The 57,671-nt window shown below is 57.3% G+C and carries 46 protein-coding genes and 1 pseudogene (2 of these 47 cut by a window edge); 17 read left to right on the top strand and 30 right to left on the bottom strand.

The window, feature by feature from the left end:
* The 6 genes from murC to lpxC all read left to right on the top strand — a co-directional run.
* On the top strand, positions 1-709 hold the 3' portion of the coding sequence (gene murC / locus ACA055_RS24630; RefSeq protein ID WP_497680992.1) for a UDP-N-acetylmuramate--L-alanine ligase. The gene continues 752 nt to the left of window position 1, outside the view; 709 of the gene's 1,461 nt are visible here — the last part of the coding sequence; the start codon falls outside the window, past its left edge; the stop codon is at positions 707-709.
* Positions 706-1,662: a D-alanine--D-alanine ligase gene (locus ACA055_RS24625; protein WP_497680991.1), complete on the top strand. Its 957-nt coding sequence runs from the start codon at positions 706-708 to the stop codon at positions 1,660-1,662. Before murC ends, ACA055_RS24625 begins: the two co-directional genes overlap by 4 nt.
* Positions 1,663-1,666: 4 nt before the next feature.
* Positions 1,667-2,536, top strand: a complete 870-nt coding sequence (locus ACA055_RS24620; protein WP_497680990.1) for a cell division protein FtsQ/DivIB — start codon at positions 1,667-1,669, stop codon at positions 2,534-2,536.
* Positions 2,537-2,551: 15 nt separating this feature from the next.
* The gene (ftsA, locus tag ACA055_RS24615; protein WP_008147519.1) at positions 2,552-3,811 is read left to right on the top strand and encodes a cell division protein FtsA; all 1,260 of its coding nucleotides are present in this window, start codon (positions 2,552-2,554) and stop codon (positions 3,809-3,811) included.
* A 71-nt stretch (positions 3,812-3,882) separates the two neighbouring features.
* On the top strand, positions 3,883-5,076 hold the full coding sequence (gene ftsZ / locus ACA055_RS24610; protein WP_497680989.1) for a cell division protein FtsZ: 1,194 nt from the start codon (positions 3,883-3,885) through the stop codon (positions 5,074-5,076).
* A 112-nt stretch (positions 5,077-5,188) separates the two neighbouring features.
* Complete coding sequence (gene lpxC, locus ACA055_RS24605; RefSeq protein ID WP_045059296.1) at positions 5,189-6,100, top strand: UDP-3-O-acyl-N-acetylglucosamine deacetylase; 912 nt, start codon at positions 5,189-5,191, stop codon at positions 6,098-6,100.
* Between the two features lie 174 nt (positions 6,101-6,274).
* Here the strand turns inward: lpxC and ACA055_RS24600 are convergent, their stop codons facing one another.
* The 7 genes from ACA055_RS24600 to ACA055_RS24570 all read right to left on the bottom strand — a co-directional run bounded on the left by ACA055_RS24600 (position 6,275) and on the right by ACA055_RS24570 (position 16,567).
* Positions 6,275-7,774, bottom strand: coding sequence for a sensor domain-containing diguanylate cyclase (locus ACA055_RS24600; RefSeq protein WP_497680988.1), 1,500 nt, complete (start codon positions 7,772-7,774; stop codon positions 6,275-6,277).
* Between the two features lie 330 nt (positions 7,775-8,104).
* Positions 8,105-8,329, bottom strand: a complete 225-nt coding sequence (locus ACA055_RS24595; RefSeq protein WP_497680987.1) for a hypothetical protein — start codon at positions 8,327-8,329, stop codon at positions 8,105-8,107.
* A gap of 150 nt (positions 8,330-8,479) precedes the next feature.
* On the bottom strand, positions 8,480-9,844 hold the full coding sequence (locus ACA055_RS24590) for a heavy metal sensor histidine kinase (RefSeq protein ID WP_497680986.1): 1,365 nt from the start codon (positions 9,842-9,844) through the stop codon (positions 8,480-8,482).
* Positions 9,834-10,511, bottom strand: coding sequence for a heavy metal response regulator transcription factor (locus ACA055_RS24585; RefSeq protein WP_497680985.1), 678 nt, complete (start codon positions 10,509-10,511; stop codon positions 9,834-9,836). The genes ACA055_RS24590 and ACA055_RS24585 overlap by 11 nt, the downstream gene beginning before the upstream one ends.
* 9 nt (positions 10,512-10,520) lie before the next feature.
* Positions 10,521-13,634 carry a multidrug efflux RND transporter permease subunit gene (locus ACA055_RS24580; RefSeq protein ID WP_497680984.1) on the bottom strand — a complete coding sequence of 1,038 codons (3,114 nt, stop codon included), beginning with the start codon at positions 13,632-13,634 and terminating at the stop codon, positions 10,521-10,523.
* Positions 13,631-14,791: an efflux RND transporter periplasmic adaptor subunit gene (locus ACA055_RS24575; RefSeq protein WP_497680983.1), complete on the bottom strand. Its 1,161-nt coding sequence runs from the start codon at positions 14,789-14,791 to the stop codon at positions 13,631-13,633. Before ACA055_RS24575 ends, ACA055_RS24580 begins: the two co-directional genes overlap by 4 nt.
* Positions 14,792-15,598: 807 nt before the next feature.
* Positions 15,599-16,567 carry a LysR family transcriptional regulator gene (locus tag ACA055_RS24570; RefSeq protein ID WP_497680982.1) on the bottom strand — a complete coding sequence of 323 codons (969 nt, stop codon included), beginning with the start codon at positions 16,565-16,567 and terminating at the stop codon, positions 15,599-15,601.
* A gap of 274 nt (positions 16,568-16,841) precedes the next feature.
* Here ACA055_RS24570 and ACA055_RS24565 point away from each other — a divergent pair, with 274 nt between their 5' ends.
* The 4 genes from ACA055_RS24565 to ACA055_RS24550 all read left to right on the top strand — a co-directional run bounded on the left by ACA055_RS24565 (position 16,842) and on the right by ACA055_RS24550 (position 21,772).
* Positions 16,842-18,353 carry an efflux transporter outer membrane subunit gene (locus tag ACA055_RS24565; protein WP_497680981.1) on the top strand — a complete coding sequence of 504 codons (1,512 nt, stop codon included), beginning with the start codon at positions 16,842-16,844 and terminating at the stop codon, positions 18,351-18,353.
* 147 nt (positions 18,354-18,500) lie between these two features.
* On the top strand, positions 18,501-20,693 hold the full coding sequence (locus ACA055_RS24560; protein ID WP_497680980.1) for an FUSC family protein: 2,193 nt from the start codon (positions 18,501-18,503) through the stop codon (positions 20,691-20,693).
* Positions 20,683-20,883 (top strand): DUF1656 domain-containing protein, encoded by a 201-nt coding sequence (locus ACA055_RS24555; protein ID WP_007896379.1) that lies wholly within the window; start codon positions 20,683-20,685, stop codon positions 20,881-20,883. Before ACA055_RS24560 ends, ACA055_RS24555 begins: the two co-directional genes overlap by 11 nt.
* A gap of 25 nt (positions 20,884-20,908) precedes the next feature.
* Entirely contained in the window at positions 20,909-21,772 is an 864-nt protein-coding gene (locus ACA055_RS24550) for an efflux RND transporter periplasmic adaptor subunit (protein ID WP_497680979.1), read from the top strand.
* A gap of 50 nt (positions 21,773-21,822) precedes the next feature.
* On the opposite strand, the gene ACA055_RS24545 is transcribed toward ACA055_RS24550, so the two are convergent.
* The 17 genes from ACA055_RS24545 to yaaA all read right to left on the bottom strand — a co-directional run bounded on the left by ACA055_RS24545 (position 21,823) and on the right by yaaA (position 44,034).
* Positions 21,823-22,566 carry a hypothetical protein gene (locus tag ACA055_RS24545; RefSeq protein ID WP_497680978.1) on the bottom strand — a complete coding sequence of 248 codons (744 nt, stop codon included), beginning with the start codon at positions 22,564-22,566 and terminating at the stop codon, positions 21,823-21,825.
* 41 nt (positions 22,567-22,607) lie between these two features.
* On the bottom strand, positions 22,608-23,876 hold the full coding sequence (locus ACA055_RS24540) for a hypothetical protein (protein ID WP_497680977.1): 1,269 nt from the start codon (positions 23,874-23,876) through the stop codon (positions 22,608-22,610).
* A 297-nt stretch (positions 23,877-24,173) separates the two neighbouring features.
* Positions 24,174-24,998 (bottom strand): SDR family oxidoreductase, encoded by an 825-nt coding sequence (locus ACA055_RS24535; protein WP_497680976.1) that lies wholly within the window; start codon positions 24,996-24,998, stop codon positions 24,174-24,176.
* A gap of 33 nt (positions 24,999-25,031) precedes the next feature.
* The gene (locus ACA055_RS24530) at positions 25,032-25,496 is read right to left on the bottom strand and encodes a multidrug transporter (RefSeq protein ID WP_497680975.1); all 465 of its coding nucleotides are present in this window, start codon (positions 25,494-25,496) and stop codon (positions 25,032-25,034) included.
* A gap of 295 nt (positions 25,497-25,791) precedes the next feature.
* Complete coding sequence (locus tag ACA055_RS24525) at positions 25,792-27,243, bottom strand: mannose-1-phosphate guanylyltransferase/mannose-6-phosphate isomerase (RefSeq protein WP_497680974.1); 1,452 nt, start codon at positions 27,241-27,243, stop codon at positions 25,792-25,794.
* Between the two features lie 212 nt (positions 27,244-27,455).
* Entirely contained in the window at positions 27,456-28,109 is a 654-nt protein-coding gene (locus ACA055_RS24520) for an alginate O-acetyltransferase AlgF (RefSeq protein ID WP_497680973.1), read from the bottom strand.
* 17 nt (positions 28,110-28,126) lie between these two features.
* Complete coding sequence (locus ACA055_RS24515) at positions 28,127-29,302, bottom strand: alginate O-acetyltransferase (RefSeq protein ID WP_497680972.1); 1,176 nt, start codon at positions 29,300-29,302, stop codon at positions 28,127-28,129.
* Between the two features lie 11 nt (positions 29,303-29,313).
* Complete coding sequence (locus tag ACA055_RS24510) at positions 29,314-30,879, bottom strand: MBOAT family O-acyltransferase (protein ID WP_497680971.1); 1,566 nt, start codon at positions 30,877-30,879, stop codon at positions 29,314-29,316.
* Positions 30,880-31,093: 214 nt separating this feature from the next.
* On the bottom strand, positions 31,094-32,227 hold the full coding sequence (locus ACA055_RS24505; RefSeq protein WP_497680970.1) for a mannuronate-specific alginate lyase: 1,134 nt from the start codon (positions 32,225-32,227) through the stop codon (positions 31,094-31,096).
* Between the two features lie 11 nt (positions 32,228-32,238).
* Positions 32,239-33,687, bottom strand: a complete 1,449-nt coding sequence (locus ACA055_RS24500; protein ID WP_497680969.1) for an alginate O-acetyltransferase — start codon at positions 33,685-33,687, stop codon at positions 32,239-32,241.
* Positions 33,688-33,697: 10 nt separating this feature from the next.
* Positions 33,698-35,287 carry a mannuronan 5-epimerase AlgG gene (gene algG / locus ACA055_RS24495; RefSeq protein ID WP_497680968.1) on the bottom strand — a complete coding sequence of 530 codons (1,590 nt, stop codon included), beginning with the start codon at positions 35,285-35,287 and terminating at the stop codon, positions 33,698-33,700.
* 26 nt (positions 35,288-35,313) lie between these two features.
* On the bottom strand, positions 35,314-36,801 hold the full coding sequence (locus tag ACA055_RS24490; RefSeq protein WP_497680967.1) for an alginate export family protein: 1,488 nt from the start codon (positions 36,799-36,801) through the stop codon (positions 35,314-35,316).
* Complete coding sequence (gene algK, locus ACA055_RS24485) at positions 36,798-38,303, bottom strand: alginate biosynthesis TPR repeat lipoprotein AlgK (protein WP_497680966.1); 1,506 nt, start codon at positions 38,301-38,303, stop codon at positions 36,798-36,800. Before algK ends, ACA055_RS24490 begins: the two co-directional genes overlap by 4 nt.
* 15 nt (positions 38,304-38,318) lie before the next feature.
* Complete coding sequence (locus tag ACA055_RS24480) at positions 38,319-39,488, bottom strand: PilZ domain-containing protein (protein ID WP_497680965.1); 1,170 nt, start codon at positions 39,486-39,488, stop codon at positions 38,319-38,321.
* Positions 39,489-39,523: 35 nt separating this feature from the next.
* Positions 39,524-41,005, bottom strand: a complete 1,482-nt coding sequence (gene alg8, locus ACA055_RS24475) for a mannuronan synthase (protein ID WP_497680964.1) — start codon at positions 41,003-41,005, stop codon at positions 39,524-39,526.
* A 122-nt stretch (positions 41,006-41,127) separates the two neighbouring features.
* Positions 41,128-42,444 (bottom strand): nucleotide sugar dehydrogenase, encoded by a 1,317-nt coding sequence (locus ACA055_RS24470; protein WP_497680963.1) that lies wholly within the window; start codon positions 42,442-42,444, stop codon positions 41,128-41,130.
* Positions 42,445-43,254: 810 nt separating this feature from the next.
* On the bottom strand, positions 43,255-44,034 hold the full coding sequence (gene yaaA / locus ACA055_RS24465; RefSeq protein ID WP_497680962.1) for a peroxide stress protein YaaA: 780 nt from the start codon (positions 44,032-44,034) through the stop codon (positions 43,255-43,257).
* A gap of 266 nt (positions 44,035-44,300) precedes the next feature.
* On the opposite strand from yaaA, the gene ACA055_RS24460 reads away from it, so the two are divergent.
* Together ACA055_RS24460 and ACA055_RS24455 are read left to right on the top strand one after the other, a co-directional pair.
* Positions 44,301-45,425, top strand: a complete 1,125-nt coding sequence (locus ACA055_RS24460; protein ID WP_497680961.1) for a polysaccharide deacetylase family protein — start codon at positions 44,301-44,303, stop codon at positions 45,423-45,425.
* A 338-nt stretch (positions 45,426-45,763) separates the two neighbouring features.
* The gene (locus ACA055_RS24455; RefSeq protein ID WP_497680960.1) at positions 45,764-47,158 is read left to right on the top strand and encodes a PhoH family protein; all 1,395 of its coding nucleotides are present in this window, start codon (positions 45,764-45,766) and stop codon (positions 47,156-47,158) included.
* Between the two features lie 709 nt (positions 47,159-47,867).
* On the opposite strand, the gene ACA055_RS24450 is transcribed toward ACA055_RS24455, so the two are convergent.
* Genes ACA055_RS24450 through ACA055_RS24435 form a run of 4 tightly spaced genes read right to left on the bottom strand, consistent with a single transcriptional unit; the run spans position 47,868 to position 53,096 of the window.
* Entirely contained in the window at positions 47,868-48,566 is a 699-nt protein-coding gene (locus tag ACA055_RS24450) for an MFS transporter (protein WP_497680959.1), read from the bottom strand.
* Positions 48,563-50,125 carry a carbamoyltransferase C-terminal domain-containing protein gene (locus ACA055_RS24445; protein ID WP_497680958.1) on the bottom strand — a complete coding sequence of 521 codons (1,563 nt, stop codon included), beginning with the start codon at positions 50,123-50,125 and terminating at the stop codon, positions 48,563-48,565. Before ACA055_RS24445 ends, ACA055_RS24450 begins: the two co-directional genes overlap by 4 nt.
* 2 nt (positions 50,126-50,127) lie before the next feature.
* Positions 50,128-51,954 carry a methyltransferase domain-containing protein gene (locus tag ACA055_RS24440; RefSeq protein ID WP_497680957.1) on the bottom strand — a complete coding sequence of 609 codons (1,827 nt, stop codon included), beginning with the start codon at positions 51,952-51,954 and terminating at the stop codon, positions 50,128-50,130.
* 26 nt (positions 51,955-51,980) lie between these two features.
* The gene (locus ACA055_RS24435) at positions 51,981-53,096 is read right to left on the bottom strand and encodes a SagB/ThcOx family dehydrogenase (RefSeq protein WP_497680956.1); all 1,116 of its coding nucleotides are present in this window, start codon (positions 53,094-53,096) and stop codon (positions 51,981-51,983) included.
* 490 nt (positions 53,097-53,586) lie between these two features.
* On the opposite strand from ACA055_RS24435, the pseudogene ACA055_RS24430 reads away from it, so the two are divergent.
* From ACA055_RS24430 to ACA055_RS24410, 5 genes and pseudogenes are all read left to right on the top strand, one after another.
* Positions 53,587-53,823: pseudogene (locus tag ACA055_RS24430) on the top strand (PhoH family protein); the annotation flags it as partial.
* A 235-nt stretch (positions 53,824-54,058) separates the two neighbouring features.
* Positions 54,059-54,532, top strand: a complete 474-nt coding sequence (gene moaC, locus ACA055_RS24425; protein WP_059406245.1) for a cyclic pyranopterin monophosphate synthase MoaC — start codon at positions 54,059-54,061, stop codon at positions 54,530-54,532.
* Positions 54,529-54,771, top strand: a complete 243-nt coding sequence (moaD, locus tag ACA055_RS24420) for a molybdopterin converting factor subunit 1 (protein ID WP_497680955.1) — start codon at positions 54,529-54,531, stop codon at positions 54,769-54,771. Before moaC ends, moaD begins: the two co-directional genes overlap by 4 nt.
* A gap of 3 nt (positions 54,772-54,774) precedes the next feature.
* Entirely contained in the window at positions 54,775-55,227 is a 453-nt protein-coding gene (gene moaE, locus ACA055_RS24415; protein ID WP_497680954.1) for a molybdopterin synthase catalytic subunit MoaE, read from the top strand.
* A 302-nt stretch (positions 55,228-55,529) separates the two neighbouring features.
* Complete coding sequence (locus ACA055_RS24410; protein WP_497680953.1) at positions 55,530-56,306, top strand: ABC transporter substrate-binding protein; 777 nt, start codon at positions 55,530-55,532, stop codon at positions 56,304-56,306.
* 113 nt (positions 56,307-56,419) lie between these two features.
* Here ACA055_RS24410 and ACA055_RS24405 read toward each other — a convergent pair whose 3' ends face one another.
* The gene (locus tag ACA055_RS24405; protein WP_497680952.1) at positions 56,420-57,064 is read right to left on the bottom strand and encodes a helix-turn-helix transcriptional regulator; all 645 of its coding nucleotides are present in this window, start codon (positions 57,062-57,064) and stop codon (positions 56,420-56,422) included.
* Between the two features lie 92 nt (positions 57,065-57,156).
* Positions 57,157-57,671, bottom strand: partial view of an NAD(P)/FAD-dependent oxidoreductase gene (locus ACA055_RS24400; protein WP_497680951.1) — the 3' portion only. 613 nt of this gene lie beyond the right edge of the window; the window shows 515 of its 1,128 coding nt (coding positions 614-1,128); its start codon lies beyond the right edge, outside the window; its stop codon occupies positions 57,157-57,159.

Here is a 57,671-nt window from a genome sequence, read left to right as displayed (position 1 = left end):
TGACTGCGACGTGCGCGCTATCAATGTGCGTCAGCAAGGCATGCAGACTTTCTTCACCGTGCTGCGTCCTGATCGCGAGCCGCTGGATGTGTCGGTGAACATGCCGGGCAACCACAACGTCTTGAATTCACTGGCCACCATTTGCATCGCCACCGATGAGGGCGTCAGCGATGAAGCCATCGTCCAGGGCCTGTCGGGGTTCCAGGGTGTCGGTCGTCGCTTCCAGGTCTACGGCGAACTGCCGGTCGAAGGCGGCAACGTGATGCTGGTCGACGACTACGGTCACCACCCGACCGAAGTCGCCGCCGTGATCAAAGCCGTGCGCGGTGGCTGGCCGGAGCGCCGCCTGGTGATGGTTTACCAGCCGCACCGTTACAGCCGGACTCGCGACCTGTACGACGACTTCGTCCAGGTGCTGGCCGACGCCAACGTCTTGCTGCTGATGGAAGTCTATCCGGCCGGTGAAGAGCCGATTCCGGGTGCCGACAGCCGTCAGCTGTGCCACAGCATCCGCCAGCGTGGCCAGCTCGACCCGATCTACATCGAGCGCGGCGTCGACCTCGCGCCGTTGGTCAAGCCGCTGCTACGTGCCGGCGACATCCTGCTGTGCCAGGGCGCCGGTGATATCGGTGGTCTTGCTCCAAAACTGTTGAAGAGTCCGTTGTTTGCTGGCGCGGTTGCCGCGCCAACCGTGGGGAAGTTGAAATGACTGCTGCTTACGCCAACCTCGTCTCTACTATCGCGCCGAAAGACTTCGGCCGCGTCGCCGTGCTGTTCGGCGGCAAGAGTGCCGAGCGTGAGGTTTCTCTCAAGTCGGGCAATGCAGTTCTCGACGCGCTGCAAAGCGCCGGTGTGGATGCGTTCGGTCTCGACGTGGGCGATGACCTGCTGCAGCGGCTGCTGAACGAAAAGATCGATCGCGCCTTCATCATTCTTCACGGTCGTGGCGGTGAAGACGGCAGCATGCAGGGCCTGCTCGAATGCCTGGGCATTCCGTACACCGGCAGCGGCATCCTGGCCTCGGCGCTGGCGATGGACAAGCTGCGGACCAAACAGGTCTGGCACAGCCTCGGCATTCCGACGCCACGCCATGCGGTACTGAGTTCCGAGGCCGATTGTATTTCGGCGGCCACGGAACTGGGCTTCCCTTTGATCGTCAAACCGGCCCATGAAGGTTCAAGTATCGGCATGGCCAAAGTGTCTTCAGCTCTTGAGTTGATCGACGCCTGGAAAGCGGCCAGTACCTACGATTCCCAAGTGTTGGTCGAGCAATGGATTCAAGGTCCGGAGTTCACCATCGCCACCCTGCGTGACCAGGTGTTGCCACCGATTGCCCTGGGCACGACCCACAGTTTCTACGACTACGACGCCAAGTACGTGGCTTCCGATACCCAGTACCGGATTCCGTGTGGCCTGGACAGCAACAAAGTAAAAGAACTGATGGACCTCACAACCAAAGCCTGTGAGGCGCTGGGTATCGCCGGTTGGGGCAGGGCAGACGTGATGCAGGACGCCGACGGGCAGTTCTGGTTCCTGGAAGTCAACACCGCACCGGGCATGACCGATCACAGCCTGGTGCCGATGGCGGCCCGTGCTGCCGGCCTGGATTTCCAGCAACTGGTTCTGGCGATTCTGGCTGCAAGTTTCGAGGCGCGAGGTTAAGAGCATGCAAGGCGCACAGCTGAGACATCAGCCCTCCGCACCGCCCGGCCGCAAGCCGGTACCGCGGGGTGCCAGCCGAATGGTGGCTAAAGAGCCGATGTCTGCGCGCCTGCCGAAAGCCAATTTTGGTTTTCTGAAAACGTTGTTCTGGCCGGTGCTGTTGGTCGCACTGGGTTTCGGCACCTACGAAGGCGCTCAGCGTTTGCTGCCGTATGCCGATCGGCCGATCACCAAGATCGCAGTGCAGGGCGACTTGAGTTACATCAGCCAGCAAGCGGTGCAGCAGCGAATCGCCCCGTTCGTGGCGTCGAGTTTCTTCACCATCGACTTGGCGAGCATGCGCACCGAACTGGAACAGATGCCATGGATTGCCCACGCCGAAGTGCGCAGGGTATGGCCGGATCAAGTGGTGATCCGCCTGGAAGAACAACTGCCGGTGGCCCGTTGGGGCGATGAGTCGCTGTTGAACAACCAGGGCCAGGCCTTCACTCCGCGTGAACTGGCGAACTACGAACACTTGCCACAGCTGTTCGGCCCGCAGCGGGCCCAGCAGCAAGTGATGCAGCAATACCAGGTGCTGAGCCAGATGCTCAGGCCGTTGGGCTTCTCGATTGCACGCCTGGAGTTGCGTGAACGAGGCAGCTGGTTCCTGACCACCGGCGCCGGCAGCGCGGGCCCGGGAATCGAACTGCTGCTGGGACGCGGCAACCTGGTGGAAAAGATGCGCCGTTTCATTGCCATCTATGACAAGACGCTCAAAGAACAGATTACGAACATTGCGCGCATCGATCTGCGCTACGCCAACGGCCTCGCTGTTGGCTGGCGGGAACCTGTAGCGCCCACGGCAGCCCAACCCGCTGTCGCGAAGAATTAAGAAGAGGCAGGACCCATGGCAAACGTGCAAAGCGGCAAAATGATCGTCGGTCTCGATATCGGCACCTCCAAGGTGGTGGCGCTGGTAGGCGAGGTCTCGGACGACGGCACGCTGGAAATCGTCGGGATCGGTACTCATCCGTCCCGTGGCCTGAAGAAAGGCGTGGTGGTAAACATCGAGTCCACCGTGCAGTCGATCCAGCGCGCGATCGAAGAAGCGCAGCTGATGGCCGGTTGCCGGATCCACTCGGCGTTCGTCGGCGTGGCCGGTAATCACATCCGCAGCCTGAACTCCCACGGCATCGTGGCGATTCGAGATCGCGAAGTCAGTTCCGCCGACCTTGAGCGCGTGCTCGACGCCGCCCAGGCCGTGGCGATCCCGGCTGACCAGCGCGTGCTGCACACCTTGCCGCAGGATTACGTAATCGATAACCAGGAAGGCGTTCGTGAGCCTCTGGGCATGTCCGGCGTTCGTCTGGAAGCCAAGGTCCACGTGGTCACCTGCGCCGTCAACGCCGCACAGAACATTGAAAAATGCGTGCGTCGCTGCGGTCTGGAAATCGACGACATCATTCTCGAGCAACTGGCCTCGGCCTACTCGGTCCTGACCGACGACGAGAAAGAGCTGGGCGTGTGCCTGGTGGACATCGGCGGCGGCACCACCGACATCGCGATCTTCACCGAAGGCGCGATCCGTCACACCGCGGTGATCCCGATTGCGGGCGACCAGGTGACCAACGACATCGCCATGGCGTTGCGCACCCCGACCCAGTACGCCGAAGAAATCAAGATTCGCTATGCCTGCGCCCTGGCCAAACTGGCCGGTGCCGGTGAAACCATCAAGGTCCCGAGCGTTGGCGATCGTCCACCGCGCGAGCTCTCCCGCCAGGCCCTGGCCGAAGTGGTCGAGCCACGTTACGACGAGCTGTTCACCCTGATCCAGGCCGAGCTGCGTCGCAGCGGCTACGAAGACCTGATCCCGGCCGGCATCGTGCTGACCGGCGGTACGTCGAAGATGGAAGGCGCGGTCGAACTGGCCGAGGAAATCTTCCACATGCCGGTCCGCCTGGGCGTGCCCCATGGCGTCAAGGGCCTGGACGACGTGGTCCGCAACCCGATTTATTCCACCGGCGTTGGCCTGTTGATGTACGGCCTGCAGAAGCAGTCCGACGGGATTTCGTTCTCGGGCATCAGCAGCCGCGACAGCTACAGCAATGAAGAACCGAAAGCCGCCTTGCTCGATCGCATCAAGAGCTGGGTACAAGGCAACTTCTAAAGATTTACCGCAGCACCGTTGTAGATACAGGCAGTAGGCGAAAAAACTAGAGAAATGAAAGGAGAGGGAAAATGTTCGAACTCGTAGACAACATCCCCGCAAGCCCGGTTATTAAAGTTATCGGTGTTGGCGGAGGCGGCGGCAACGCTGTCAACCACATGGTCAAGAGCAACATTGAAGGCGTTGAGTTCATCTGCGCCAACACTGATGCCCAGGCGCTGAAAAGTATCGGCGCGCGGACCATCCTGCAACTGGGCACCGGCGTGACCAAAGGTCTCGGCGCTGGCGCCAACCCTGAAGTAGGTCGTCAGGCCGCTCTCGAAGATCGCGAGCGCATTGCCGAAGTCCTGCAGGGCACCAATATGGTGTTCATCACAACCGGCATGGGCGGTGGTACCGGTACCGGTGCTGCGCCAATCATTGCTGAAGTGGCCAAGGAAATGGGGATCCTCACCGTTGCGGTGGTGACCCGTCCGTTCCCGTTCGAAGGCCGCAAGCGTATGCAGATCGCTGACGAAGGTATCCGTCTGCTGTCTGAAAGCGTCGACTCGTTGATCACCATCCCCAACGAGAAGCTGCTGACCATTCTGGGCAAGGACGCAAGTCTGCTGTCCGCTTTCGCCAAGGCCGACGATGTACTGGCCGGTGCCGTTCGCGGTATCTCCGACATCATCAAGCGTCCGGGCATGATCAACGTCGACTTTGCCGACGTACGGACCGTGATGAGCGAAATGGGCATGGCGATGATGGGCACTGGCTGCGCCAGCGGTCCGAACCGTGCACGTGAGGCCACCGAAGCGGCCATTCGCAACCCGTTGCTGGAAGACGTGAACCTGCAAGGCGCACGCGGCATCTTGGTGAATATCACCGCCGGTCCTGACCTGTCTCTGGGTGAGTACTCCGACGTGGGTAGCATCATCGAAGCCTTCGCTTCCGAGCACGCAATGGTCAAGGTCGGTACCGTTATCGATCCGGACATGCGTGACGAGCTGCACGTGACCGTGGTTGCCACTGGTCTGGGCGCGAAAATCGAGAAGCCTGTCAAGATCATCGATAATACCGTGCACACTTCCATGGCTTCCCAGCCACAACAACAAGCCCCTGCTCGCCAGGACCAGCCCGCGGTAAACTACCGTGATCTGGACCGTCCGACCGTCATGCGCAACCAGGCTCAGGCCGGTGCTGCGACTGCCGCGAAGATGAATCCGCAAGATGATCTGGACTACCTGGACATCCCGGCTTTCCTGCGTCGTCAGGCTGATTGATGGAATGTATCAGGGCTATGAAGGTGATTGGTGTTCAGCAAAGGTCTGGTCTGCTATTATCGCCAGCCTTTGTTGATACCAGTTCGCAATTTGCGCTGAAGCGGCCCAAGCCATGATTAAACAACGCACACTGAAAAATATTATCCGTGCCACAGGTGTAGGCCTGCACTCCGGGGAGAAGGTATACCTGACCCTCAAGCCCGCACCTATCGACACCGGCATTGTGTTTTGTCGTGCCGATCTCGACCCTGTGGTGCAGATTCCTGCCCGCGCGGAAAACGTTGGTGAAACCACGATGTCGACCACGCTGGTCAGTGGTGACACCAAAGTGGATACGGTGGAGCACTTGCTCTCGGCCATGGCTGGCCTGGGCATCGATAACGCCTACGTCGAGCTCTCCGCGTCCGAAGTTCCGATCATGGATGGTAGCGCTGGACCTTTCGTATTCCTGATTCAATCGGCCGGCCTGGAAGAACAGGACGCCGCCAAGAAGTTCATCCGGATCCTGCGGGAAGTGACAGTGGAAGACGGCGACAAGCGCGCCACTTTCGTCCCTTTCGAAGGCTTCAAAGTGAGTTTCGAGATCGATTTCGATCACCCGGTTTTCCGTGACCGCACACAAAGTGCAAGCGTGGATTTTTCCAGCACTTCGTTCGTAAAAGAAGTCAGCCGCGCCCGTACCTTTGGTTTCATGAGTGACATCGAGTACCTGCGCAAGCACAACCTCGCACTCGGCGGCAGCGTTGAAAACGCTATTGTGGTCGACGCGGATGGTGTACTGAACGAAGACGGTCTTCGCTATGAAGACGAATTCGTGAAGCACAAGATCCTCGATGCAATTGGTGACCTCTACCTGCTGGGCAATAGCCTGATTGGTGAGTTCAAGGGCTTCAAGTCCGGACATGCATTGAACAACCAGCTGCTGCGCAAGTTGATTGAGCAGACAGATGCTTGGGAAGTCGTGACTTTCGAAGACGCCAGCACTGCACCGATCTCTTACATGCGTCCCGTTGCGGCCGTGTAAGTAAAAAACCTCTCTAGTTTTTAAAGGCTGCCTTCGGGTGGCCTTTTTTTATGCCCCGAATTTTCGGTGTTTGGGCGGGCCTCTTCGCGAGCAAGCCCGCTCCCACATTTGAATCGCATTTCAATGTGGGAGCGGGCTTGCTCGCGAAGAGGCCAGTCGATACACCGCAGGTTTTCAAGCCGCCACCACCCGATTACGCCCACCTTCCTTGGCCTGATACAGCGCTTTATCCGCTGCAAACAGCAACTGCTCCAGACTGATGTCAGTCGTGCTCGTCCAGGTGCTGATCCCAATACTGACAGTCATCGGTGTTTCGTCTTCCGCCATGAACGGTAATTGCTCCACCGCCTCACGAATGTGTTCGGCAATCTGTTGTGCACCCTCACGGCCGGTTTCCGCCAGGATCACGGAAAACTCCTCACCACCGTAACGGGCGACCAGATCGGTCGGACGCCGCACGTTGGCGAGTAGAACCTTGGCCACCGCGCGCAGGGCGTCGTCACCGGCCTGATGGCCATAGCGGTCGTTGAAGGCCTTGAAGTGGTCGGCGTCGATCATCAGCAACGACAGCGGTTTGCCGGAACGCTGGGCGCGAAACCATTCATGACGAAGTGTCTGATCCAGGGTTCGGCGATTGGCTACACCGGTCAACGCATCGGTGGCGGCCAGTTGCGCCAGTTCTTGCTCGGCCCTGTGGCGCAGGCGTAGTGCCCGGCACAGCAGCCAGCTCAGCCAAAGCAGGCCGATGCACAACACACCAGTGGCGCCGCTGATCACGATCGCTGTCCGCTTCCAGGCCGCGAACACTTCGTTGCCGGAGAGGGCGACGATAACGATCAACGGCAAGTTGCCGACCCGGGAAAAGGTGTAGAGGCGCTGCCGATGGTCGATACTCGACACGCTGTTGAAGCTGCCATTGCCCTGACGCAGGATTCGCACCACGTTGGGTCGATTGGCGAAGCTTTTGCCGATCGAGTCGTTTTGCAGGTATGGCTTTTGCGCCAACAGAATGCCGTCGTTGTTGATGATGTTCAGCGTGCTGCCGGTACCGATGTCCAGGCTGTTGAACAACTGGTCGAAGTAACCCAGGCGCATCGACGCCACTGCCACACCCAGAAACTCACCGGTGGACGAGGAGATGCGCCGACTGAAACTGATCTGCCATTCGTCGCTGAACTCGCAATCGCAGCGAGGTTTGAACGGTCGGCTGATAAACATGCCGGTGTCGCGGCTGGAAGCATGGGCGAGGAAATAATCGCGATCGGCGAAATTACCAGGCTTGGGTTCGATCAGCGATGAGTCAGCGAGCACGTCGCCGTGTTTGTCCAGCAGCAGGATGTCGCCCTTGAAGCGCGCCGTGGTGGAGCGGTCGAACAGCGCCAGATGGCGGATCTGCGGTGAAACCTGTTTCAGATCGTCCCGTTGCGCAGCGGCAATCAGGCCTTGCAGGGTGAGATCGTAGAGTTCGACGGTGCGCAGTACGTCAGCGTCGATCAGTTGCGCGATGGTGGTCGCGCTGCGAGTGGCCGCCTCCTGGGCGTTGCCGTGTTCACGGATCAGCAAGTAGGCAACGATGCTGAGAATCGCGATGACGGTCAGGGAGCTGCCGAGGATCACCATGAGTTCAGGTCGCCCGGTCTTGCCTGGAACGTGTGGGGTACGGCTTGCGGTCATGGGTCTGATGTCTGCTTGAGGGACTTTGTAAGCGTAGTTCCATAATCGAACGGGACGGCTCGTCGCAGAGATCAGTCATTGAGGCTCTGGTGTCACGTGGCGACTGTATAAATCTGGAGCAAATAAAAGGCCAGCGAAATAGGCTGACCTTTTATTTTGTCGCGGGATCGGAAAAGTTGTTGAAAGAACATTTTGTATTCAGGTGGACGCAGTGAGCGGTAGCTTTTTCACACCGAAAAAAAAGCCGCTGATAGCAGCGACTTTGAAGACAACTTTTCAAAGGGAAGAGCCAATGAGAAGTGTCGAGGGAAACTGAGTGAAGTTTGGAAATCAGCTGTCTTTTTCAACGTGCGACCGGGTCTGAAGCGTCGACGCTTGAGGGGTTTGCGCTGCGTCGTGTGCCTTGGCCGTCATTTCGTCCTGATGCTCTTCGAATGCTGCGGCTCGCGCTGAGTTCTGCGCGACGAAAGTCTGCGACTCTTCAGCCATCGCAACAGGCGACAGGATCAATGAGGACAAAACGAAAGCGCTGGCAATACCCATAGTGTTGGACATCTCTAAAACCTTCTTGCTTGGCAAGTGCTGTTTGGTGGGGCAACGATAAGAGGCTTTAGAGAGGGGAAAAAGAGCGGATTCATGAAAGGACTGTTGCGCTTGAGGCAATAGTAAGTGAACTGGCGGGTGCCAAATCCTGTGGCGAGGGGTTTAGACGGGAAGATGAATGCCGAAGGTATTCATGCCGTGATCACTGCGAACAAACACATCGCCGCCATGCATCAGCGCAATCGCCTTGACGATCGCCAGTCCCAGCCCGTGGTTGTTGCCACTGTTGCTGCGTGACGCATCGACCCGGTAGAAACGCTCGAACAAACGCGGCAGGTGCTCGCTGGCAATCGGCGAACCGGGGTTGGCAACCCCGATGCTGACCCGATGCTCCTCGACCTCGATCCGCACTTGAATCACTTGCCCGGGCTCGGTGTGCTGCACCGCGTTGCTCAGCAGATTGATCAACGCCCGGCGCAGATGGGCGATCTCGATCCGCACGTGCGCATCGCCGCTGACCTCGACCTGAACCTGGGCGTCTTCGAGGATAAAGTCCAGATACTCCAGCGTCGTCGCCACTTCATCCGCCAATGAGGTGGACGTCAGTTTGGTGGCCTTGCTGCCCTGGTCGGCGCTGGCGAGGAACAGCATGTCGTTGATGATCGAGCGCAGCCGCTCAAGCTCTTCGAGGTTCGATTGCAGGACTTCGAAATAATGCTCGGCCGAGCGCCCGCGAGTCAGTGCGACCTGGGTCTGGCCGATCAGGTTGGTCAGGGGCGAGCGCAATTCGTGGGCAACGTCGGCATTGAACGATTCCAGCCGCGAGTACGCCTGTTCGACCCGCTCTAGCGTGGAGTTGAACGAGTTGACGAACTGATTCAGCTCCGGCGGCAACGGTGACAGTTGCAGGCGACCAGACAACAACGGCGGCGCCAGGCGTTGGGCTTCTTGTGACAACTTGATCAGCGGTTTGAGGCCGATCCGCGCCACCCAGTAACCGAGGGCCGAGGCCAGTAGCACGCCGATGATCGCCAGGCTGATCAAGGCAATCAACAGATGGTGCTGAGTCTCGAAAAACGTTTCGGTGTCGATCCCGATCATGAAACGCAGCGGCGGTCGTTGATCCTTGGCCGGGAACTGGCTGACCAGCACTTTCAACGGGTAAGGCTGGTCCGGCAGTTTCAGGTCACGCATGCCCAGCGGACCTTCGGCAAAGGCGCGGATCTGCGGCGTCGGGTTGCCGTATTCGTAATGTGGGTCGCCGCTGATGATCCAAAAACTGATGCGCTTGTCTTCTTCGCCCAGCAGCTTGAGTTTGTTGTTGATCTTCACCCAATGCTCGGGTGTGCCGTAACGGCCGACGGTGGATTCGAGCACGCTGTAGCGCGCATCCAGTTCGGCTTCGGGCAACAAACCCAAGCCTTTGTCGACCTGCTGATACAGCGCCCAGCCGATCAACAGGAACACCAACAAAGCCACGAGCGTGAACATTCCGCTCAGGCGCAGGGCAATCGAGTTACTGGACACTACGGCTCTCCAGCACATAACCCATGCCACGGATGGTGTGCAGCAATTTCTCTTCGAACGGCCCATCGAGCTTGGCGCGCAGGCGTTTGATCGCGACTTCGACGACGTTGGCGTCACTGTCGAAATTGATATCCCAGACCATCTCGGCGATGGCGGTTTTCGACAGAATTTCACCCTGACGGCGAGCCAGTACGCTGAGCAGCGAAAACTCCTTGGCAGTCAGGTCCAGGCGTGTGCCGGCGCGGGTGGCTTTGCGGCTGAGCAAATCGATCCACAGGTCGGCGACGCTGACTTGCACCGGTTCATGGCCGCCGCTGCGGCGGGTCAGCGCTTGCAGCCGCGCCACCAACTCCAGGAAGGAAAACGGTTTGCCGAGGTAATCGTCGGCGCCGTCGCGCAGGCCTTTGATGCGGTCTTCGACCCGTTCCCGGGCGGTGAGCATGATCACCGGGGTTTGTTTGCGCGCACGCAGGGCGCGCAGTACGCCGAAGCCGTCGAGGCCCGGCAGCATCACGTCGAGGACGATCACCGCATAGTCACTTTCCAGCGCCAGGTGCAGGCCCTCGACGCCATCGCGGGCCAGGTCCACGGTGTAACCCTGTTCCGTCAGGCCGCGGTGCAGATAATCCGCGGTTTTTTCTTCGTCTTCGATAATCAGAACGCGCATGACCCCGCCTCAGTCTGTGGTCGTCAGCGCCGGCATCGGGGCTGGCGCTGGAGTGGGAGTGTGCCGATGGAAAAGCCGCTCGAGCCACAAGTATATGACCGGAGTGGTAAACAGCGTCAGCGCCTGGCTCACCAGCAAGCCGCCAACGACCGCAATCCCCAAGGGTTGGCGCAGTTCGGCGCCGGTGCCGTAGCCGAGCATCAGGGGCAGGGCGCCGAGCAGGGCGGCGAGGGTGGTCATGATGATCGGTCGGAACCGTGTGATACAGGCTTCGAAAATTGCCTCTTCCGGCGGCAGACCACGCTTGCGCTGCGCTTCGAGTGCGAAGTCGATCATCAGGATGCCGTTTTTCTTGACGATCCCGATCAGCAACACCAGCCCGATCAGCGCCATGATCGAAAAGTCCTGGCCCCAAATCCACAGCATGATTACCGCACCGAGCCCCGCCGAGGGCAGCGTCGAGATGATGGTCAGCGGGTGGACGAAGCTCTCGTAGAGCACGCCGAGAATGATGTACACCGCCACCAGTGCCGCCAGAATCAGCCAGGGCTGGCTGGCCAGAGAACTCTGGAACGCCTGGGCCGCGCCCTGGAAGTTGCCGCTCATGGCCGCCGGCATGCCGATTTCGGCCTTGGCCTGGTTGAGCATGATCACCGCGTCACCCAGCGCCACGCCGGAAGCCAGGTTGAATGACAGGTTGGCGGCCGGGAACATCCCGTCGTGGGCAATGGACAACGGGCCGACGGAGGGTGCATCGAATTTCGCCAGGGCCGACAGCGGCACCATCTCCCCGCTCAAGGGTGAGCGCAGGTAGAAATAGTTGAGGCTCTCGGCCTTGCCGCGCTGCTTGGTGTCCAGTTCGAGGATCACGTTGTACTGGTTGATCTGGGTCTGGAATTCGTTGATCTGTCGCTGACCGAAAGCGTCGTACAACGCTTCGTCGACGTCGCTGGCGGTCAGGCCAAAACGTGCCGCCGCGCTGCGGTCGATGCTGATGTGGGTGATGCTGCCACCCAGTTGCAGGTCGTTGGAAATGTCGCGGAAAGCCGGATTGCCCCGCAGTTTTTCGGTCAGGCGTTGGGTCCAGGTACTCAGGACGGCTCCGTCGTTGCTCTTGAGCACGTATTGGTACTGGGCGCGGCTCGGGCCGGAGCTGAGGTTGATGTCCTGGCCGGCTCGCAGGTACAGCACGATGCCGGGGACTTTCATCAGTTGTGGGCGAATCCGGTCGATGAATTCGCTGGCCGAGACGTCCCGATCGCCGCGTTTTTTCAGGGCGATCCAGAACCGACCGTTGGCGATGGTCTGGTTGCTGCCGGACACCCCGACCGAGTGGGAAAACGTCTGAACGGCCGGGTCGGCGGCAACGATTTCCGCCATCGCCAAGTGTTTTTTCACCATGTCGCCGTAGGAAATGTCCGCAGCCGCTTCCGTCGTGCCGAGGACGAAACCGGTGTCCTGCACCGGGAAGAAGCCCTTGGGAATGAAAATGTACCCGGCGACCGCCAGACCGAGTGACAGGCCGAACACGCCGATCATCAGTTTCTGATGGGCGAGGGCGCGACGCAGGCCTTTTTCGTAGAACCCAAGCAAGCGCTCGCCGAAACCCGGTTTGCTGTGGGCGTGATGCACCGGGGCACGCATGAACAGCGCGGCCAGGGTCGGCGCCAGCGTCAGGGACACCACCACCGAAATCATGATGGTCGACGTGGCGGTCAGGGCGAATTCCTTGAACAATCGCCCGACCACGCCGCCCATGAACAGCAGCGGAATAAACGCCGCCACCAGCGAAAAACTGATGGACACCACGGTGAAGCCGATCTCGCCGGCACCCTTGATCGCGGCTTCGCGCATGCCGTCGCCGGCCTCCAGGTGCCGGTGGATGTTCTCTACCACGACGATCGCATCGTCCACCACAAACCCCACGGCCACCACGATCGCCACCAGGGTCAGGTTGTTCAGGCTGAAGCCCATGATGTACATCAGGGCGAAACTGGCGATCAGCGACACACCGAGCACCGCCGTCACAATCAACGTTGCCGACCATTGGCGCAGGAACAGCGCCATCACCGCCACCACCAGCATGATGGCAATCAGCAGGGTGATTTCCACTTCATGCAAGGACGCGCGGATAGTCTGGGTTCGGTCGATCAAGACCTTGACCTGCACCGAGGCCGGGAGCATCGCTTCCAGACCGGGCATGGCCGCTTGAATACGGTCCACGGTCTCGACGATGTTCGCCCCCGGTTGCCGGAAGATCACCAGGTTGACGCCGGGCTGAGTACCGGCCCAGGCCTGGACGTAGGCATCTTCCGAACCGTTGACGACTTTGGCCACATCCTTGAGATGAACCGGTGCGCCGTCCTTGTAGGAAACGATGAGTTGGCTGTATTCGTCGGGATGGAACAGCTGATCGTTGGTGGACAGGGTCGAAATACTCGACTCACCGTACAGCGCGCCTTTGGCCAGGTTGAGGCTGGTCTGCTGGATCGCCAGACGAATGTCCGCGAGGGTCAGGCCGATGGCGGCGAGTTTGTCCGCCGAGGCCTGCACGCGGATCGCCGGACGTTGCTGACCGGTGATGTTGACTTGGCCTACACCGTCGATCTGGCTGATCTGACGGGACAGCAGGGTTTCCACCAAATCACTGAGTTCGGGGCCGGGCATCAGGGCCGAGTTGACGCTGAGGATCAGCACCGGGCTGTCGGCCGGGTTGACCTTGCGCCAGGTCGGCAGGTTCGGCATGTCCTTGGGCAATTTGCCGGCGGCGGTGTTGATCGCGGCCTGGACTTCCTGGGCCGCGGTGTCGATGCTTTTGTCGAGGGTGAATTGCAGGGTCAGGTTGGTCGAGCCCAAGGCGCTGCTCGAGGTCATCTGGGTCACGCCGGGAATGGCGCTGAATTGCACCTCAAGCGGCGTGGCCACTGAGGAAGCCATGGTTTCGGGGCTGGCGCCGGGCAGTTGTGCCGCCACTTGAATGGTCGGGAATTCGGCCTCCGGCAGCGGGGCGATCGGCAGCTTCGGGAAGGCGATCACGCCCAGCATCACCAGGGCAAAGGTCAGCAGGATGGTGGCAACCGGATGGTCGATGCACCAGGCGGAGACCGAACCGTGGCCCTTCATGGTTTCGACTCCGATTGGACCACTTGCGGAGGGTCAGTCAGTACCTGAACAGTGACGCCGGGCTTGAGCCGTGACTGACCGTCACTCACCAGTATGTCGCCGGGCTTCACGCCTTTGATGATGTCCTGGCCGCTGGCTTGATGGACCATTTGCACGGTGACGGTTTCGACCTTGTCACCGTTGAGCCGATAAACGAAATGTTGATCGAGCCCGCGTTGTACGACGGTGGGCGGCACGACCAGCGCGTCTTTATCCAGCGCTGTCTGAATCTTTACCGTCACCAGCAGGCCAGGCCAGAGTTTCTGCCCGGAGTTGTTGAATTCAGCCTTGGCGCGGATGGTCCCGGTGTTGGCGTTGATCTGGTTGTCGATCAGGGTCAGGTGGCCTTCGCCCAGCAGGTTGCCGGTTTCGCCGTCGGTGTCGGCGCCGATGTAGGCCTTCACTTGTGCGCGCTCGGGATCGCCGATCAGGCCTTGCAGGGTCGGCAGCATTTGCTGGGGCAGGGAGAATTCCACGGCGATCGGGTCGATCTGGGTGACCGTGAACAAGCCTTGGGTGTCGGTCATGCGCAGGAAGTTGCCTTCGTCCACCGTACGAATACCGACGCGGCCGGTAACGGGGGAGCGAATCTGCGTGTAGGAGAGTTGAACCTGAGCGGCGTCTATCGAGGCCTGATTGCCTTGAGCGGTGGCTTTGAGTTGGTTGACCAGGGCTTGTTGCTGGTCGTAGGTTTGCTTGGAAACACCGTCGTCGACGCTCAGCAATTTGTAGCGCTTGAGGTTGACCAGGGCCACTTGCAGTTGCGCCTGGCTTTCGCCCAGTTGCGCCCGGGCCTGGTCCAGGCTGGCGCGGATCGAACGGTCGTCGATGGTCGCCAGCAAGTCGCCTTTGTTCACCAGTTGGCCTTCTTTGACCAGGATTTTGGTGAGAATGCCGTCGATCTGTGGGCGTACCACGACGCTATGCAGGGACAGCACCGAGCCGATCCCGCTGACGTAGCGCGGGACGTCTTTTTCGGTGACGCTGACCACGCGCACGGGGATGGCGGTGGGGGCGGCCAGTTTGGTCGTGGCGGGTTTGGTCGCGTACCACAGGCCCAGCGCTGCCAGGGCGATCAGCAGACCTGCGATCAAGGCGTTTTTTTTCTGAATTCGCATGCGAGTGAGGCGCCGGGGCTGGGTGGTCGGGGGGTAGGGTCAGGTTTGTACCTTTATAACCCTGTTACCCGGTCAGGAAGGTGACTGCTAACTGACGGCATTGTCAGTTTGAGCCCTTTTTCGCTGTGCGCCGACTCCCGTTCAGCGCCGGGATTGTGGGCTTCATGTCGTCCAGTTTCTCGCAGATGTACCCCATTCAAAATGTGGGAGCGGGCTTGCTCGCGAAGGCTGTGTGTCAGGCGACGTGTTTTTTAGGTGTACAAATCCATTTCTGCGGTAACGGCCACTTATGGTTTCGCCCTTACGGCGACTCCCTTTGGCAAACGCCCCAAAGGAAGCAAAGGTCTCGGCCCGAGCGTCCGGCTCCTCGCTAAAGCTCGGCGTTCCTTCGTTCCGGTATCCATCCGGGGACACTGCCCTCCGGTCTGCTTCGCGACGACCTACATGCAGCGTGTTCGACTGCGTCGAACGGCGCTGCGCGCCACTCCCCGGATGAACACCTCCACTCAGCCTCCCGAAGGGGCGGGCAGATCAAAAGCTGGCGAGGCGAGCTAACGCTCGGCCTCGTGGTTTGGTTTGGGTGTTCGCAGGTCTGCTTTTTTGTGGGCGCTGGCTTGCCTGCAATGGCGGCCTCCGGGCCGACCAATCTGTCGCTGATGTATGCAGTCACAACATGTGGGAGCGGGCTTGCTCGCGAAAGTGGAGAGTCAGTCAACATCAATGTTGATTTGGAATCGTTTTCGCGAGCAAGTCGAATCGTCGCACCGCCGCTCCCACATTGGTTCGGCTGTGCAGCAAAGATTAAGCTCAATTCGCCACCCGAACCCCGCTCATGCTCCCGCTCAGTTCATACGCCGCCAATTCCGCCTGATGCGCCGCCAATATCTCCGGCAACGACCCGCGCAAATACTCGACCCACGTCTTGATCTTCGCATCCAGGTACTGCCGCGACGGGTAGATGGCGTACAGATTCAGTTCCTGCGACCGGTAGTTCGGCATCACCCGCACCAACGTGCCGTTGCGCAACCCTTCAATCGCCGCATACACCGGCAGCACCCCGACCCCCATACCACTGGTGATCGCGGTTTTCATCGCATCGGCGGAGTTCACCAGGAACGGTGAGCTGTTGATGGTGACCATTTCCTGGCCTTCAGGGCCGTCGAATGTCCATTTCTCCAGCGGGATCACCGGGCTCACCAGGCGCAGACAGGCGTGGTTGAGCAAATCGCTGGGTTTATGCGCACAACCGTTGGCTTTTACATAGGCCGGGGAGGCGCAAACGATGCTGTAGGTGATGCCCAGGCGCTGGGACACAAAGCCCGAGTCCGGCAGTTCGCTGGCCAGCACGATGGACACGTCGTAGCCCTCGTCGAGCAGGTCCGGGACGCGATTGGCCATGGTCAGGTCGAAGGTTACGTCGGGGTGGGTCTTGCGATAGCGGGCGATGGCGTCGATCACGAAGTGCTGACCGATGCCGGTCATGGTGTGCACCTTAAGCTGCCCGGCCGGGCGCGCGTGGGCGTCGCTGGCCTCGGCTTCGGCTTCTTCGACGTACGCCAGGATCTGCTCGCAGCGCAACAGGTAGCGCTTGCCCGCTTCGGTCAGGGCGATGCGACGAGTGGTGCGGTTGAGCAGGCGGGTTTGCAGGTGGGCTTCCAGGTTGGAGACCGCGCGCGAGACGTTGGCCGTGGTCGTGTCGAGTTGCACGGCGGCGGCGGTGAAGCTGCCGGCCTCGGCCACGTAACTGAAGGCGCGCATGTTTTGCAAAGTGTCCATGGGGTGCTCTCGGGTTCGATGGCAAATTGTGACACGAAGTTTCAGGGGCTGAGACCCCGACTAACGGATTATCGCTCTAACGGTAACAAAGATTCACAAGAATCCCAGCTTATCGCCATTCCAGTCGACCCATAGAATTGCGCTCTTGTGGGAGCGGGCTTGTTCGCGAAAGGGCCATAACATTCAACATTGAAGATGGCCGACAGACCGCTTTCTCGAGTAAACCCGCTCCCACAGGTTTGCCGTACCTCTCCCATTTCAGGAAATCGCAGCAGTGCCGCGTCGCATCAACAGAGCGCTTCAGACGCTCAGTGTTTTGGCTCTATCCCTGGCAATCAGCGGCTGCATCGGAACCGGAGGTATTGTCCCGCAGGGCAAGGCGCTGGAGGCCAATTCTCTGGCCACCGACGAAGCCATCCAGAGCGCCGCCCAGGACGCTCACTGGCCCACCGCGCAATGGTGGAAAGCCTATGGCGACCCGCAACTGAACCGCTGGATCGACCTCGCCGTGCAAGGCAGCCCGACCCTGGCCATGGCCGCTGCCCGGGTGCGTCAGGCCAGGTCCGTGGCCGGCATCGCCGAATCCGCCGAATCGCTACAGATCAATGGCGAATCCACCCTCAAACGCCACAACTGGCCGACCGATCAGTTTTACGGCCCGGGCGATCTGGCCAACAGCACCACATGGGACAACAACGCCGCGCTGGGCTTCAGTTATGCCCTCGACCTCTGGGGTCGCGAAAGTAACGCGACCGAGCGCGCGGTGGACCTGGCCCATATGAGCGCCGCCGAAGCGCGGCTGGCTCAACTGGAATTGCAGAACAACATCGTGCGCGCCTACATCGAGCTCTCGCTGCATTACGCGCAACGGGACATCGTCGCCGCGACGCTGAAGCAGCAACAGCAAATCCTCGACCTGGCGCAAAAGCGCCTGGACGGTGGCATCGGCACGCATTTCGAAGTCAGTCAGGCCGAAACGCCGCTGCCGGAAACCCATCGGCAGCTCGATGCCCAGGACGAAGAAATCGCCCTGAGCCGCAACCAGCTTGCGGCCCTGGCAGGCTTTGGACCGGGGGAGGGCGCGCAGTTGCAACGGCCGACGTTGTCGTTGGGCACGGCGCTGAAATTACCGTCGTCGTTGCCTGCACAATTGCTCGGTCAGCGTCCGGATGTGGTCGCCAGCCGCTGGCAAGTGGCGGCGCAGGCGCGGGGCATTGATGTTGCCCATGCCGGTTTCTATCCCAACGTCGATCTGGTGGGCAGCCTCGGCTACATGGCCACCGGCGGCGGGGCGCTGGAGTTTTTGACCGGCAAGAAGCTCAACTACAGCGTTGGCCCGGCGATCTCGTTGCCGATCTTCGACGGCGGCCGTTTACGTGCGGAACTGGGCGAGGCGTCTGCCGGTTACGACATCGCCGTGGCCCGGTACAACCAGACGCTGGTCAACGCACTGAAGAGCATCTCCGACCAGTTGATCCGCCGCGAATCCATGGACAAGCAGCAGGCCTTCGCCGCCGAGTCGGTGGCCACCGCGCAGAAGACCTACGACATCGCGATGATCGCCTATCAGCGCGGGCTCACCGATTACCTCAACGTGCTCAACGCCCAGACGTTGCTGTTCAAGCAGCAACAAGTCCAGCAACAGGTTCAGGCAGCACGCCTGAGTGCTCACGCCGAATTGGTGACCGCGTTGGGTGGCGGATTGGGCGCCGGCAGCGACGTGCCGAAAGACAGCCAGACCGCTGTGCCGAAAACGCCGACTCTTCTTAAGAGCCTATCGAATTGAACACAAAACCTGTGGGAGCGGGCTTGCTCGCGAAAGCGGTGTGTCCGGCAACATCAGCATTGGCTGGCACTCCCTCTTCGCGAGCAAGCCCGCTCCCACAGGGATCGAGTTCCCGCCGCACAACTTCCGACCACTGAGCAGGATTTCATGACTCCCTTGCCCGCACCTTTGCGCTGGCTGTATTCCCTTGAATGGCGCCGGGGTTTCTTCGACTGGGCGCGCAGCGACGGCGTGACCTGGGTCTACATTTTCAAGGTGTTGTTTGCTGCGTTCCTGACTCTGTGGCTGGCCATGCGCCTGGAGTTGCCACAGCCGCGCACGGCGATGATCACTGTGTTCATCGTCATGCAACCGCAAAGCGGTCAGGTGTTGGCCAAGAGTTTTTATCGCTTCCTCGGCACGTTGGCCGGGTCGGCGGTGATGGTCGCGCTCATTGCCTTGTTCGCGCAGAACACCGAATTGTTCCTCGGCTCGCTGGCGATCTGGGTCGGCCTCTGCTCGGCCGGCGCAGCGCGGTATCGCAACTTTCGCGCCTATGGTTTCGTGCTCGCCGGGTACACCGCCGCGATGGTCGGCCTGCCTGCACTGGCGCACCCGGACGGCGCGTTCATGGCGGCGGTCTGGCGGGTGCTGGAAATCTCCCTCGGCATTCTCTGCTCGACCCTGGTCAGCGCCGCGATCCTGCCGCAAACCGCCAGCGCCGCCATGCGCAACGCCTTGTATCAGCGCTTCGGCGTCTTCGCTTTGTTCGTCACCGATGGCTTGCGCGGCCGCAGTCAGCGCGAGGCGTTCGAAGCCGGCAACGTGCGTTTCATCGCTGAGGCGGTGGGCCTGGAAGGGTTGCGCAGCGTGACCGTTTTCGAAGACCCGCACATGCGCCGGCGCAACGGTCGGCTCAGTCGCTTGAACAGCGAATTCATGGGCATCACCACGCGCTTCAACGCCTTGCACCAGTTGCTTGAACGCTTGCGCAGCAGCGGCGCCGACCACGTGGTGGCAGCGATCAAACCGGGTTTGCAGGACCTCGCCGAATTGCTCGACGGCTTCAGTGGTCGGGCCCTGACTCACTTGGACGCGGCGCGCCTGGTCATCGAGTTGACCGCCTACAAAGAAGGCTTGCCGACCCGCGTGCGCAGCTTGCGGACGATCTTTCAAGAGACCGCTCCGAGTGATGCCGAGTTGCTGGATTTTCACACTGCGTACGAGCTGCTCTATCGCTTCGTCGATGACTTGCACAGTTACGCACAGACCCACGCCTCCCTGGCCGATCACAGTCACGAACGGGAGCGCTGGGATGAACCCTTCACCCCGCAAACCAACTGGCTTGCGTCAGCAGCCTCGGGAATTCGCGCAGCCTTTATTCTGATTGTGCTGGGCAGCTATTGGGTGGCCACGGCGTGGCCAAGCGGGGCGACGATGACCCTGATTGCCGCCGCCACGGTCGGTTTGTCTGCCGCCACGCCGAACCCGAAACGCATGGCTTTTCAGATGGCCTGCGGCACCTTGCTCGGCGCGTTGATCGGCTTCTTCGAGATGTTTTTCATCTTCCCCTGGATCGACGGTTTTCCGTTGCTCTGCGTGATGCTCGCGCCGGTGATCGTGCTCGGTTCGTTCCTCACGTCGCGACCGCAATACGCCGGTGTCGGCCTCGGTTTGCTGATCTTTTTCAGCACCGGATCGGTGCCGGACAACCTCACGGTCTACAACCCTTACGCCTTCATCAATGACTACATCGCCATGGTGCTCGGCATGCTGGTGTGCGCGGCAGCCGGGGCGATCATCCTGCCGCCCAACAGTCGCTGGCTGTGGCGGCGACTGGAGCAGGACTTGCGCGGGCAAGTGGTGTACGCCATCAGCGGCAAACTCAAGGGCCTGGCGTCGAGTTTTGAAAGCAGCACGCGGGACTTGCTGCACCAGGCCTACGGTCTCGCGGCGGGCCAGCCGAACGTACAGCGGGACTTGTTGCGCTGGATGTTCGTGGTGCTGGAGGTCGGTCACGCGATCATCGAGTTGCGCAAGGAGCAGGCGACCCTGCCGGTGCATCCGGCCTATGCCGAATCCCAGCCGTGGCGCCAGGCAATCCGCGTGATGGGGCGCTCGCTGGTGCGGCTGTTTCTGCAACCGAGCCAGAGCAATCTGGAGCGTGGATTGATCGCCGTCGACCACGCCATCAGCCGCGTGCAAGCCAGCGACGAACCCTTCGCTCCGCACTTCGACACCTCGGCGTTGCGCCGGGTGAAGAGCTATTTGCACTTCATCCGCACTTCGTTGCTAGACCCGCAATCACCGCTCGCGACGTACTCCGCAGCCAAGCCCCAAGGACTTGAACATGCCTCGTGAAATCGCCTTCCACGGCGTGTACATGCCGACCATGACCCTGATGTTTTTCATCGCGGCGGCCCTGGCCTGGGCGCTTGATCGGTTCCTTTCCGGGTTCGACCTGTACCGCTTCTTCTGGCACCCGGCGCTGTTGCGCCTGAGCCTGTTTACCTGTCTGTTCGGCGCGCTGGCGCTGACTGTTTACCGTTGACTCTCTATCTCTGAAGAAGGCCCTGATGAAAAAGCTTTTCAGCCTGCTCGCCACCCTGCTGGTGCTGGCCCTTGCGATAGGGATCGGCCGGACCCTTTGGGTGCATTACATGGACACGCCATGGACCCGTGATGGCCGGGTGCGCGCCGACATCATCAACGTCGCCGCCGACGTCACCGGGGAGGTGGTGGACGTACCGGTGCGCGACAACCAATTGGTGAAAAAGGGCGACCTGTTGATGCGCATCGACCCCGAGCACTACCGCATCGCGGTCAAACAAGCGCAATCGCTGGTGGCTTCGCGCAAGTCGACGTGGGAGATGCGCAAGGTTAACGCCCATCGCCGCGCCGACATGGACAACCTGGTGATCTCCAGGGAAAACCGCGACGACGCCAGCAACATCGCCGACTCGGCCCTGGCCGATTACCAGCACGCCCAGGCGCAGCTGGAAGCCGCCGAACTGAACCTCAAACGCACCGAAGTCCGCGCAGCGGTGGATGGTTACGTGACCAACCTCAACGTCCATCGCGGCGATTACGCGCGCATCGGCGAAGCGAAAATGGCCGTGGTCGACATGAACTCGTTCTGGGTCTACGGCTTCTTCGAAGAAACCAAACTGCCTCACGTGCGCGTCGGCGATAAAGCCGACATGCAATTGATGAGCGGGGAAGTGCTCAAAGGGCATGTGGAAAGCATCTCTCGCGGGATCTACGACCGTGATAACCCGGAGAGTCGCGAGCTGATTGCCGACGTGAATCCGACGTTTAACTGGGTGCGGTTGGCACAGCGGGTGCCGGTGCGGATTCATATCGATGAGGTGCCGGACGGGGTGCTATTGGCGGCGGGGATTACGTGTACCGTCGTGGTAAACCCTCTGATCGGCAAGTAACCCGGCAGCCCCATAGACACCTCTATCACAGTGGATAGAGGTGTTTTCCCTCAGCGTGGGTACGCCACGAGATTAGGCAGGCTACGCAACGCAGGATCCTGTCCCGATGACAACGGATAGAGAATCTGGATGGACACCGTCAAATCCTTGCCCGGTTCCAGCAGGTACTGGTCATCGGCCGGAGTGTGAAGCTCGATCACTCCTTCGGTGCCGTCATGCGCCACATTCAGCCAGTGATCAACATGAATTTTCGTGCCCAACGGCAAGTCGGCGCTTGATAATTTCCACTGGGCAAACGAACTGCCAATAGCGCTCAGGATCACGTCATAACTGTAGATCCAGCCTTGGGTGACTTGGTCTTGCCATGCCCCTTTGAACGTCTGAAAGGCTTGAATTTCCTGCTCTTCAATACGCCTCGCCAAGACTGAACAATAGATTTCTTCCTGATAGGTGGGCTGGCAATAGACAATCCCACACAGCTCGGCGATAGACGATCCGGGCAGGTTTTTATCGGACTTCAATGTCACCGTACGTTTGGAATTCCACCCCTGCGTTTGCGTATCAGTAATCGCTATGATGCCGAAACGCAGTTGTTCGTGTTTGATCATTTCGGCGCCATTGACCGGCATGGAGGCGTGCAGCACGGTCACCTCCGATGATCCCCGGAACTGTAGACTCGACCCTACAGGAGGTGGGGCGCCATCGGTCTCAAGCGTGAAGCCGAGTGTCACCGGCACACCTTTCTGGATACCGTTAATAAAGTTGTCCATTTTGATGTTGAGTAGTGTTGTCATTTCAAAGTCCTTTTGAAAAAACAGGATCTCCTGCTCGCGGATCAGCCCAGGTAGCCATAAATATGGCCGAGCGCCCCACCTAACCCCAGCGTATTGCCCGCCAGCAGAATGCGCCCGTTGGCTTGCATCTGTAGTTGAGCCGGAATGGTCACCAGTTGCGTGTCTTCCTTGATGCTGCCGTGTTGGCCGAAGCTTCGGTCTATCAAACCGTTGGCCTGATAGCGGGCGGTGTAGAGACGCTGTGAACCACCGGCGGTGATGATTTTTCCATCGGCTTGCTGGTGGCCGCAGACCCATTCGTTGCCATGTTCGGGATCGAACAACGTCAACACGGGCCGACCACCATTGAACGCCGGATGCGGGTTACCGGAAGCGTCCATCCCCAGCAACAGCCCCCAGTTTCTGTAAGCGGTACTGGCTTGGCCAATGCCGACGACCTTACCTTCGCCGGCATCGATCAGGTCATGAAAAATCACCGTGCCAGTCGGTATTTTCAGGGTCGAGAAACCTGGTGTTTCCTGACTGCCAAAGTTGCTATCAAGTTCGCCTGTGACAGAATAATGTGCGACATAGCCCTGTGTTTCTGAAGTTGCATATCGGGCGCTTCCGGCAACGAGAATAGTCTCGCCTTGCGCTAACAATGTATTGACTGAAGTGTCAGTGAACCCAGCATGTTTTATTTCGATTCGGCCTGTTTTGTTGAAACTTCTATCCAGATCGCCACGACTGTCGATGCGCATGACCACTCCGGTGGAAGTCTCCCCGTTAAAGTAAGTAGCGCCGATCAGGATCCTCCCGTCTTCCAGTATTTGCAGTGTGCTGGAATCGCTGTCCAGTTCGCCGAGGGCACTGTTGTCGATAATCACGCAACCCTGTTGGCCGAAGCTCTGGTCAACGCCACCGTCCTGCTCGAAGCGAGCGATCACCAGGCGTTTTGGGCTGTAGACGTCTGCTTCTCGCGACCAGCCCAGCATCAGGATATGCCCGTCTGCCTGGACGGCCAGCCTGCCGCCAGCCGAGTCGTAGCCATCGGCGAAGTTGCCGAGTACCAGGCCGTTGTCGGCGAAGGAGGTGTCTACGCTGCCATCGGGATTGAAACGTGCCAGGCCATAAAACCCTTTCAGATTGCGTGCGAGCCATGCGCTGACCAGGATTTTATCGTCTGCCAGCACCTTGATTCCCTTCACATGCCGGTCGAGATCAAGGTCATGTTCAAGTCTGAACAGAGTGATAACACCTTCGTCGCCGAAATTCGGATCACGTTCTTCGGGGATAAAAAAGGTAAATTGGTTGTGAGTAATAATGTCCATATTATTGCCTTTGTCTAATTTGTTTTTTTGAGTTGTTAGAGGGTTCTAACCCATTGGTTGATGGGTTAACAGGCAAGTTATAGGGCGGGTTGTTACTTGGCGAGAGTGGTTTGTTGATTGAGTGTTTTAGATTGTTGCTATTGCCCTGTGGCAGCGGTGCATACAATAACCGCTAGACCGAGTCGTCTGCATTCGCGAGCAAGCCCGCTCCCACATTGTTCGGTGTCGTGCACAAATGCTGTGTTCAACAAAGATCGAATGTGGGAGCGGGCTTGCTCGCGAAGGGGTCACCGCAATCTAAAGCTGCCCGCGCAATCCGAACCGCTTCATCAACCCCGATTCCAGCATCCCTTTGGGCAACAATCCCGCCAGCAACGGCAACGCCCGGCTGCCATTGCCCAGGCGAATCAATCGCGGCGGTTTGCTTTGCTGTGCAGCCTTGAGCAATCCGGCGGCGAACTCACTGGCCGGGGTCGGGTTGTCCTGTGATGCTTTGGCCCGTGCACGAATTCCGTCGCGCAGCGGCCACCAGGGGGATTGCTCGTTGATCAGTTGTTCGGCCTCATGGCCGGCATTTTTGGCAAAACTGGAGGCAATGGCCCCCGGCTGAACTTCCATGACCCGCACGCCGAACGGCGCCAGTTCCATGCGCAAGGCATCGCTCAAGGCATGCACGGCGGCTTTCGAGGCGCAGTAGGCGCCGGCGAACGGTGTGACCAGAACCCCTGACACGCTGCCAATGTTCACCACCAACCCTTTGGCCCGGCGCAGCACCGGAAACAGCGCGCGCGTCACGCCAACGACGGCAAATACATTGGTTTCAAACTGGCGCTGCATCGCTTGCACACCGCCATCGAGCAACGGTCCCATGGCGCCGTAACCGGCGTTGTTGATCAGCACGTCGAGGCCGCCGTGCTGCTGGTTGATCCGTTCGGCCAGTTGCTCAAGTGCCGCGCCGTCGTTGACGTCCAGTTGCACGGCGGTGAAACCGGCGGCGCTCAAGGCGGCGACGTCTTCAGCCTTGCGGGCGCTGGCCCAGACTTCGTAACCGGCGCCTTTGAAGGCATCGGCCAAGGCGCGGCCAATGCCGCTGGAACAACCGGTAATCAACGCAACGGGCATGGCGCGGTCCTTGTGCAGAAAGAGAAGAACGGATCAGTCGGAGAAACTACCCTGCAAACGCTCGGCGCGAAACTCCAGGGTTTGCGGGCGGTAGCCGGGGCGCAGGGGCGGCAGCGGTAAACAGTCTTCCCAATTGGCGCCGGCCTGCAATTCACCGGGGCCGCGATAGCGGGGGGCGGCGTATTGATTGTCGGCCAGGTTGACCGTATCGCCGGGTGCGTAAGCCGCGACACGCCAGCGTAATTCGGTCAGCGGTACATCGTTGCCGTTGTTCATGGTCAGTTGCAACGGGCGATCCGCCGGGCAGTGCTGGGGGGCGTAGGTGATGCGCAACTCAAGGCGCGCCAGTTGCTTGACCTCGCGGTGGTCCGCCCAGATCACCCAGGTGGCTACCACGCCCAGCGCCACGGCGGCGGCCATGGAAACGGGCAAGGCCTTGGCCGGATAGCGCAGCAACAGGATCAACCAGGTGATGATCAGCAGGACGCCGATGAACATGACGCGCAACCTCGGGAGTAGAGAGGGTCATCCTACCTAAGGCTGGGGGCGATTGGCGATGGGCTGATTTCAGTAGTGGGTTATCCGGTCTCTTCGCGAGCAAGCCCGCTCCCACCGTTGATCACTTTAGTGCACACATTCCATGTTCACCGAAGATCCAATGTGGGAGCGGGCTTGCTCGCGAAGAAGCCCTGCGAGGCAACAAAAAACCCAGACCAAAAAAAGCCCCCACCCGGCCCGCTGCGGATAGGGAACGCAGCGGACCGGGCGGGGGCTTTTATGTTTTACAGATCGCTTACTGCGCGATGGTTTTCACCGACACGCCACGCTCGATCGGGTTTGAACGACCATAGATATCTTCGAACCGCTCGATATCGTCTTCACCCAGGTAGCTGCCCGATTGCACTTCGATGATCTCGAGTGAAATCTTGCCCGGGTTGCGCAGACGGTGGACCGAAGCGATCGGGATGTAGGTCGACTGGTTTTCAGTGAGCAGGAACACGTTTTCGTCGCAGGTCACTTCGGCAGTGCCGCTGACCACGATCCAGTGTTCGGCGCGGTGGTGGTGCATTTGCAAGGACAGGCACGCGCCCGGCTTGACCGAGATGCGCTTGACCTGGAAGCGGCCGCCCATGTCCACCGAGTCGTAGGAGCCCCACGGACGATAGACTTCGCAGTGGTTCTGGGTTTCGCTGCGGCCTTGCTCGTTGAGGGTGTTGACCATCTGTTTCACGCCTTGGACCTTGTCCTTGTGGGCGATCATCATGGCGTCCTTGGTTTCGACGACCACGATGTTTTCCAGGCCGATCACCGACACCAGTTTGCCGTTGCCGTGGATCATGCAGTTCTTGCTGTCCTGAATGACCACATCGCCTTTGGTGACGTTGCCATTGGCATCTTTTTCATTCACTTCCCACAACGACGACCAGCAACCGACATCGCTCCAGCCGGCAGTCAGCGGCACGACGCAGGCGCGCTGGGTTTTTTCCATCACGGCGTAGTCGATGGAATTGTCCGGGCAGCAGGCGAAGGTGGCGGGGTCGATGTCGACGGTGTCGGCATCCTGCTCGCTGCGTTCCAGGGCCAGTACGCAGGTGTCGTAGATGTCCGGATCGTGCTTTTTCAGCTCTTCGAGGAAGCGGCTGGCGCGGAACAGGAACATGCCGCTGTTCCAGAAGTAACCGCCGGACTGGACGAACTCGGTGGCGCGTTTCACGTCAGGTTTTTCAACGAAGTGCGCAACACGGCTGACGCCTTCGGGCAGCAGCGAGTCATTGGTAGACTTGATGTAGCCGTAGCCGGTTTCCGGTTTGGTGGCCGGTACGCCGAACAGCACCATTTCGCCGTTTTCGGCAGCGACGGTGGCCAGGGCCAGGGCGCGTTGCAGGGCTTTCTGGTCTTCCAGCACGTGGTCGGCCGGCAGTACCAGCATCAACTCGTCGCGACCTTCATTGACCAGCATCATCGCCGTCAGGGCCACTGCCGGAGCGGTGTTGCGGCCGAAGGGTTCCATCAGGATGCGTTGCACGTCCAGGTTACGGGCGGCCAGTTGCTCGTTGACGATGAAGCGGTGGTCCTTGTTGCAGACCACGATCGGGGTGTCCATACCTTCGAACACCAGGCGTTCCAGGGTTTGCTGGAACAGCGTGTGTTCGCCGGTCAGGGCGAGGAATTGCTTAGGGAACTGTTTGCGCGAAAGCGGCCAAAGACGTGAGCCGCTACCACCTGACAAGATCACCGGAATCATGTTGTTACTCCTTGAAAATCGTATGGGTTAGAGCTACTGCGTTCTGTCGTTTCACTCTTTTTCTTATTCCGTGTCCGGGTTGACGCCTCGGTCCCTTGTGGGAGCGGGCTTGCTCGCGAAAGCGGTGGGTCAGCCAACATCATCGTTGAATGTGAAACCGTATTCGCGAGCAAGCCCGGCTCCCACAGGAATGGGTCAACCGGGCAAATGTATTAGCGCGTCGAAACCGGGCGTTTTACCCAGACTGGCGACAGGCTGCTGCCGGTGCCGGTGACGTACAGCACGGCGGCTTCACCACGCTCCAGGGCAACCGGTTTAACGTCGCCGACTTTCTTGTCGCCTTCGTATAGTGCCAGGCTGACTTTGACCGGGTTGATTTCACGCTCGCCACGGCCCTTGGCCGCAACGTTCGGGACGACTTCGGTCTTGCCGTCGGCGGTTTTCAGGGTCAGGGCCTTGTCGCTCAGGTTTTGCACGCGAACCAGGGATTTCTGCTTGTTCTTGAACGGCGGCTCTTCGATCAGTTGTGGCGCGCCGCTGGCGTTGTTGACCAGGGTGTAATAGTGATCACCGGCCAGTTTCACCGGCAGGGTCTGGCTGCCGACCTTGGCGCTGTAGTCGCCGCCGGGCATGAAGCTGAAGTCACTGCTCGACAGCGGCGCGACTTCGCTCAGGTTGGTGCTGCCGACGGTAGCGCTGACTTCAGCGTTGGCGGCGTTGTAGATACGCACGAAGCTTGAACCTTTCGGTGCGGTCGGGCCGTAGAGTGCGGCGTCACCGGCGAAGGCCTGCATGGACAGAACGCTCATGCCAGCGACGAGTGCAAGGGTCTTGGCGAGACGGCGAGGAGTAGTAGTGAAAGTCATGGTAGTACCTCTCTCTTTCAGTTTTGCGCCCGGTCGGGCGTCTCGGATTTAGTGTTTGCGGCTACGTTTTGTTGGCGAACGCCGGCTTGTTTAAGCTCTGCGACCCACTGCGGGTCGGCGTCACCGATTTCGTTGTTCACAGGCAGATAACGTTCAGGAAACTCCCAGATCAGCACTTGTGGCGGGCTGTTCTTGAAAGCATCGCTTTTGAGATAGCTGAGCATCGGCAGAATCGGGCCGTGGCCGTCTTCGGCGTAATTGACCACGTCGCTGTTCAGCGCTTGTTTCAGCGCACCGACGAAGTTCCAGTTGGGGTTGGCGCTGTAGCTGGTGCCAATCAGGGCCACCGGCACTTCAGTGTTAGCGAACAGTGCGTCATCAGCGGCAGGCTGGTCCTGGGCCACGACGGTGTTGCGCTTCTGCAACGGCTCTTGCGCCGGCATCAGGTTTTCGAACAGCGGGTCCAGCGGCAGGAACAACCGCAGGTCACCCTTGTGGGTCACTTTCTCCGCGGCTTCGGTGACGAAGCGTTGCGGTTCACCGCTGAGCGGAGTTTTCTCGGCAATGGTCTTGGCCAGGGTCTCGGCAGCGATTTGCGCGCCTTCCGGAGTCCAGTGGGTGTCGGTGCGCAGGAACACTTGCTGACCGTTCAACTTGCCCTGTTGCAGTGGGCCGAGCAGGTCGGGAGCGAGGATCTTGGTGGCCGCCACACGAGAGTGGAAATCCTGATAGAGATTGGCGTGGATGCTCGAAGGCTTCACTTCACCCAGGTGTTCCGGATACAGGCGAGTCTTGGCCGGCACGATCGCCATCACCAGTTTCACGCCTTTCTCTTTCAGGGTCTGGCGCACGCCTTCGACCAGCGCGTAGTTGCCTTGCAGGTTCAGCTCTTCGTTGACGATCGGATTGAATTCCTCATCGCTGTACAACCACTGATCCTGGCCGAGCACGACGCCCGGACGACCTTCGTTGAACAGTTTGAAATCCAGCGCGGCCCAAAGGTTGGTGCCCAGGCGCTTGATCGGAAACTCCTCGTCGTAGTGCGTTTCCACGGCTTTGCTCCAGCGGCCGTTGAGCACCGTCGCGTCGGCGTTGGTGCTGAAGCCCATGAAGCTGCGCGTGGACCACAGGCCCAGGGCCAACAGAGTCACCATGAACAGGGCGATGTAGAAGATGCGTAATGAGCGGGTCATGTTCAGATCCCTCAGAACTGGAAGTAAAGGAACGGCGAGAAGCTTTGCGCCGAGAGTTTGAGAATCGAGGCGATAAACAGCAGCAGCACCAGGGCGCGCATCACGTAACGCGACCAGTCAGCGGTCCAGTAGGCCGGCTGTACTTGCGCGTCAACGCCGACGGTGTAGCCCGGCTCGTGAATGCTCGCGGGGTTGTCGCCCGGTACGGCTTTGATCATTCCTGGCTGTGCAGTGGCCGGGCCATCGGCCTCGACGTCCACGGCAGGCTTGGTCTTTTCCGGTGGCAGGTTGCTGTAGAAATCACGGATGCCGAAGAACGCCAGGGTTGCGTACGCCACCACCATAGTCGCCACTTGCAGACCGGTGAGGTTGGCCTGGTTGAGTTCCGACAGCGACCATTCGCCGAAGCTGAACATTGCGCCGTACATGCGACCGGCTACGTGCAGGTTCTCTGAACGGAAGATCACCCAGCCCATGACCACGAGCAGGAAGGTCAGTGCCCAGCGGATCGGGTTGATGCTGCGTGGCGAGGTGTTCAGGCCCAGGGCCTTTTCGATCGCCAGCCACATGCCGTGCCAGGCGCCCCAGATGATGTAGGTGATGTTTGCACCGTGCCACAGACCACCGAGCAGCATGGTCAGGAACAGGTTGCGATAGGTCATCAGCGTGCCTTTGCGGTTACCGCCGAGCGTGATGTACAGGTAGTCACGCAACCAGGTCGACAGGCTGATGTGCCAGCGACGCCAGAACTCGGTGATCGACTGGCTGATGTACGGCTGTTTGAAGTTTTCCATGAAGCGGAAACCCATCATCAAGCCCAGGCCGATGGCCATGTCGCTGTAGCCGGAGAAGTCGAAATACAACTGCGCGGTGTAGGCCAGCGCGCCGAGCCAGGCGTCGCCCGTGGTCGGGTTCTGCAAGGCGAAGCAATGGTCGGCCACCACCGCGAGGGTGTCGGCGATGAACACCTTCTTGATGAAACCCTGCATGAACCGCGTGGCACCTTCGGAGAACTTGTCGAGGGTGTGGGTGCGGTTGTTGAACTGGTCGGCCAAGTCGCGGAAACGCAACACGGGACCGGCGATCAAGTGCGGGAAGATCGCCACGAACGCGGCAAAGTCGATCAGGTTGCGGGTCGCCGGGGTATCACCGCGGTAGACGTCGATGATGTAGCTGATGGACTCGAAGATGTAGAACGAGATCCCGATCGGCAACAGCACGTGGGTCAGGATGAACGGCGACAGACCGACCGACGTCATCATCGCGTTGATGCTGTCGACACCGAAGTTGGCGTACTTGAAGTAGCCGAGAATGCACAAGTCGACGCCCACGCCCAGGAGCAACCAGCGCTGGGCCGGTTTGGTCCGAACGCCTGCTGCACCGACTTTCAGGCCGATCCAGTAGTTCCACAGCGTGACCGCGGCGAACAGTGCCAGAAAGTCCACACGCCACCAGGCATAGAACACGTAGCTGGCGATCAGCAGCAGCAGGTTGCGATAGCGTATTCCGCTCAGGTAATACATGCCGAGAAAGATCGGCAAGAATAAAAACAGGAATACATTGGACGAAAATACCATCCCGATCTCTCCGTGTTTAACCAACAGTCAAGGGCCGCAGCCCCCCCAAACCCCCCACCAAAAACCTGGGGGACACATCACACAAAAACTCATGTCTTGCACTGACCCTATGGGAGCGGGCTTGCTCGCGAAAGCGGTGTGTCAGTCGACATCATTGGTGAATGTCAGACTGCAATCGCGAGCAAGCTCGCTCCCATAGGGTTTGCGTTTGGCTCTAGGAACCTTTTTTGCCTTTCTCGCTGGCCGGGTCGTAGACCTTGGTCAAGTCCCCGCCGAGGCGGAAGGTCTTGAACGGCTGCATCTCGCGCTTTTTCTCAAGCACATCGGGCGAGCAGGTGTAGAGCGTGCAGAACGGTTCGAGCCAGGCGAATTTCGAGTCGACCTTGAGGTCGGTCATGTCCTGTTCCTTGCCGCTCTTTTCTTCGAAGTCATCTTGGTCTTCAACCCCGGCGAGCACTCGATCACCCAGGCGTTTGAGTGCGCCGTTGTTTTCCTGACGCAAGTCCACACCGTTGACCTGAGCGAAACTGGCGATCATCGCCAGCGGCGGCAGGGCATAGTTGTGATAGGCGAGGGCGCGTTGCTGGCGCTTGAGTTCGTTAGGCAGGAAACCCTGGGCGTCGATCTGATTGACGCCGACCTTGTATTCCTTCACGGACCAGTCGAACAGGTCGCGACGGTTGGTGGCGATGGACGTTGCCATCACTGACCAGGCGGACCAGTACGAGTGGTTGTTGGTTTTTTCCAGCGGCAGGTTGTCCCAATCGCTGACCACCTGATCGGCCATCTTGCTGAACCAGGCTTCGATCAGTTGCGATTCTTGCTGATGGTTCGCCAACGGATGGGAGTCGGAAAACTTCAGGCGGATATAGGACGACGCCATGCTGCCCAACGCCCATTTGCGCATGGACTTGCCGGTGTGGTTGAAGTCCTTGGACATCAACGCATCGGCCTTGGCCCAGGCGGTCAACCAATTCAGGGTGCATTCCAGTTGTTCCGGACGACCATCACGCATGTACTGCATCACGCGCTTGCTGGTGCCGCGCTCAATCTTGGTGATGTCGGCCGTGGTGTCGCGGAAGGCTTTTTCCGATGCCTCGTTCAGGGTCGAACGGGCCTTATCGGAGCCTTCGTACTTGCTGCGAAATTGCAGCGAGCCGGTATAGGGCGTTGGCATTGCATCGCAGCCTTCGCTCTTGTCGCCGGTTTTGACTTTTTCAATCGGCGCGAAATAACCCTGGGGTGGACGCAGGGGCGCGGCGGCCTGGGTGGCACCGGCGAACATCGCCAGTGTCAGCAGGGAGGGCGCGAGTAACTTTTTCAAAGTTCGGGTTTGCATGCATGTCATAAGAGGTTGCCTCATTGCCCGGCTTGAGCGGTACGTTGCCCAGCGCCAGGGAATACATTGCGTTTGCAGATCTTCGCTTCGACTTTCTGTGGCGCGGCACCTGCTTCAGGGCCCTGGATTTCGACGGCCAGCAGATTCTGCGAGGCCCAGTCTTCGTCCGTGCGCAACTCGAAGGCGAAACGCCCGTCGGTGTCGGAGGTTTCCGGTTTATCGATCTTGATGTCCTCGTGGCGACCGTTCATGTACCAGAGGGTGGCTTGCAGAGTTTTCACCGACGGATCGGCGAAGCGGATGTCGATCTGGTGGCTGCGGTTTTGCAGATTCAGGTTCTTGCTGTTGACCATCAATTCGTTTTTGCCCGGTTTCAACGTGGTGCTGCCGGTCATCTGTGCATCCTTTCCTTCGCAACCGTTGTCCAGCAGCGCCATCATCTGGCGGTAGATGGTTTCCTGGTCGAGGCGATAGAGCGGCGAGAATTCCCAGATCAGAATCTTCGGCGGCTTGGTCTGGAACTCTTCGCTGCCCAGGTACTGCAGCATCGAACCTTCCAGGCCACCGCCGGGGAACGCCACGTTGAGGATGTCTGCGCCGATGGCCTCTTCGAGGAAACCGGAGAAGTTGTAGTTCTTGCCGCTGTGGCTGGTGCCGACCAGGGTGATCTCCGGATTGCCGGAGTCACTGAACAGATCGCCATCAGCTGCTTCACCTTTCGGCTCGGTGGTGAACTGATCCATGTACTGGATCGCGTAGCTGGTGCCACAGAGTTGACCGGCCATGTTGTGTAATGTTCCGGTCTTGCCCATGCGACCCGACTTGTGGCTCTCGAATTCGCGTTTTGGAATGCCAGCAAACTCAGGCAATTGCTTGATTTTTTCGCCGACGATTTTCGCCGTGCGTTGGGCGCCATAAGGCGTCCAGTGTTGGTCGCCGCGGAAGTAGAAGTCGTGCGCCGGCAGGGTGTCGGGCAGCGATTCATTGGTCAGCGGCGACAAGTCAGGCACCACGTAGCCCATCTGCTCGAAACGTCCGAGCATGGTCTTGTAGTTCTTCAAGGCCTTGTCGAAATCGAATTTGGCCTTGTCTTCCGGGTTGAGCTTGTTGCGGTTCACCAGCCCACGTGTCGGCTGGTAAACCACGACCAGTTCAATGCCTTTGCTCTTGAACGCATCGTGCAGTTCTTTCATGCGTTTGTAGCCGGCGGGTGTGGTGTCGAATTCGGTGCGCAAGTCTTCCTGCGTACGGAACAACCAGTCGCCTTGCGCCTGCACCAGCGTGGTGAAGTTCTGCTGATAGCGCGTGGTGTAGTTCTTCGCGTCGTGGGCTTCCGGGCACAGGTTGCAGCACGGCTCGGCGTTGAAGCTGGGCGCTTTGGCTTCATCGGCGCGTGCGCCGGCGCTGGCGGCCAGAATGCCGGCGGTCAGGGCCGACAGGCTGAGTAATTTGATCAAGTGTGGGTGCATAAAATTATCCTCAGTCCTGCATTTCGGTCTGGCGTTCGACAGGGTCGATCAGCACGGCTTTCTGCTGGCGCACCAGCAGGTCGAGAATTTCATCCTGGCGTTCGCCGAGAATCCCGTTGAAGCTGATGCCGCTGGATTTGGTCGGGGCCAGCATGGACACGCGATACAACTCGACGCTCAGCGGCGAGTCGATGGACAGCGGTCCGCTGCCGTTGCCGGCTAGTTCGCCGCCAACCACGATCAGCGACACCTGGGCGTCGAACGGATCGAGCTTGATGTCCCGGTCGGTGTCGGTCAGGTCCTTGATGTGGCCGTAGACACCGGTCAGGCCGTTGGCCATGGACAGGTTTTCGTAGAGGCGGATGTTCACGCTGTTACGAATACGGATGCCGTGGCGGCGGTTGCTGATCACCTTGTTGCCCCACAGCAGATTGTCGCCACTCTCGTAGAGGGTGATGCCGTCGGTGTGGTTCTTGTAGATCTCGTTGTAGGCGATCAGGTTGTTCACGCTGTTACGGTCGATCACCAGGCCCGACAACTTGTTGTCGTAGCTGCGGTTGTTGAAGATGAAGCTGTTGTTGACCTCACGGGAAATAATGATCCCGTGCTTCTTCTTGGTCCCGTACACCGTGTTGTCGGCAATGATCAGACCGTGGGAACGGTCATGGGGGTCGATGCCGTAGACGATGTTGTCTTTGTAGGTGTTGCCCTTGACCACAAAGTTCTCGGTTTCGTAGCAGTAGAAGCCGTACCACATGTCCGAGAACTCGGAGCCGACGATCCAGCCGGTCGGTTCAGGGCGCTTGAGCACCTTGGCCATGTTTGGCGTGTACTGGGAAATACTCACGCCGTAGGACTTACTGTTGGCGTAGCCGAAACTGGCCATCTTGCTATTGGCGATGTAGGTCTGGGTGCCGCCCCAGGACAGCAGGAACGGACGGAATTCTTTCGGCGACTTGAACGTCGCCGGGCCGTTTTCCTTCTCGCGCCAGCCGGTGATTTTGGTATCACGCACAAACAGCTGGCCGTCGTTGACCAGGAACGAACCGGCTTCCTGGGACAGGCGCAATTCCTGGGTCTGCTTGTCGATTTCCAGAATGCCTTTGTTGCCGACCACAATCGGCAACTTCGCCAGATACACGCCCGGCGACGTTTCGCTGAAGTACTGCTTGGGCAGCTTCTTGGCCAGGTCCTTGAGGTTCATGTAGCCGTCGTCGATGAAGATCGCCTGCGGGATGCCGTGCTGACGCACCACCCATTCGGCCATCTTGTTATCGCCGCCGATAAAGTCCTTCAACGCGTTTTCCTGCATCATCCGGCGCACGCTGACTTTGCCGGCCTTGGTGCGCACGATTTTCGCGGCGATGGCTTCGGCGGTGTAGCCAGAGGTGTCCGGCAGCTTTGGCTTTTCCAGCTCCAGCGGCGCGGTCGGTGCGCTGCTGACGGTGTAGGTCTTGGCCTGTTGCAATCCCTTGGCAATGGTCGCCGGCTGCTCTTTCTGGGCAGGCGCGGTCGGCTCCACAGTGGCGAAGGCTGCCGAGCTGGCCAGCAGCATCGCGCCGGCCAGCAAGGTGATCGAGCCTCTCTTCGGACTGTTCATGTCAGGAACTCCCTTCGCGGTTCGCATCAGAAGCGCCAGATCACGTCGATAAACGCGCGGTGCATGTACGAGTCGACGCCTTTGCCGTAGGCATCGCCTGGCTTGAACACACCGCCACGCAAACGCACCAGGGCCGAAGGCTCATCGATCGATTGGCTCAAGGAGGCAGGCAACAGGCCTTGCTTGAAGTACTTGGTGACGACCACGTCCATTTCCTGACCGAGGTCTTTGTTGCCATCTTCCAGCGGCAGGGACGTGCTGGAGAGCACTGCGCCGGTCACGTCGTCGGTGTCGTTCTGGACAGCGTTGATGCCGTTGCTGCCGACCGGCTTGTTGCCGTCGACGCGCCAGAATTTGTGGTAGATCACGCTGGCGTCGTATTCGTCGTTGAGCATCCACGAACCGAACAAAGTAGCGGTCTGCATGTTGTTCATTTCGCCGCGGAAGGCTTCGCCGAAACGGTGAACCCGCGAGCGAGTACCGGTGTAGTTCGAGCGGTTGCTTTCCAGGCCGTTCTGTTCGTAATCGGCACTGGCGCGGGCATAGGCTGCACCGACTTGCCACTGCGGATCGAGGCGCAGACGCACGCCCAGGTCGGTGGCCCAGCCATCAACACTGCCACTGGTCTTGGCTTGTGCCGGGGCGGTGCCCTCGGCGGTCAGCGGGTTGACCGTGTCGCGGTCGCCGCTCATGCCGGTCACGCTGCCCCAGTAATTGACGGTGTTGGTGTTGCGCCAGTTGTAGGCATCGCTGTCGGCGGTGAGGCCGATCCAGCTGATGTCGCCGTTCTCTTTCTTGTCCAGAGAATCGGCGGCAACACCCGGGGTCGGGTAATCGAGCTTGCCGTTATCGTGGGTGTGATGACCACGAATGCCGACCCAGTTGCCCGGGTTCCACTGGTACGCCGCATCAGCGTAAGCGTGCAGGCGATCCTTGTCCTTCGGTGCGAGTTCGGTGAGGTCGGTGCGGTATTCGCTGAAGCGTTCGGCAACACCGGCGTTGGCGCGCAACAGGGTGGTGTCGAAGGTCCAGTTCAGGGCTTCGATGTTGGTGTCGCGCCATTGGCCGTCGTCGTTGCGCAGGCGTTGGCGACCGAGCTTGAGGATCTCGCCGGGGTACGGCGTGAGGCCGCTGTAGCCAACCCAGAACTCGCGCATCGCCAGGTAGTTTTTCTTGCTCTTGCGATCACCGTTGTCGGTGGCCTGGGTGCCGTCGCTGTCGGACTGTTGCAGGGTGTCCGTCTCGATGATGTCGGTGGACGTCACGGCCTGCCCCATGGCGTAGCCGCTCCACGCGCCGCTCTCGCCATAGATCCACGGACGCAGGTCGAGGCCGACGCCGTTGACGTCGCCGCCGCTCTGCGTACCGAGGTCGGTGTCGTCTTCGGACTGGGCGGTGACTTTCACATCAAGGCCGTAGTTCTTGCTTTCGGTCAGGGCCGCCAGGGTCGGGCACGACCACAGCAGGGCGAATGACAGGCCGATACCGGCCTTAACGAATGGATTCAACTTCATAGGGATTCCTCGCCGTCTTCTTCTTCCAGGGCATGCAGTTCCAGCGTGTTCTGGCTCAAGGAACTCCGAACGGCCTGTTCTTGTTTCAACAGGCGTTGGGCCTCGGCAAGCTGGGCAGGCGGCAGTTGGGCTTCGAGTGTTTGCGCAAGCTCAGTGGCTTGCGGGGTGTCCTGAGCCTTGGCCAGCTGGCTGAAGACGTAAGCGTTGAGCGGGTCGGGCCGGGTGCCCTTGCCTTGGGAAAACAGCTGGGCGATGGCGAAGTCGGCACTGTTCTGGCCGTTACGCGCCGCTTTGAGCAAGTGATCCAGGGCTTTCTGCGAGTAGACCTTGCCCAGATAACCGCGGCGGTAGATCTGGCCGAGGTAGTAATCGGCGGCGACTTCCCTGCCGACAGCTTTCTGAAAGTGCTCTTCCGCGGCCTTGGCGTCGGCCGGCACCATTTTTCCTTCGTAGTAGAGCTTGCCCAGCAACAATTCGGCGCGGGGTTGGTCAGCGGCGCGACCGTTGTCCAGGTACTTCATCATCGTGTCGACGTCGCCCAGTTCAGGGAAGTCGTAGAGCAGTTGCGCCAGGCTGACCCAGGCAGCGGGGTAGCCGGGGGCGATGCCTTCGAGCAGCGACTGAGCGGTTTTCTCGTCGGTCGTGCCCAGGGTCGCATCACCCAGTACGCGAGCCACGCTGTCCACGCGCTGAGCGGAAACCGCGCCGCGAGCCTGAGCGGCTTGCATCTGCTTGATCAGCTCGGCCTGTTGTTCTGGCTGGGCCTTTTTCTGATAGACCGTGGCCAGTTCGACGTAGCAGATGTCGGTGGTGTTCAACGCGGCTTTGCAGATGGTCTCCACTTCGTCCAGGTGCTGGTCGTAAGTGCCTTGGGTGCGATAGAGCAGCACCTGGGCCAGACCCGCTTCCGGTTTGCCTTCGGAGCGCCACTGGCTGATCTGCTCCTGCGCGTTGACGTTCGGGAAACTGTGGGGGTATTGCAGGTACAGCATTGCCAGCGGGATCAGGGTATTGCCTTCGCCAGCGGCCGAGGCTTTCTTCAACAGGCCTTCGGCTTCGTGTTGTTCGGCTTCGGTGGAGCCGGGTTTGGCCACCAGCAAGCGACCCAGGCGAGCCTGAGCCCGCGGCGAGACGCTGGCCGCGGCGCGGTAAGTCGCCTCGGCTTGCTTGATCTGCGCTGGGTCACGGCTGTCGACCTGGATATCGGCCAGGCCTACCTGCGCTTCGCTGTAGCCCAGTTCTGCCAGTTGCTGATAGTTCTGCGCCGCCAGTGCGGTGTCGCCGCGCTTTAGGGCTTCGTTGGCCAGGCGCTGGTCGGGCAGGCCGGCGCAACCTGCCAGGCTTACGGCCAAAGCCAGCGAGCAGAACGCGTAACCCATGTGGGAGCGGGCTTGCTCGCGAAGCAGGCGCTGCGGTGCATCAGGCAGACCGCGTTGTTCCCTTCGCGAGCAAGCCCGCTCCCACAGGGTTTGCGGTGTTTTCAAGAGACTGATAATTGTCACAGGCATGTCCTCGACTTAGATTCCAGCGGCCATGGCTTTGTCGATCAGCCAGTTCAGGTTCGGGCCACGAGTGCTGTTCACTTCAACCGGGCGACCGGCGAACTTGCTGTCCAGCGGTTCGTCAGGCTTGATCTGCACACGAATGTCGGACGACAGGTCGGCGCTTTTCAGGCTGGTGCTGCTGATGATCGTGCCGGTGCGGTGCTTGTCTTCACCGGCAATCTGGAAGCTGACGGTGCTGCCTGGCAGCACGTCGCCGAACTGACGATAGGAGAAGCGTGCTTCAACGTTGGCTTCGCTGTTACGCGGCACCAGTTGGAAGATCACGTCGCCCTTGCTGGCGTACTGACCGTCGGCAACCATTTGCTGCGCCACGGTGCAATCGCACGGCGAAGTCAGGGTGCCGGTCATTTGCTTGCCGAACAGTTCTTCAACCTTGGCCGGTTGCAGTTGATCTTCGTCAAGATGGCCCTTGAGTACGTCGAGCATGCTGGTGCTGAAGGTTGCCAGCGGTGCGCCTTTGGCGGCGACGCCGTCGGTTTTCACCAGGCTCTGTACGGTGCCGTCGCGCGGCATGGTGATGTTCATGCCCGCTACGCTGACCAGTCCGGCCTGGGCGTGGCTGACGAAGTACATGCCGTACACCGACTTGAAGATGAACCCGAATGCGGTCAGGCCGACGAGGAAAATCGCCAGACTGAAAGTCACCGCACGCAGACGCCCGAACGGGGTCATGCCGTGGCCGCCATCCTTGACCTTGCGCGCCTTGGTGAAGTTGTCGCGCTGCAGGGTCGCCAGCACTTCACCCATGCTGACGATGTCGCCGGCCAGGTGAGAAGTGATGAGGTGGCGCAGGGTCGAGATGTCTTGTTGTTCCAGGTTCTGGAACTGGCAACCGACACGACCGGTCTGGCGGTCGAAGGAGCGGATCAGCAGCTCCACGTCCATGGCCAGGCCGAGGTTATCGATGACGAATTGCAGGCGAGCCTTGTACACGTCGCCGACTTTCAGTGGCAGCTGACCGGCGTTGAACGCCAGGCCGCCAGCGGACAGGTCGATCACACGAGCTTCTACCGGAGTCCGGTCGGGACCGTAGAAACGCAGCTTGGCCGGGATTTTCACTCGGGCGTGTTGGCGCTGGGCTTCTGATTCATGCACTACGTTGGCGTTGACGGCGGTATTCATATGGACGATTTCCTAGTTAATTCAGGCGAGTTCGGTCAGACCATCATCAGCAGCACAGCAACAAAAATGCTGCCGGCGGAGAAGGTCATGGTCCGAGACGACCAAGTGTTGAACCAACGTTGAAAGCTGGCGAGATCACGGGTCAGGGAAGTGGGCTGGCGAGTCCAGGACTGTTGGTCGAGGCGGAAGAACACGTAGATCTTCACCAGCGCGCCGACGATCTGGTTGTAATAGAGAATCGCCGGGTAGGCCGGGCCGATCCGGTGACCGGAGCAGGACAGCAGCAAGGTCAGGATCAAGCGGGTAATGCCGATCCACAGCAGGTAAACCAGGATGAACGCGGTGCCGTACTTGACGGTGGCGATGATCGCGACCGTCAGGCCCAACAGCGACGTCCACATCGATACACGCTGATCGAACAGCACCACCGAGGTGAACAGGCCAAGGCGTTTCATCCCCAGGCCCAGGGCGCGGGAGTTCTGGCGCAGGTTGTTGCCGTACCAGCGGAACATCAGTTTGCGGCTGGCCTTGATGAAGCTTTTTTCCGGCGGGTGTTCCACGGTGTGGATCGCGGCATCCGGCACGTAGAACGTGTCGTAGCCCAGGCGCATCAAGCTGAACCAACTCGACTTGTCATCACCGGTAAGGAACTTGAAGCGGCCCAGGCGCCAGTGTTGCAGCGAGTCGCTTTCCACGTCGGCGATGAAGTCCGGGTTGGTCACCACAGTGGCGCGGAATACCGACATCCGGCCGGTCATGGTCAGTACGCGCTTGGACAGGGCCATCGAGCACATGTTGATGTGACGCTGGGCGAATCGCAGTTTGTGCCATTCGCTCATGATGTAGCCGCCGCGCACTTCGCAGAACTCGTTGGTGGTCAGGCCGCCGACATTGCCGAACAGCTGGAACCACGGCACGGTCTTGAGCACAACGCCTTCGGCCAGCACGGTGTCGCCATCGATCACTGCAACCACGGCGCGGTCGTCCGGCAAGTGGCGGGAGATGGCGCGGAAACCGTAGGCCAGGCCATCGCGTTTGCCGGTGCCGGGAATGCGCACGAAGTCGAGCTTGACGCGAGCAGGTGGATTCATCCGGGCCCACAGGCTTTTCACCAGCTTCTCATCGGACATTTCCACGATGGAGCAGACCATGGTGGTCGGCAGGCCGCAGTCGATCGCTTCGCGAATTACCGAGGCGTAGACCTGCGCGGTGGTCAGCGCGTCGATACGAAAACTGGTGACCATGAGGAACACATGGGACGGGTCTGCCGCTTTGCCCAGCTTGCGCACTTTGCGCCGCAGGTGCGGGTAGACCACGTACAGAAACAGCATGCCGCGCAGAAAGTGCGTGGCACCCATCGAGTAGCGCCAGATACCGACGATACCGATCAGGAGGATGAAGTCCTTCGACTCGGAGTCGAACGTGGACGCAGGCAACGCCATGGCGATGCCCATCAAAATACTTAAGTAAAACAGCCAACCGGCGACCTGAAGTAGGCCGTGCTTTAGCCTGTGCATAATCTGCATCCGTCTCTATCTCGGGCGAGCCTGTGGGGTGGCCCGATGGGGTTAAGGCAGGCGAAAAAGCCGGGAGGGTTTGCAGGCAATGTAAACGCCGCAAACCCTCCCGATGCCGCTTGTTACCAGCAGATGCCTTCAGTCCGGCCACTTACGCTGGTGGCTTGGGACATGAAGCCGACCAGGTCGATCACTTGCTTGCCGTGTGGAGCTTGTTGCGCCAGAGCGCGGAATTGCTCGTCACGGTTGCCGAGGATGATCACGTCGGAGTTGTTGATCACGTCGTCGAAATCGGCGTTGAGCAAGGACGAGACGTGAGGGATCTTCGACTCGATGTAATCCTTGTTCGCGCCGTGAACACGGGCGTATTCGACGTTGCTGTCGTAGATGCTCAGGTCGAAGCCCTTGCCGATCAGCATTTCCGCCAGGTCAACCAGCGGGCTTTCGCGCAGGTCGTCGGTGCCGGCCTTGAAGCTCAGACCCAGCAGGGCGACTTTGCGTTTGCCGTGTCCAGAGACGATGTCGAAAGCGTTCTGCACCTGGGACTCGTTACTGCGCATCAGCGAGTTGAGCAGCGGTGCTTCCACGTCCAGGGAACCGGCGCGGTAGGTCAGGGCGCGGACGTCTTTCGGCAGGCAGGAACCACCGAACGCGAAGCCAGGGCGCATGTAGTACTGGGACAGGTTCAGTGTCTTGTCCTGGCAGACCACGTCCATCACTTCGCGACCATCGACGCCGACGGCCTTGGCGATGTTGCCGATCTCGTTGGCGAAGGTCACCTTGGTGGCGTGCCACACGTTGCAGGTGTACTTGATCATCTCGGCGACGGCGATGTCCTTGCGGATGATCGGAGCGTCGAGCTCTTCGTACAGCGATTGCAGAACGTCACCCGACGCCTTGTCGAACTCGCCGATGACGGTCATCGGTGGCAGGTCGTAGTCGGCGATCGCGGTGCTTTCACGCAGGAACTCAGGGTTCACGGCGACGCCGAAATCAACACCGGCTTTCTTGCCGGAGCAATCTTCCAGGATCGGGATCACTACGTTTGCCACGGTGCCTGGCAGGACGGTGCTGCGAACCACGATGGTGTGGCGGGTGGCCTTGTCACGCAGGACAAAACCGATCTCGCGGCACACGGCTTCGATGTAGTTCAGTTCCAGGTCGCCGTTTTTCTTGCTCGGCGTACCGACGCAGATCATCGACAGGTCGGTGTCGCGAATCGCCTCGGCGAAGTTGGTCGTACCGCGCAGACGGCCGGTCTCAATACCCTTTGCCAGAAGTTCGCCCAGACCCGGTTCAACGATCGGCGATTTGCCGGCGTTGATCATATCGATCTTGTCTTTGGCGACATCGACGCCAACGACGTCATGGCCCCGTGCAGACAGGCAACCGGCACATACTGCACCGACGTAACCCAAACCAAATATGCTGATGCGCATCGCATTTACCTCTGTGTTAATCAAGCCATTACATGGCAGGAGTTAATGGTGTTCAGCGGTGATAGTGCACTCGCAACTGCGGCCATACAGGCGCCACAATGCCGCGTGCAGGCATATAAGTTCCGAGTGTCTAAATAAGTTCACTCAAGATGTGCGCAACTAGGCTTTATTGTTATGGCTTGCCCTGTTATGCAGCTGATCTTCTAATCAGAAGACATTCGTGCAAAGGTCTTGCGCGCTCAATGCCAGGCCAGAAGCCCGTAAATCAAGCGGTTGGGTGCTCAGGAGAGCACGTTTATAGGGGCGCAGCCTTGGCCGTATAGGGGATAGTATTGATGTGTTATCTCCCGTCCTTCATGTGTTGCCCAAATCAGGGATTAATCAGCAGAAGTTAATGTGACAACTTCGCTGCGTGAATCTCTTCTCTGCGTAAGTTATCTCGTACAAGCACTGTGAGAATCGTTACCGGTGGTATGAGCTACGCATTTGGACATAGTTCCGGTCCGCTCATCGCGAATTCTGAAATTTCTTGAAATATTGAAAAAGATGGCACTGCTTTCATATTGATAGCAACGGCTGTTTCACCCTTGATACATAGGGTAATCAGCGAATTAGATGGGCATCTGCCACTACGGATAAAAAATTTCAGTGCCACTACTGAAAAAAAACACCAAAGTCGAGTGAAACTAAAGTTAGAAATTCGAGCGCTTGATTTTTGGCGTCAATAATGTGGCGATACAAGAGGGGGATTGTTAGACAATCAGATGGTGGCGCACGACCATTTTTCGAGGTCGTGCGCCTATCGGATGCTTACTCTGCCGGGTGATCACGCAGGAACACCAGATTGTCCGGTTTAGACTGCTCGGCGCTGTAGCGATAGCCTTGTACGTCAAATTCTTTGAGGGTTGCCGGGTCGTTGACGCGCTCTTCAATGACGAAACGACTCATCATGCCGCGGGCTTTTTTCGCATAGAAGCTGATGATTTTGTATTGGCCGTTCTTCAGATCCTTGAACTCGGTATTGATGATGCGCGCGTTCAGGGCGTTGCGTTTGACTGCCGAGAAGTATTCGTTGGAGGCCAGGTTCAGCAGCACGTCATCGCCTTGATCGGCCAAGGCTTCGTTCAGCCATTCGCTGATTCGCGTACCCCAGAACGCATACAGGTCCTTGCCACGGGCATTGGCCAGTTTCGTGCCCATCTCCAGTCGATACGGCATCATCAGGTCCAGCGGGCGCAACAGGCCGTAGAGGCCGGACAACATACGCAGGTGCCGTTGGGCGTAATCAAAATCGGCTTCGCTGAAAGTTTGGGCATTCAGCCCGGTGTACACATCGCCCTTGAACGCCAGCAGTGCCTGTTTAGCATTGTCGGGGGTGAAGGCTGGGGTCCAGCTACCGAAACGCGCGGCGTTGAGCCCGCCGATCTTGTCGGAGACGTGCATCAACTCGCTGATTTGCGCAGGGGTCAGATCGCGCAGTTGCAGGATCAGCTCCTGGGAATGGTCGAGGTATTGCGGCTGGGTGAAGCGCTGGGTCGCCGGCGGCGTTTCGTAATCGAGGGTCTTGGCGGGGGAAATCACCATCAGCATGAAGTCGTCTCCTTTAATCGTGGGGCGATTCTAGGGGGTTGGGCGAGTTGACTCCAGCTATCGAGTTCATAGGTGATGATCGGTGGCTATCCGCAAAACCTGTGGGAGCGGGCTTGCTCGCGAAGGCGGTGTGTCAGTCACCAACAATGCCAACTGATAGATCGCCTTCGCGAGCAAGCCCGCTCCCACATGAGATCTGCGCTGCTGCGGGAATGTGGGGTGGATCAGCTATAGTGCCGCGCGGGTTTTGTTATGGAGACATCCCATTGCGTATCGTTTTTCTCTTCTCGGCGTGGCTCTTGAGCTTCGGTGCCCTGGCGGCGCCTGGCGATGAGGCGACGCTTGATCGCAGCACCTGGCCGGAACAACTCAGCAGCCCGACCCTTTTCGACGTCGCGTCGCGGGCCGAGATCCTGATGTTCGCCCGCGTTCTGCTGGCCAGCGAGGCCCTGGATGAAGCAAGCCTTGCCCAGCGTCTGGGCCTGCGCACGATCAATCTGGATTCGATCAACCGCGTTCGCCAGCACATGTGGCAACGCCTGCTGGCCAACTACAACTTCGCCCAGCAAAGCTGCGATCAGGATGCCTCCTTCTGTTTCCTGGTTGAGGACATGGAAACCCTGCGCCAGCAAGCGGACAAGTTTCAGGTCAGCGACGACAGCTACTACATAAAGTGGGCCGAACCGAGCCGACTGTTTCATGCCCGATACCTGGACGAGCAACTGCGCAAAGCGGCGCTATTCCCGCAAGCCAGCAGTGAAGTCGATCGTTTTGGTGACTATGAGCGTAACGGCGACGAGATGAACGACCGGCTGTTTCTGCTGACATTCGACAGCGCCGCCAATGCCGCACCGGACAACACCACCTGGATCACGGAGTACCTGCGCAAGTCGAACATGAGCAGCACATTCTTCGTCCTCGGCAAGGATATTCAGGCGCGCCTGGCGGAGCGTGCGGTGGCCGGCCTGCAAGCGACTTATTCAGCGCAGTGCATCGGCGTGCAAGGCTGGGAATTCCGCTCCCACAGCCATTGGCAAGACTGGCAGGATTCGGTGCGACGCAGCGTCGAACTGGTCAAAAGCAAACTGCCGGAGAACTACGTGCCGCTGTTTCGCCCGCCTGATGGCCAGCGTCGCTCCGATGCGCAGAGCTTTTTCCAGTCGCAGGGCTTGCAAGTGGCACTGTGGGACATCGACGCCCAGGACGGCGCCGGCAAGCTCAAGGGCAACCAGAGCGCACAACGGGTGTTGACCCTGATGCTGTTGTGGCGACACGGGGTGATCAATTTCAACGTGAAGCAGGATGCCGTGAAAACAGCGCTGCCTTGGCTTGTCACGCAAACGGCGCCTAGCGGGATCGGTTGGGAAGATTGTCAGGATGCGTTTCGCTGAAAAACGGCAAATTCCCGTAAACATTGGGGGAGGGGCGATTTCTGAAGAGATTTCGATGCAGGCGGACTTCCGACTTTAACGGGGTGATGGCAATCCGCCTAGTGCTATTGGTCACTCTGAAAAATAAACTTCAAAAAAACGTCAAAGTACTTTTTTCTGTCATGGGTTTTGGAGTATTACGAAGACAGACCGCCGAAACCTGCAACACAGGTGGCGTCTTCCAAGACCCAGCTATGGATGCAGTTCACTTGAGTCCCAACAGGTGAATTCGGTGGCCACTTCGAGGCGCAGCACTGTCACGGTATTGCGTCGACTGGCTCCCACAAAGGTGACCGAGTATGGATGATCACGGACGTAGTTCTTCCTCCAACCAGCCAATCCTTTATGTACTCGATACCAACGTATTGATTCACGATCCAAACGCCCTGCTTAACTTCGAAGAACACCACGTTGCCATCCCGATGACCGTGCTTGAGGAGCTCGACAAGCTCAAGAGCGGGCATCACAGCGTGGCCGCGGAATGCCGTCAGGCCATTCGCCTGATCGACAAGACGCTGGGCGATGCCAGTCCTGAAGATGTTGAACTGGGTGTGCCGATCCAGCGTGGCAAAAGTGGGCCCAAGGGTTTGCTGTCAATTTTGATGAGCAAGCGTGCCGAACCGAACATCATTCTGCCCGAGCATCTGAACGACAACATCATCATCAACCAGTTGATCGACCTGCACGCGCGCGAGCCAAAGCTGCCCGTGGTGCTGGTCACCAAAGACATCAACATGCGCCTCAAGGCCCGGGCCTGCGGGATTGCGGCCGAGGACTACAGCACCGACCAACTGGTCGACGACGTCTCGCTGCTGCCTAATGGTTATCACAACATGGACGGCTCCTTTTGGGACCGCGTGAAGAATGTCGAAACCCGTCAGGACCACGGTCGCACCTGGCATCAGGTGCAGCTGATCGACAACCTGCCGGCGGTGCATATCAATGAGTTCATCATCGACGAACAGGGTTTTGTCGGCTGGATCAAGGAGATCGAGGAAGACCGGCTGCTGATTCTCGACCTGCATCAGGAACCCCTGTTGCACCAAGAAGCCTGGGGCCTGAAACCGCGTGACATTTATCAGAGCCTGGCGCTGTACGCCTTGCTCGATCCGGACATCCACCTGGTCAACCTGACCGGTGCTGCCGGTTCCGGTAAAACCATCCTGGCACTGGCGGCAGCGATCGAGCAGACCATGGTCAGCAAACGCTACCGCCGGATCATTGCCACCCGCAGCGTGCAGGGTCTGGATCAGGAGATCGGCTTCCTGCCAGGTACCGAAGCGGAAAAAATGGAGCCTTGGCTGGGCGCGATCACCGACAACCTCGAAGCCTTGCACATGGATGACGAAAGCACCCATGGCAGCGTCGACTACATCCTCAGCAAAGTGCCGTTGCAGTTCAAATCCCTCAACTACATCCGGGGCCGCAGCTTCCAGCAGAGTCTGATCCTGATCGATGAATGCCAGAACCTCACGCCGCACCAGATGAAAACCATCATCACCCGCGCCGGCGCCGGTTCCAAAGTTGTATGCCTGGGCAACCTGGCACAGATCGACACCCCTTACCTGTCCGCGACCAGTTCCGGGCTGACGTACCTGACAGAACGCTTCAAGGATTTCCCCAACGGTGTCCACATCACCCTGCAAGGGGTGCCACGGTCGATTCTGGCTGAATACGCTGAATCGCATTTGTAACTCCACCCAGACCGGGCGACTTCAAAGTCGCCTGGTTTTTTTCTATCGTATTTATCTATTATTAAATTTGCGCTTAACGTCCTCCAGGCATTCCTCATCTACATTTTCCAGAAAAAATTTACAAGTATCCATACTCCTAAGCCAAGGCAGTAAGATTCAGGATGAATTATTTCGGGAGCGATTTTATTCGTTGGAAATGCGAATTGTCTCTGAAGAAAAAACATCGCGGTACTTTATATGTAATAACGCACTGAAAAATATTGCGCTAATACCAGAGGCAACGAGTACGCCTCCGATTGAAACGAATGTTGACAGCCACGCTCCAAAAATCGGCCCGGTGATCATAAATATCAACATTAAACTGCGTGCGGTGGCTGATACTGTTCCTAAATTAGACAAAGGGCAGTATTTCTGAAGGGTTATGCCAAACCCTAAAGATGTCAGCCCATATGCATAACCTGCAATGGAGAACACTAGTATTAGTATTGCTAGAGTTGCCAAATTACCTAGTTCAGTTAAGAATCCTGCTATTGCTACCATTACACCGAATGTCAGTAGGGAGAGCGTCGAGCAGAAGAAGATTCTTTGAGGGTACACTAATTTGAAGGTCAGGCCCGCAATAATTCCCCCTAGTGCGGTAGAGCTAACGATGACTCCAAATGCGTATGCATCAAGACCTATGTTTTTTATGTGTAGACTCAGTAGCGAATCATAGCAACCCAGTACGGCAGATTGGATTAAAGCACACATAAAGAATAGTTGTGTTGATGGGCCTGTTTTTAATAATACTTTTTAGGGCTTTTAAACTTCCAAAGGATCGTTTCTCAGTTTCGTGTATCTTCGTCTGCCGGCTATTTATAGAAAGAAGAATTACGCAAAATATCCCGAGCAGTGAAAAAAAAGCAGAAATCAAAAAGCCGTACGTCTTGTCTGACATGCTTGCAATAACACCCGCTGCAAAAGGTGAGCAGACTTTAATAAACTGATCCATTACCGTAATCAGTGAAATATTGCTGACCAGATCTTTATTTTTAAGCAACTTTCTCGTCAGGATTATTTCTGCTGCACCAGAGCCAAGGTTAGATATTCCCTTAAGGCAGACTAATGTTAAGAAAATAGATTCAGAGTCCGCTCCAAATAAAAGGCAGGCCACGATAAGTCTAAGGGTGAAGCTTACTAATAAAAATTTTACAGGGCTAGTATGGTCTGCTAGTGTACCGATTAACGGCCCCAGGAAAAGTGTTGGTATTCCGTATAGTGCCGCCGCATAACCCAAAGTTTGTGGAGATGCTTCATATCCAAATGTAAGTACAGTGAAGATTAAAATGAAGTCTACCCAAAGTGTTACAGAGCTACTAAATCGTATTCCACATAGATATCCATACCCGTTCACCGCAGGAACATTCACTGCGCTATCCCCTTGGCTCGGTACATAACGTTATCTACAACAAATGTAGATATAAGATTGGTTGAACAAAATAACTCAAGATCTGAAAGTGTGTTGATGAATCCTTTGCCTTTTAGGTTTAATGAGGTGTTGCAAAGAACACTGACTCCCGATTGTTTTTTGAATTCCAGTAATAGCTTATACATTGGTATGTTGTCTTGATGGCTGACCGTCTGAACTCTTGCTGTTCCATCAATGTGAGTGATTGCTTTGAGTCGATTGTCAATTACATGATGGAACGACAGCATGAATTTACTTTGAGCACAGTTTTCAAAATACAGCCGGGCATCTTCTTCTATGCAGATAGGGGCTATTGGGCGATAGTGTTCTCTTTTTTTTATGGAATTTAATTTTTCTGTGGTGCTCACAGAAAATGGTGCCGCTATAATTGATCGATTACCAAGGGCCCTAGGTCCTATCTCACAATTTCCCTGAACCCAACAAATAATCTCACCAGCCAGAAGCGCTTCGCACACATGTTCAAGTACCAATGGGCTGGGTGAAAATGAAGACTTCTCTCCTTGGTTGAAAATAAAAGGTTGTCCTGAATATACCGACCATTCAAGTTTGGCTTTACCAGTTAATAAATTTTGTGCAACGGCGCTTGCCCCGATACCGACGCCTGTATCATTTGTGCAAGGTGGAATAAAGACCTCTTCGAACAATCCAGAGGTTTCCCATTTTTTGTTCCATTCACAGTTCAAACCACAACCGCCGGCGATTAAGAGTGGAGCTTTTTCGGTAACTTTTGTACTAATGAAGTCATAGAATTCATTAAAAAGTCTATCTGACAATTTTCTTGCTAAGTTGCAAAACTTCAGAGAGTTTACACCTATGTTGTAATAGCCGCTATCCATCAGGTCGAGTTTGTCAAGTGTGTCTATTGCTGATTCGCAGTTTATTATGTAGTCAATAACTTTTGACTCGAACGTGTCCGGCTCACCGCCTGATCCAAAGGCAGCCAATGCCATCATTTTTCCTGCGTCGCCAAGTCTGCAGTAACCTTTTTTTAGATTAAAAGTTGGATCGGCTACGCCATAGGCAAACGCATAGCGAAGACCGGGTCCTTGCATAACATTACCTAAAAGTTGAATTGTCATGTTTGGACTGATTTTATAAAAATTGCCTATAAAACCTTCCCAAAGTAAAACATAGCAGGATTTTTTATCCGCATAGGGAGATAGTGCGTACGAGGCGAATATGTGGGAGATTTCATGGCTGCAGTTAATCCACGCAATATTTTTTCCTCCAAAATTGCAGATGTTTTGTTCGATGTTAAGGCCAAGATACCCGCCTTCAGTTGGGGGATTTCTGGGGTCCATACCTTCAGCCCATCCACTTACAGCGATTGCGTCCAGATTCTCAAAGTTTTGAACGGCGTGAATTATTGCTGCACTCAGGGAAAGAGGGGCGTATCTATTGCCGCTATTTTTTTTCGCTTCATAACTGAAAACCAATTTTCCATTTTCAATAAGACATACGTGGCCGTCATGACCAGTATTAATGCCTAGTATTTTCATCGTTATTTCCTTATGGGTTTCAACCAAAACAGGTACATTTCGCTGAAAAAGTTTGGGTTAAAGCTTTCGAACAATTCCCAAGCGGAAAAAAGAAAATTCATGTTCGAATGTTCATTAAATTTTCTAAATTCAGGAGACTTTTTTTGTCCTCCTTTTTCAAATCCTGCAAATTCACAATTTAAGATTCGTATGAGTGAGTGGATGTCATGGGTTGTGAACGTTTTTTCTAGAGGGTTGAAAAGTAAGTCCATACACCCACTTCTGCTGAAGAAGTCTCGTGAGTTAACTATTTCATTTGTTCTTTTGTATTTGTAGTTCTGAATTGCCAGGTTCCGTATGCTTTCTAAATTTCTTGACATGTAGAGGATGTTGTTTTCAGACGCAAGGCTAGCCAAGTCTGCTATAGGAGTTCGAGCGTGTGTGCTATACAGTCCTATTTTAGCAATACCACCATCTTCGAGGGCGGAGAGAATCACTTGGCAACCCTTAAAAGCATCTTGCAAGTGATGCAATACTCCAATGCACTCAATAAGACTGAAGTTCATATTTAAAGAGGGGATGTTGTTTAGGTCGCCGCGGATGAACTCCAGGTTTTGTATTTTGTATTCGTCTCTCTTGTTTTTGGCATATTGCAAACTCGTTTGACTAATATCCAGTCCTGTAACTTTTGCGTGTGGGTAAGTTAAGGCGAGTTGAATTGCATGCCGCCCTGTACCGCATCCCGCGACTAATATGTTGTTGTTTGGAGGTGCTTGTTTTAAGCCTAACTTTTTGAAAAGTTCACCAAGTGTCGATTGGGAATGTTTTGGTTTGGAAGTCCACGTTGGATATGGATTTGATTCATAAAAATTCTGGATAAGTATTTTGCTTTTCAAGAGAGCGAGCGATGTAATTTCGTTGTTTTGCTTCTTAGGGATTTGCCAGTCAAAATTGTTTGGGCTGTTTGATAATTTTGTGATGTCCGATTCTGAGTAGGATTCTAATATTAATCGTGCGTCAATTTGTATTGTTCGCGACTCTTTTGGGATTTTTGCTTTTAATTGTTCAATGTTTGACAGTTCTTCTTTATCAACAAGGTAGATAAAGTCATTTAGCTTACATTGTTTTTTTAAGGCAGCAAGGAACGCTTGGTGTGTTGTGTTGTAGCTGTTGTTGAGTATGGATGCTATTAGTTTTTTTCTAATGGCTATAATGGCTTTTTCTATGATGTGGTTAGAAATTAGGCTATTGCTCAGAAGTTTTAGTGCGACCTGCTCTGATTCGATAATCTCCAGCACAAGTGCGGGGTAGTCTTCTTTCGTATAATTCGTCTTAGTAAGTTTAAGTGCGAGCTGTGAAAAGTACACATCGGCTAGCGCGTCATTATCTATCCCTTCAGTATTGAAAAGTACCGATAGGCTGGCAAATATTGCGGCATCGAATGAAGTAAGGTGGACTGATTGAAGTAAATCAAGATAGCTAAAGGCAATAGTGCCTTCTGTGAAGCCCTCTATTTTTATGGCTGATTGGTAAGTCCAGAGTGCTGCATTGATTTTCCCATTTTTTTCTTGAATAGATGCTAAGTTTTGATGGAATTTAAGCTTGTCCGCTGCAGGGGTGTCTGGTAAGTCACAAGCAAGATTATAGAGATACTCTGCTTTCTTTTCCTCGCCCAACTCCTCGGATAAAGCTGCCAAATTGTTCAGCGCTTTTGCGTTGTTTGAATTGTTTTTTATACTGATTTCGTATAGTCGCGCTGCCTCTTGGAAGTCGTTGTTCTTGAAGCAGTGATCAGCCATTTTTCTGGTTTGCTCCGAGTACTCTTTTTTTCTCATTGTGTCATCGTGCATGTGAGTACCTATGGGCAGTTTTTATTTTATGTTATTGTTGTCTTCAACAGTTTTACGACTCCGGGACTAAGTGGGTCTTGCAGGCCATGTCCTCCTGCTAAAACAAACAACGAGTGCTCTTTGAAGCCATCAATCTTGATAAGTTTGTTTAGTAGGTCGTCTATAAAATATCCAGTTAGCCAAGTGTTAAGATTATGAGCTGTAGCTACGAGGTTGAATGTCTGAGACAAATGTCCAACATCCATTAAAGCCGTTCGGTAGGCGCGGGAATGTGGGTATTTCCACCAGAGCTTATCAAAGCGCGAGGTCATTACTATTAGAAAGCCTGCATCCACTGCAAAGCTTTGATGGCATAAAATTTGTGATAAGTCGGCCTTTATTCCACTATCCAATTTTGTTAATACATGTTGGTGGGACCTATAGTGATAGATGCCTCGCTCTAGGTTGCTAATATTTAAAGCAACCAAGTAGGCCTCGGTCGCTTGTAGGCACCCCGCACTCGGTGAAGACCTACGATAACCAACGGTCAAGATGCCGCGCTCTGCGAGATTTTTTTTATGCGAATCCCCGTGGACTTTTCCGAATGTGGTAAATAATATGTTAGCTACAGTTTCTAGCGGGACAGGCTCCCCATTGAAATTTCGGCTTGTAATCCTCTCCCATAACGCTTTTTTCAAGCTATAAGAGTCAATGGCGTTGCTATTCCAAGAAGGGAGTTTTACTAATTCTCCTTCTCGCTCAATATCGAGGTTCGGAGCGCTTTCGGCGATGCTTTCGCAAAAGCTCACATATCCTGTCTCTTTATTTTCTTCCGTGTTTGCCAAGTCGCTCGGAAAGTTGTGTTTGCTTCCAAGGTGAAATATTTTTGAAACAAGGTCCCAACCCCAAGGGCCATTTAATTTTTGTTTTTTTTGATGCAGTTCAGCTTCTTTGCCAATTAGTAATAATCCTGCTTCAATAAGTATTCCATCCTCGGGCTTCGAAATGTACGGCATGCCAAGCGATTCATTGAGTTCGAAAATTCTATCAAGGTAGCGTCGATCGAATATTTCGTACTGTTCACCTGTTTCCAGGTTCCATAATCCGAAGATTCCTTCGTTTAAGGTTATTGTTAGGTTTTCATTGACAGTGAACTCGTTCATCTTCTCATGCTCCGCGAAAGTTATGCCGAGAGAGCGTGATGACCCCCTCGGCATTGGCCGAAATTAATTGACCAGTTTTGATTTCGATTTCGCAGGCGTAATTAGAATGTTGTAAGCGTTGTTGGAAAGAGCAGTAAGTCGAGTTTGCAGATTTGCTTTGCGCATAATAAGAATCTCTTAGTTTGTTTGTGGTGAAGTCATTTGACTTCATTTGCGAAGCTAATCGCCTTGTAGTTGCTAGTCAATAATTCGACTTGTAGGAGGGTTCGGGTTTAATGGGTTAGTAGGTCCTACGATAAACTCCTACTTGCGGCTATTTTTCTCAAGGTAATCAAATTATTGCAGATACACCCTTCAACCTTATTAGTTCTGAGGTATTTTGAAAAAGCCTTAATCGGTAGTATTTAGTTACATAGCAGGCCCGTTGGGGCGTCTGCCAGTTCCAGAAAAATAGTGGCCAAACAAAGAAGAGAAGAAGGATTCTGCTCGTGAATGCCAGAACCTCACGCCGCACCAGATGAAAACCATCATCACCCGCGCCGGCGCCGGTTCCAAAGTGGTGTGCCTAGGCAACCTGGCACAGATCGACACCCCTTACCTGTCCGCGACCAGTTCCGGGCTGACGTACCTGACAGAACGCTTCAAGGATTTCCCCAACGGTGTCCACATCACCCTGCAAGGGGTGCCACGTTCGATTCTGGCTGAATACGCTGAATCGCATTTGTAATCCTCACCAAAACCGGGCGGCCCAACAGCTGCCCGGTTTTTTTATGCCCGACGAATAACCCTGTGGGAGCGGGCTTGCTCGCGAAAGCGGTGTATCAGTCGACATAAATAGCGACTGTCAGACCGCTTTCGCGAGCAAGCCCGCTCCCACATTGGGTTGTGGTGATTGGATAATCTAGCGTGCGGAAATTTGACCCACAGGTTTACAATCGAGGCTCCTGATAAGGAGTAACCCTGTGCTGACTCATCTCGATTCCCAAGGTCGCGCCAACATGGTCGACGTCACTGAAAAAGCCGTGACGTTCCGTGAAGCAACGGCCCAGGCGCTGGTGCGCATGCTGCCCGAAACCCTGCAGATGATCGTCAGCGGCGGTCACCCCAAGGGTGATGTGTTCGCCGTGGCGCGTATCGCGGGCATTCAGGCGGCGAAGAAAACCAGTGATCTGATTCCCCTGTGCCATCCGTTGATGCTCACCGGCGTCAAGGTCGAACTCAGTGCCGAAGGCGACGACACCGTGCGCATCGTCGCGCGCTGCAAGCTGTCCGGGCAGACCGGTGTAGAGATGGAAGCGCTGACCGCGGCCAGCGTCGCGGCACTGACCATCTATGACATGTGCAAGGCCGTTGACCGTGGCATGACCATCGAAAGCGTGCGATTGCTGGAGAAACTCGGCGGCAAGAGCGGTCACTTCCAGGCGGATCAGCCATGAACGTCACCGTTAGGTTTTTTGCCCGTTACCGTGAAGCGCTCGGTGTGGATTCGGTGAAGGTCGAAGGCGATTTCGCCACCGTCGACGATGTACGGGCGCTGCTGGCCCGGCGCGACGGTGCCGAGGTGCTGAGCGAACAGAACCTGATGTGCGCCCGCAATGAAGACCTGTGCCAGCTCGACGAGCCGGTGAGCGATGGCGATGAAGTGGCGTTTTTTCCGACCGTGACCGGAGGCTGAGCCATGGCCATTCGTGTGCAGGCCACGGCGTTCGATCCGGGTGCTGAAGTCAACGCCATGCATGCCGCCAATGTGGGCGTCGGTGCGGTGGTGAGTTTTGTCGGCTACGTGCGCGACTTCAATGACGGACTCGACGTCGCCGGGATGTTTCTCGAGCACTATCCGGGCATGACCGAAAAAGCCCTCGGCAAGATCGCCACCGAGGCCGAACAGCGCTGGCCGCTGCTCAAGCTTGAAGTGCTGCACCGCATCGGCGCCCTGGAACCGGGCGAACCGATCGTCTTCGTCGGCGCTGCCAGCGCCCATCGCCAGGCAGCGTTCGATGCCTGCGCTTTCGTCATGGACTACCTGAAAACCCGCGCGCCGTTCTGGAAGAAAGAAAACACCCGTGACGGGCCGCGATGGGTGGAAGGGCGTGACAGCGATCATGCGGCGGCGGATCGCTGGAAGCAGTAAACAGCCTGGTATTTCTTGGTTGGCTGTTCTGACGCCTTCGCAAGCAAGCCCGCTCCCACATTGGATCTGCGCCGTATGGAGATCCAATGTGGGAGCGGGCTTGCTCGCGAAGAGGCTATTTGCATCACTTGATTTCCCACTGACTCACCTCCCGACCACCGGCCGGCACATCTTCATGCGCCCCGATTGACGGACAATACATAAAAGTCCATTATGGAATTATAAGTACAAAAAAGGTATTCCTCCGTTTCAGCTCTTTCTTCTGTCTTGCCAAACCAACAACAACCCGCGAGAGAACGAACATGAAGAAATTCCCCCTTATTACCGGTCTGGCTCTGAGTCTGTTGGCGTGCAGCAGTCTCTTCGCCGCCGATAAAACCCTGCGCATTGGTATTGAAGCGGCGTATCCGCCATTCGCGTCCAAAACCGACAAAGGCGAAATTGTCGGTTTCGACTATGACATCGGCAATGCCCTGTGCGCGCAGATGAAGGTCAAGTGCGTGTGGGTCGAAGGCGAGTTCGACGGTCTGATTCCTTCCCTGAAAGTGAAGAAAATCGACATGGCGCTGTCGTCCATGACCATCAACGAAGACCGCAAGAAGTCGGTGGACTTCACTCACAAGTATTACTTCACGTCTTCGCGTCTGGTGATGAAAGAAGGCGCGACCGTGGATGACCAGTACGCCAGCCTCAAGGGCAAGACTGTCGGCGTGCAGCGCGCAACCACCACCGACCGTTACGCCACCGAGGTGTTCGAACCGAAGGGCATCAACGTCAAACGTTACGGCAACAACGAAGAGATCTACATGGACCTGGCAGCCGGTCGCCTCGATGCGATTTTTGCCGACACCATCCCCCTCAATGACTTCCTGACGATGCCGCGCGGCAAAGGCTACGCGTTTGTCGGGCCGGAGTTGAAGGACCCGAAATATGTGGGCGAGGGTGCCGGGATTGCGGTGCGCAAGGGCAATACCGAATTGGTTTCCGAGCTGAACACAGCCATCGACGGCATTCGCGCCAGTGGCGAATACCAGAAGATTTCGGAGAAGTATTTCAAGTCGGATATCTACGGCGACTGATCAACCGCCTTCGCGAGCAAGCCCGCTCCCACATTGGTCCTGCGAACACAGGCTCATTGTGGGAGCGGGCTTGCTCGCGAAGAGGCCCGATCAAACAACACACATCTCAAGGCTCAGCCCTTCAATTCCTTCAAATGCTTGTAAACAGTCGCCCGTCCCATGTTCAGCACATTGGCCACATAGTTGGAGGCGCTTTTGCCCTTGAAGGCACCTTCGGCATGCAGGGCCAGCACCAGTTCGCGTTTGTGGTCGCGGGTCAGCAGGTTCAGGCTCAGTTGACGCTCGCGTAGCCAGGCGTGGAGGAAGGTATTGATCCGCTCCTGCCAGTCATCGCGGAACAGTGAATCCGGTTGCGGGATGACTTTGGTCGGCGACAGGAACAAGTCCAGCGCAGCCTTGGCATTCTCGAACAGCGAAATATTCAGATTGATACACAGCACCGCCAGTGGATGACCTTCGCTGTCGCGCAGCACACTGCTCAGGCTGCGAATCTTCTGACCATCCCAATTGAGCTTTTCGTACGGCCCGATATTTCGTTCGCTGACATCGTCGCTGAGCATGTCCTCCAGCGCCGAGTCGTCACCGATTTCTCGCTTGGACAGGTTGTTGGCGATGTAATCGACTTTCTGCGTGCGCAGGTCGTGCAGCACCACCTCGGCATGGGGGAAGAACAACGTGGCGATCGCATCGGCGATGGCTCGGTAGTTGTCCAGGGAAGCGTTATCCAGGGCCGGGTCTTTTTTTTCAGGTGCGTTCATAAGGTGGAGCTCCAGGCAGCATCAGCGCCCCGTCAGAAAAGGGCGCTGGAAGTTTGCCGTAATCGTGTCGACACGTCACCTGAGGCCGAGCATCAGGTCAAGCGAGCGGGGGAGAGCATCCCGGCGTTTAGACCGAAGCGGGTGAGCTGTTCGGGCAAGGCTTCACCGCGTACCAGTGCGGCGCTCGCCTGGCCCATGGCTGGCGAGGTCTGAATGCCGTAGCCGCCTTGTGCCGCGACCCAGAACAGCCCAGGCACCTGCGAATCGAAACCGGACAGCAAATCACCGTCGTGCACAAAGCTGCGCAGTCCGGCCCAGGTTCGGGCCGGGCGGCGGATGGTCAGGGTGGTGGCTTCTTCGATCTGATAGATGCCCATCGCAATGTCCAGCTCTTCGGGCTGCACGTCGTGGGGTTCCACTGGGTCCGCATTGGCCGGTGAGCCGAGGAACATTCCGGCATCGGGCTTCATGTAGAAGGATTCGTCGAGGCTGACTAGCATTGGCCAATGGTGAATGTCTACACCCTCAGGGCCGGCGAAGATGAACGCCGCGCGCCGCTTGGGCTGCAGGCCCAATGGCTTGGCGCCGGCCAGCTCGCCGATTTTGT

Source organism: Pseudomonas sp. LBUM1657 (assembly GCF_059716075.1).
The sequence above is the reverse complement of the archived record's forward strand: the minus strand, read 5'-3'. Positions and strand labels throughout refer to the sequence as shown.

What these genes read in the sequence shown, in the direction of transcription:
- ACA055_RS24625 (WP_497680991.1), top strand. Translation starts at nt 706, where the DNA reads ATGACTGCTGCTTACGCCAACCTCGTCTCTACTATCGCGCCGAAAGAC.
- ACA055_RS24620 (WP_497680990.1), top strand. Translation starts at nt 1,667, where the DNA reads ATGCAAGGCGCACAGCTGAGACATCAGCCCTCCGCACCGCCCGGCCGC.
- ftsA (WP_008147519.1), top strand. Translation starts at nt 2,552, where the DNA reads ATGGCAAACGTGCAAAGCGGCAAAATGATCGTCGGTCTCGATATCGGC.
- ftsZ (WP_497680989.1), top strand. Translation starts at nt 3,883, where the DNA reads ATGTTCGAACTCGTAGACAACATCCCCGCAAGCCCGGTTATTAAAGTT.
- lpxC (WP_045059296.1), top strand. Translation starts at nt 5,189, where the DNA reads ATGATTAAACAACGCACACTGAAAAATATTATCCGTGCCACAGGTGTA.
- ACA055_RS24600 (WP_497680988.1), bottom strand. Translation starts at nt 7,774, where the DNA reads ATGACCGCAAGCCGTACCCCACACGTTCCAGGCAAGACCGGGCGACCT.
- ACA055_RS24595 (WP_497680987.1), bottom strand. Translation starts at nt 8,329, where the DNA reads ATGTCCAACACTATGGGTATTGCCAGCGCTTTCGTTTTGTCCTCATTG.
- ACA055_RS24585 (WP_497680985.1), bottom strand. Translation starts at nt 10,511, where the DNA reads ATGCGCGTTCTGATTATCGAAGACGAAGAAAAAACCGCGGATTATCTG.
- ACA055_RS24580 (WP_497680984.1), bottom strand. Translation starts at nt 13,634, where the DNA reads ATGAAGGGCCACGGTTCGGTCTCCGCCTGGTGCATCGACCATCCGGTT.
- ACA055_RS24575 (WP_497680983.1), bottom strand. Translation starts at nt 14,791, where the DNA reads ATGCGAATTCAGAAAAAAAACGCCTTGATCGCAGGTCTGCTGATCGCC.
- ACA055_RS24570 (WP_497680982.1), bottom strand. Translation starts at nt 16,567, where the DNA reads ATGGACACTTTGCAAAACATGCGCGCCTTCAGTTACGTGGCCGAGGCC.
- ACA055_RS24560 (WP_497680980.1), top strand. Translation starts at nt 18,501, where the DNA reads ATGACTCCCTTGCCCGCACCTTTGCGCTGGCTGTATTCCCTTGAATGG.
- ACA055_RS24555 (WP_007896379.1), top strand. Translation starts at nt 20,683, where the DNA reads ATGCCTCGTGAAATCGCCTTCCACGGCGTGTACATGCCGACCATGACC.
- ACA055_RS24550 (WP_497680979.1), top strand. Translation starts at nt 20,909, where the DNA reads ATGAAAAAGCTTTTCAGCCTGCTCGCCACCCTGCTGGTGCTGGCCCTT.
- ACA055_RS24545 (WP_497680978.1), bottom strand. Translation starts at nt 22,566, where the DNA reads ATGACAACACTACTCAACATCAAAATGGACAACTTTATTAACGGTATC.
- ACA055_RS24540 (WP_497680977.1), bottom strand. Translation starts at nt 23,876, where the DNA reads ATGGACATTATTACTCACAACCAATTTACCTTTTTTATCCCCGAAGAA.
- ACA055_RS24535 (WP_497680976.1), bottom strand. Translation starts at nt 24,998, where the DNA reads ATGCCCGTTGCGTTGATTACCGGTTGTTCCAGCGGCATTGGCCGCGCC.
- ACA055_RS24530 (WP_497680975.1), bottom strand. Translation starts at nt 25,496, where the DNA reads ATGTTCATCGGCGTCCTGCTGATCATCACCTGGTTGATCCTGTTGCTG.
- ACA055_RS24525 (WP_497680974.1), bottom strand. Translation starts at nt 27,243, where the DNA reads ATGATTCCGGTGATCTTGTCAGGTGGTAGCGGCTCACGTCTTTGGCCG.
- ACA055_RS24520 (WP_497680973.1), bottom strand. Translation starts at nt 28,109, where the DNA reads ATGACTTTCACTACTACTCCTCGCCGTCTCGCCAAGACCCTTGCACTC.
- ACA055_RS24515 (WP_497680972.1), bottom strand. Translation starts at nt 29,302, where the DNA reads ATGACCCGCTCATTACGCATCTTCTACATCGCCCTGTTCATGGTGACT.
- ACA055_RS24510 (WP_497680971.1), bottom strand. Translation starts at nt 30,879, where the DNA reads ATGGTATTTTCGTCCAATGTATTCCTGTTTTTATTCTTGCCGATCTTT.
- ACA055_RS24505 (WP_497680970.1), bottom strand. Translation starts at nt 32,227, where the DNA reads ATGACATGCATGCAAACCCGAACTTTGAAAAAGTTACTCGCGCCCTCC.
- ACA055_RS24500 (WP_497680969.1), bottom strand. Translation starts at nt 33,687, where the DNA reads ATGCACCCACACTTGATCAAATTACTCAGCCTGTCGGCCCTGACCGCC.
- algG (WP_497680968.1), bottom strand. Translation starts at nt 35,287, where the DNA reads ATGAACAGTCCGAAGAGAGGCTCGATCACCTTGCTGGCCGGCGCGATG.
- ACA055_RS24490 (WP_497680967.1), bottom strand. Translation starts at nt 36,801, where the DNA reads ATGAAGTTGAATCCATTCGTTAAGGCCGGTATCGGCCTGTCATTCGCC.
- ACA055_RS24480 (WP_497680965.1), bottom strand. Translation starts at nt 39,488, where the DNA reads ATGAATACCGCCGTCAACGCCAACGTAGTGCATGAATCAGAAGCCCAG.
- alg8 (WP_497680964.1), bottom strand. Translation starts at nt 41,005, where the DNA reads ATGCACAGGCTAAAGCACGGCCTACTTCAGGTCGCCGGTTGGCTGTTT.
- ACA055_RS24470 (WP_497680963.1), bottom strand. Translation starts at nt 42,444, where the DNA reads ATGCGCATCAGCATATTTGGTTTGGGTTACGTCGGTGCAGTATGTGCC.
- yaaA (WP_497680962.1), bottom strand. Translation starts at nt 44,034, where the DNA reads ATGCTGATGGTGATTTCCCCCGCCAAGACCCTCGATTACGAAACGCCG.
- ACA055_RS24455 (WP_497680960.1), top strand. Translation starts at nt 45,764, where the DNA reads ATGGATGATCACGGACGTAGTTCTTCCTCCAACCAGCCAATCCTTTAT.
- ACA055_RS24445 (WP_497680958.1), bottom strand. Translation starts at nt 50,125, where the DNA reads ATGAAAATACTAGGCATTAATACTGGTCATGACGGCCACGTATGTCTT.
- ACA055_RS24440 (WP_497680957.1), bottom strand. Translation starts at nt 51,954, where the DNA reads ATGCACGATGACACAATGAGAAAAAAAGAGTACTCGGAGCAAACCAGA.
- ACA055_RS24435 (WP_497680956.1), bottom strand. Translation starts at nt 53,096, where the DNA reads ATGAACGAGTTCACTGTCAATGAAAACCTAACAATAACCTTAAACGAA.
- moaD (WP_497680955.1), top strand. Translation starts at nt 54,529, where the DNA reads ATGAACGTCACCGTTAGGTTTTTTGCCCGTTACCGTGAAGCGCTCGGT.
- moaE (WP_497680954.1), top strand. Translation starts at nt 54,775, where the DNA reads ATGGCCATTCGTGTGCAGGCCACGGCGTTCGATCCGGGTGCTGAAGTC.
- ACA055_RS24410 (WP_497680953.1), top strand. Translation starts at nt 55,530, where the DNA reads ATGAAGAAATTCCCCCTTATTACCGGTCTGGCTCTGAGTCTGTTGGCG.
- ACA055_RS24405 (WP_497680952.1), bottom strand. Translation starts at nt 57,064, where the DNA reads ATGAACGCACCTGAAAAAAAAGACCCGGCCCTGGATAACGCTTCCCTG.